This window comes from Streptomyces sp. NPDC001137 (assembly GCF_040298885.1).
Taxonomy (GTDB): domain Bacteria; phylum Actinomycetota; class Actinomycetes; order Streptomycetales; family Streptomycetaceae; genus Streptomyces.
The window spans coordinates 1-57,123 of sequence record NZ_JBEPBA010000039.1 but is presented as its reverse complement, the minus strand read 5'-3'; the positions used below and the strand labels follow the sequence as shown (position 1 = coordinate 57,123).

Annotated in this window: 50 protein-coding genes (1 of these 50 only partly in view); 21 read left to right on the top strand and 29 right to left on the bottom strand. The window is 69.5% G+C overall.

The window, feature by feature from the left end; all coding sequences use genetic code 11:
• The 3 genes from ABT254_RS43585 to panB form a co-directional block, all read right to left on the bottom strand.
• Positions 1–65, bottom strand: partial view of an ABC transporter permease gene (locus ABT254_RS43585; RefSeq protein ID WP_351483264.1) — the start only. Its footprint begins 760 nt before the window's first position; only the first 65 of its 825 coding nucleotides appear in the window; its start codon is at positions 63–65; the stop codon falls past the left edge of the window.
• The gene (locus tag ABT254_RS43580; RefSeq protein WP_351483263.1) at positions 62–1,087 is read right to left on the bottom strand and encodes an ATP-binding cassette domain-containing protein; all 1,026 of its coding nucleotides are present in this window, start codon (positions 1,085–1,087) and stop codon (positions 62–64) included. Before ABT254_RS43580 ends, ABT254_RS43585 begins: the two co-directional genes overlap by 4 nt.
• Positions 1,088–1,375: 288 nt before the next feature.
• The gene (panB, locus tag ABT254_RS43575; RefSeq protein WP_351483262.1) at positions 1,376–2,251 is read right to left on the bottom strand and encodes a 3-methyl-2-oxobutanoate hydroxymethyltransferase; all 876 of its coding nucleotides are present in this window, start codon (positions 2,249–2,251) and stop codon (positions 1,376–1,378) included.
• Between the two features lie 191 nt (positions 2,252–2,442).
• Here panB and ABT254_RS43570 point away from each other — a divergent pair, with 191 nt between their 5' ends.
• The 4 genes from ABT254_RS43570 (at position 2,443) to ABT254_RS43555 (ending at position 7,307) form a co-directional block, all read left to right on the top strand.
• Positions 2,443–4,032: an MFS transporter gene (locus ABT254_RS43570; protein ID WP_351483261.1), complete on the top strand. Its 1,590-nt coding sequence runs from the start codon at positions 2,443–2,445 to the stop codon at positions 4,030–4,032.
• A 60-nt stretch (positions 4,033–4,092) separates the two neighbouring features.
• Positions 4,093–4,752 carry a TetR/AcrR family transcriptional regulator gene (locus ABT254_RS43565; RefSeq protein WP_351483260.1) on the top strand — a complete coding sequence of 220 codons (660 nt, stop codon included), beginning with the start codon at positions 4,093–4,095 and terminating at the stop codon, positions 4,750–4,752.
• 277 nt (positions 4,753–5,029) lie between these two features.
• Entirely contained in the window at positions 5,030–5,989 is a 960-nt protein-coding gene (locus ABT254_RS43560; protein WP_450752903.1) for an endonuclease/exonuclease/phosphatase family protein, read from the top strand.
• A gap of 97 nt (positions 5,990–6,086) precedes the next feature.
• Positions 6,087–7,307, top strand: coding sequence for an MFS transporter (locus ABT254_RS43555; RefSeq protein ID WP_351483258.1), 1,221 nt, complete (start codon positions 6,087–6,089; stop codon positions 7,305–7,307).
• A 209-nt stretch (positions 7,308–7,516) separates the two neighbouring features.
• Here the strand turns inward: ABT254_RS43555 and ABT254_RS43550 are convergent, their stop codons facing one another.
• From ABT254_RS43550 to ABT254_RS43540, 3 genes are all read right to left on the bottom strand, one after another.
• Complete coding sequence (locus ABT254_RS43550) at positions 7,517–8,089, bottom strand: hypothetical protein (RefSeq protein ID WP_351483257.1); 573 nt, start codon at positions 8,087–8,089, stop codon at positions 7,517–7,519.
• Positions 8,090–8,566: 477 nt separating this feature from the next.
• Positions 8,567–8,977: an ATP-binding protein gene (locus ABT254_RS43545; protein WP_351483256.1), complete on the bottom strand. Its 411-nt coding sequence runs from the start codon at positions 8,975–8,977 to the stop codon at positions 8,567–8,569.
• A complete protein-coding gene (locus tag ABT254_RS43540; protein WP_351483255.1) occupies positions 8,974–9,204 on the bottom strand; it encodes a hypothetical protein in 231 nt (76 codons plus the stop codon). The genes ABT254_RS43545 and ABT254_RS43540 overlap by 4 nt, the downstream gene beginning before the upstream one ends.
• A gap of 116 nt (positions 9,205–9,320) precedes the next feature.
• Here ABT254_RS43540 and ABT254_RS43535 point away from each other — a divergent pair, with 116 nt between their 5' ends.
• A complete protein-coding gene (locus ABT254_RS43535; protein WP_351483254.1) occupies positions 9,321–10,184 on the top strand; it encodes a helix-turn-helix domain-containing protein in 864 nt (287 codons plus the stop codon).
• Positions 10,177–10,368: a DUF397 domain-containing protein gene (locus ABT254_RS43530; RefSeq protein WP_450752890.1), complete on the top strand. Its 192-nt coding sequence runs from the start codon at positions 10,177–10,179 to the stop codon at positions 10,366–10,368. The genes ABT254_RS43535 and ABT254_RS43530 overlap by 8 nt, the downstream gene beginning before the upstream one ends.
• A gap of 124 nt (positions 10,369–10,492) precedes the next feature.
• Here ABT254_RS43530 and ABT254_RS43525 read toward each other — a convergent pair whose 3' ends face one another.
• The 4 genes from ABT254_RS43525 to ABT254_RS43510 form a co-directional block, all read right to left on the bottom strand.
• Positions 10,493–12,529: an NAD(+) synthase gene (locus tag ABT254_RS43525; protein WP_351483252.1), complete on the bottom strand. Its 2,037-nt coding sequence runs from the start codon at positions 12,527–12,529 to the stop codon at positions 10,493–10,495.
• A gap of 125 nt (positions 12,530–12,654) precedes the next feature.
• Positions 12,655–14,595 carry a S53 family peptidase gene (locus ABT254_RS43520; protein WP_351483251.1) on the bottom strand — a complete coding sequence of 647 codons (1,941 nt, stop codon included), beginning with the start codon at positions 14,593–14,595 and terminating at the stop codon, positions 12,655–12,657.
• A gap of 213 nt (positions 14,596–14,808) precedes the next feature.
• Positions 14,809–15,441, bottom strand: coding sequence for a DUF305 domain-containing protein (locus ABT254_RS43515; protein WP_351483250.1), 633 nt, complete (start codon positions 15,439–15,441; stop codon positions 14,809–14,811).
• 1 nt (position 15,442) lies between these two features.
• Positions 15,443–16,117, bottom strand: coding sequence for a thioredoxin-like domain-containing protein (locus ABT254_RS43510; protein ID WP_351483249.1), 675 nt, complete (start codon positions 16,115–16,117; stop codon positions 15,443–15,445).
• A 354-nt stretch (positions 16,118–16,471) separates the two neighbouring features.
• Between ABT254_RS43510 and glnA2 the strand changes: the two genes are divergently transcribed.
• Positions 16,472–17,833, top strand: a complete 1,362-nt coding sequence (glnA2, locus tag ABT254_RS43505; protein ID WP_099934097.1) for a gamma-glutamylpolyamine synthetase GlnA2 — start codon at positions 16,472–16,474, stop codon at positions 17,831–17,833.
• Between the two features lie 74 nt (positions 17,834–17,907).
• Here glnA2 and ABT254_RS43500 read toward each other — a convergent pair whose 3' ends face one another.
• Together ABT254_RS43500 and ABT254_RS43495 are read right to left on the bottom strand one after the other, a co-directional pair.
• Positions 17,908–18,348: a VOC family protein gene (locus ABT254_RS43500; RefSeq protein ID WP_351483248.1), complete on the bottom strand. Its 441-nt coding sequence runs from the start codon at positions 18,346–18,348 to the stop codon at positions 17,908–17,910.
• 34 nt (positions 18,349–18,382) lie between these two features.
• Positions 18,383–18,895 carry a pyridoxamine 5'-phosphate oxidase family protein gene (locus ABT254_RS43495; protein ID WP_351483247.1) on the bottom strand — a complete coding sequence of 171 codons (513 nt, stop codon included), beginning with the start codon at positions 18,893–18,895 and terminating at the stop codon, positions 18,383–18,385.
• A gap of 171 nt (positions 18,896–19,066) precedes the next feature.
• Between ABT254_RS43495 and ABT254_RS43490 the strand changes: the two genes are divergently transcribed.
• The gene (locus tag ABT254_RS43490; RefSeq protein ID WP_351483246.1) at positions 19,067–22,063 is read left to right on the top strand and encodes a bifunctional [glutamine synthetase] adenylyltransferase/[glutamine synthetase]-adenylyl-L-tyrosine phosphorylase; all 2,997 of its coding nucleotides are present in this window, start codon (positions 19,067–19,069) and stop codon (positions 22,061–22,063) included.
• Between the two features lie 68 nt (positions 22,064–22,131).
• Here the strand turns inward: ABT254_RS43490 and ABT254_RS43485 are convergent, their stop codons facing one another.
• Positions 22,132–23,031, bottom strand: coding sequence for a phosphatase PAP2 family protein (locus ABT254_RS43485; protein WP_351483245.1), 900 nt, complete (start codon positions 23,029–23,031; stop codon positions 22,132–22,134).
• Positions 23,032–23,162: 131 nt separating this feature from the next.
• The gene (locus ABT254_RS43480) at positions 23,163–24,197 is read right to left on the bottom strand and encodes a LacI family DNA-binding transcriptional regulator (RefSeq protein WP_351483244.1); all 1,035 of its coding nucleotides are present in this window, start codon (positions 24,195–24,197) and stop codon (positions 23,163–23,165) included.
• Positions 24,198–24,588: 391 nt separating this feature from the next.
• On the opposite strand from ABT254_RS43480, the gene ABT254_RS43475 reads away from it, so the two are divergent.
• From ABT254_RS43475 to ABT254_RS43430, 10 genes are all read left to right on the top strand, one after another.
• Positions 24,589–25,860, top strand: a complete 1,272-nt coding sequence (locus ABT254_RS43475) for an extracellular solute-binding protein (RefSeq protein ID WP_351483243.1) — start codon at positions 24,589–24,591, stop codon at positions 25,858–25,860.
• Between the two features lie 171 nt (positions 25,861–26,031).
• Complete coding sequence (locus ABT254_RS43470) at positions 26,032–27,039, top strand: carbohydrate ABC transporter permease (protein WP_351483242.1); 1,008 nt, start codon at positions 26,032–26,034, stop codon at positions 27,037–27,039.
• Between the two features lie 13 nt (positions 27,040–27,052).
• On the top strand, positions 27,053–27,961 hold the full coding sequence (locus ABT254_RS43465; protein WP_351483241.1) for a sugar ABC transporter permease: 909 nt from the start codon (positions 27,053–27,055) through the stop codon (positions 27,959–27,961).
• 184 nt (positions 27,962–28,145) lie between these two features.
• Positions 28,146–29,822, top strand: a complete 1,677-nt coding sequence (locus tag ABT254_RS43460) for a glycoside hydrolase family 13 protein (protein ID WP_351483240.1) — start codon at positions 28,146–28,148, stop codon at positions 29,820–29,822.
• Between the two features lie 63 nt (positions 29,823–29,885).
• Positions 29,886–30,404, top strand: a complete 519-nt coding sequence (locus ABT254_RS43455) for a GNAT family N-acetyltransferase (protein ID WP_351483239.1) — start codon at positions 29,886–29,888, stop codon at positions 30,402–30,404.
• Positions 30,405–30,527: 123 nt separating this feature from the next.
• Positions 30,528–31,901: an alpha-amylase gene (locus ABT254_RS43450; protein ID WP_351483238.1), complete on the top strand. Its 1,374-nt coding sequence runs from the start codon at positions 30,528–30,530 to the stop codon at positions 31,899–31,901.
• Positions 31,902–32,028: 127 nt separating this feature from the next.
• Positions 32,029–33,429 carry a glycoside hydrolase family 30 protein gene (locus tag ABT254_RS43445; RefSeq protein WP_351483237.1) on the top strand — a complete coding sequence of 467 codons (1,401 nt, stop codon included), beginning with the start codon at positions 32,029–32,031 and terminating at the stop codon, positions 33,427–33,429.
• A gap of 144 nt (positions 33,430–33,573) precedes the next feature.
• Positions 33,574–38,952: a pullulanase-type alpha-1,6-glucosidase gene (pulA, locus tag ABT254_RS43440; protein WP_351483236.1), complete on the top strand. Its 5,379-nt coding sequence runs from the start codon at positions 33,574–33,576 to the stop codon at positions 38,950–38,952.
• Positions 38,953–39,023: 71 nt separating this feature from the next.
• Positions 39,024–40,646: a SpoIIE family protein phosphatase gene (locus ABT254_RS43435; RefSeq protein ID WP_351483235.1), complete on the top strand. Its 1,623-nt coding sequence runs from the start codon at positions 39,024–39,026 to the stop codon at positions 40,644–40,646.
• 38 nt (positions 40,647–40,684) lie between these two features.
• Positions 40,685–41,044: a 5-carboxymethyl-2-hydroxymuconate Delta-isomerase gene (locus ABT254_RS43430; RefSeq protein WP_351483234.1), complete on the top strand. Its 360-nt coding sequence runs from the start codon at positions 40,685–40,687 to the stop codon at positions 41,042–41,044.
• Positions 41,045–41,050: 6 nt separating this feature from the next.
• Here the strand turns inward: ABT254_RS43430 and ABT254_RS43425 are convergent, their stop codons facing one another.
• The 5 genes from ABT254_RS43425 to ABT254_RS43405 form a co-directional block, all read right to left on the bottom strand.
• A complete protein-coding gene (locus ABT254_RS43425; protein ID WP_351483233.1) occupies positions 41,051–41,740 on the bottom strand; it encodes a TetR/AcrR family transcriptional regulator in 690 nt (229 codons plus the stop codon).
• Between the two features lie 56 nt (positions 41,741–41,796).
• Complete coding sequence (locus ABT254_RS43420) at positions 41,797–42,837, bottom strand: PDR/VanB family oxidoreductase (RefSeq protein WP_351483232.1); 1,041 nt, start codon at positions 42,835–42,837, stop codon at positions 41,797–41,799.
• Complete coding sequence (locus ABT254_RS43415; protein WP_351483231.1) at positions 42,837–43,730, bottom strand: metal-dependent hydrolase; 894 nt, start codon at positions 43,728–43,730, stop codon at positions 42,837–42,839. Before ABT254_RS43415 ends, ABT254_RS43420 begins: the two co-directional genes overlap by 1 nt.
• 106 nt (positions 43,731–43,836) lie before the next feature.
• Positions 43,837–45,756, bottom strand: a complete 1,920-nt coding sequence (locus tag ABT254_RS43410) for a hypothetical protein (protein WP_351483230.1) — start codon at positions 45,754–45,756, stop codon at positions 43,837–43,839.
• Between the two features lie 49 nt (positions 45,757–45,805).
• Positions 45,806–46,333: a tetratricopeptide repeat protein gene (locus ABT254_RS43405; RefSeq protein ID WP_351483229.1), complete on the bottom strand. Its 528-nt coding sequence runs from the start codon at positions 46,331–46,333 to the stop codon at positions 45,806–45,808.
• 106 nt (positions 46,334–46,439) lie between these two features.
• Between ABT254_RS43405 and ABT254_RS43400 the strand changes: the two genes are divergently transcribed.
• Positions 46,440–46,859 (top strand): hypothetical protein, encoded by a 420-nt coding sequence (locus ABT254_RS43400; RefSeq protein WP_351483228.1) that lies wholly within the window; start codon positions 46,440–46,442, stop codon positions 46,857–46,859.
• Positions 46,860–46,924: 65 nt separating this feature from the next.
• On the opposite strand, the gene ABT254_RS43395 is transcribed toward ABT254_RS43400, so the two are convergent.
• The 8 genes from ABT254_RS43395 to ABT254_RS43360 form a co-directional block, all read right to left on the bottom strand.
• Positions 46,925–48,481: a DUF1996 domain-containing protein gene (locus tag ABT254_RS43395; protein WP_351483227.1), complete on the bottom strand. Its 1,557-nt coding sequence runs from the start codon at positions 48,479–48,481 to the stop codon at positions 46,925–46,927.
• A 189-nt stretch (positions 48,482–48,670) separates the two neighbouring features.
• Positions 48,671–49,324 carry a LuxR C-terminal-related transcriptional regulator gene (locus ABT254_RS43390; protein WP_351483226.1) on the bottom strand — a complete coding sequence of 218 codons (654 nt, stop codon included), beginning with the start codon at positions 49,322–49,324 and terminating at the stop codon, positions 48,671–48,673.
• Positions 49,309–50,574, bottom strand: a complete 1,266-nt coding sequence (locus ABT254_RS43385; RefSeq protein WP_351483225.1) for a sensor histidine kinase — start codon at positions 50,572–50,574, stop codon at positions 49,309–49,311. The genes ABT254_RS43390 and ABT254_RS43385 overlap by 16 nt, the downstream gene beginning before the upstream one ends.
• Positions 50,575–50,660: 86 nt before the next feature.
• Entirely contained in the window at positions 50,661–51,653 is a 993-nt protein-coding gene (locus ABT254_RS43380; RefSeq protein ID WP_351483224.1) for an SDR family oxidoreductase, read from the bottom strand.
• Positions 51,654–51,731: 78 nt separating this feature from the next.
• Entirely contained in the window at positions 51,732–52,304 is a 573-nt protein-coding gene (locus ABT254_RS43375; protein WP_266954533.1) for a winged helix-turn-helix domain-containing protein, read from the bottom strand.
• Positions 52,305–52,421: 117 nt separating this feature from the next.
• Positions 52,422–52,544 carry a hypothetical protein gene (locus tag ABT254_RS43370; RefSeq protein WP_351483223.1) on the bottom strand — a complete coding sequence of 41 codons (123 nt, stop codon included), beginning with the start codon at positions 52,542–52,544 and terminating at the stop codon, positions 52,422–52,424.
• A 109-nt stretch (positions 52,545–52,653) separates the two neighbouring features.
• Positions 52,654–53,685: a glutamine synthetase gene (glnII, locus tag ABT254_RS43365; RefSeq protein ID WP_351483222.1), complete on the bottom strand. Its 1,032-nt coding sequence runs from the start codon at positions 53,683–53,685 to the stop codon at positions 52,654–52,656.
• Positions 53,686–53,959: 274 nt separating this feature from the next.
• Positions 53,960–54,388, bottom strand: a complete 429-nt coding sequence (locus ABT254_RS43360) for a MarR family transcriptional regulator (RefSeq protein ID WP_351483271.1) — start codon at positions 54,386–54,388, stop codon at positions 53,960–53,962.
• Between the two features lie 90 nt (positions 54,389–54,478).
• Here ABT254_RS43360 and ABT254_RS43355 point away from each other — a divergent pair, with 90 nt between their 5' ends.
• A complete protein-coding gene (locus ABT254_RS43355; protein WP_351483221.1) occupies positions 54,479–55,345 on the top strand; it encodes an alpha/beta fold hydrolase in 867 nt (288 codons plus the stop codon).
• Positions 55,346–55,348: 3 nt separating this feature from the next.
• Here ABT254_RS43355 and ABT254_RS43350 read toward each other — a convergent pair whose 3' ends face one another.
• Entirely contained in the window at positions 55,349–56,059 is a 711-nt protein-coding gene (locus ABT254_RS43350) for an SCO2207 family protein (protein ID WP_351483220.1), read from the bottom strand.
• Positions 56,060–56,225: 166 nt separating this feature from the next.
• Complete coding sequence (locus ABT254_RS43345; RefSeq protein WP_351483219.1) at positions 56,226–56,585, bottom strand: arsenate reductase family protein; 360 nt, start codon at positions 56,583–56,585, stop codon at positions 56,226–56,228.
• 154 nt (positions 56,586–56,739) lie between these two features.
• Here ABT254_RS43345 and ABT254_RS43340 point away from each other — a divergent pair, with 154 nt between their 5' ends.
• A complete protein-coding gene (locus ABT254_RS43340) occupies positions 56,740–57,048 on the top strand; it encodes a hypothetical protein (RefSeq protein ID WP_351483218.1) in 309 nt (102 codons plus the stop codon).
• The last annotated feature ends 75 nt before the right edge of the window (positions 57,049–57,123 follow it).

Here is a 57,123-nt window from a genome sequence, read left to right as displayed (position 1 = left end):
CCGCGCAGGGAGATGTGCGCATCGGCGACCGGAGCGGTCGGAGCGGTGGCGGTTGCCGCGCTCATACGGCGACCTCCTCGAGGGTGTCGGTGGGTACGGCGTCCTGCGGGGCACTGGCGCGGTGGCCGGTGAGGGACAGGAACACCTCGTCCAGGCTGGGCAGTTCGGTGGTGATGGAGCTGATCGTGATGCCCTCCGCGAGGACCACGCCGGCCACGGCGGTCAGCTGTTCGTCGCTGAGGATCGGGACGATCACCGAACCGCTCTCGGTGTCGACGGTCGTGGTGGCGAGGCCGGTGATGCCGAGGCCGTCGAGGGTGGCGGCGAGCGGCCGCAGTTGCTGCGGGTCCGCGGGCCGCACCCGCAGGGTCCGTCCGCCCACCTTGGCCTTCAGCTCGTCGATCGCGCCGCCCGCGATGACCTTGCCGCGGTCCACGACGGTCAGCTCGTCGGCGAGCTGCTCGGCCTCCTCCATGTACTGGGTGGTGAGCAGCACGGTCACGCCCTCGCCGACCATGGTCTTGACCTCGTCCCACACCTCGTTGCGGGTGCGCGGGTCGAGTCCGGTGGTCGGCTCGTCGAGGAACAGCACCTCGGGCCGCCCGATCATCGAGGCCGCGAGGTCCAGGCGCCGCCGCATACCGCCGGAGTAGGTGCTCGCGGGCCGCTTGGCGGCCTCGGTGAGCGAGAACCGCTCCAGCAGCTCGTCGGCACGCGCGCGTGCCTCCTTGCGGGGCAGGTCGAGCAGCCGCCCGATCATGTAGAGGTTCTCCCAGCCGGGCAGCTTCTCGTCGACGGAGGCGTACTGCCCGGTGAGGCCTATCACCCGGCGCAGCTGCCGGGGCTGGCGCAGCACGTCGTATCCGGCGACGGTCGCCCGGCCCGAGGTGGGGGCGAGCAGGGTGGACAGGATCCGCACCAGGGTGGTCTTGCCGGCGCCGTTCGGCCCGAGCACACCCATCACGGTGCCCTCGCGCACGTCCAGGTCCACGCCGTCCAGCGCCTTGGTCTCGCCGTAGTGCTTGACCAGCCCCCGCACGGTGACGGCGCTACCGCCGTCGCTGGGGTTCTTGTCGATTCGCGTCATGCCGATGACGGTGTCAGGGCCGACCGACAAACGACCGACAGGTCACCGACACGGCTTGGCCAGCGCCTACAGACCGCCGACACTCCGGCCCGTCCGGCGCTTTGAGAACGAGTCGGGACGGTTTTCAGCCCGTCCGGCGTTTGAGGACGAGGCCGTTCAGGCCGAAGCGGGGGTCTGGGGGCGGCAGCCCCCAGGGTCGGGACGGGTAGGGGCGGCGGGGGCGAGGAAACAAAACGGCAGCCCGTCGACGGGGGAAGATCGACGGGCTGCCTCTGTGCCGCTGTGGCTCTAGTGGACGGAGTTCTCCTCCGACGGGAACACCCCGCCGACGACATCCTCCGCGAACTCCTTCACCGCGTTCCCCATGACCTCACGCAGGTTCGCGTACTTCTTGACGAACTTCGGCACCCGACCGGAGGTCAGCCCCAGCATGTCCGTCCACACCAGCACCTGTGCGTCCGTCTCCGGACCGGCGCCGATCCCGACCGTAGGAATGTGCAGCACCCGCGTCACCTCGGCCGCCAGCTCCGCCGGCACCAGCTCCAGCACGACCGCGAACGCGCCCGCGTCCTGCACGGCCTTCGCGTCCCGCAGCAGCTGCTGCGCCGCCTCCTCGCCGCGCCCCTGCACCCGGTAGCCCATGGCGTTGACGGACTGCGGGGTCAGACCGATGTGGGCCATGACCGGGATACCGGACTCGACAAGGAGCCGGATCTGCTCGTGCGAGCGCTCCCCGCCCTCCAGTTTCACGGCACCCACCCCGGCGTCCTTGACCAGCCGGGTCGCCGAACGCAGCGCCTGCACCGGACCCTCCTGGTAGGAGCCGAAGGGCAGGTCGCCGACGATCAGTGCGCGCTGTGTCCCGCGTACGACGGCGGCGGACAGCATGGTCATCTCGTCCATGGTGACGGGCACGGTCGTCTCGTACCCGAGGTGGCAGTTGCCCGCCGAGTCGCCGACGAGGATCACCGGGATGCCGGCCTCGTCGAAGACGGACGCGGTCATCGCGTCGTAGGCGGTGAGCATGGGCCACTTCTCGCCGCGTTCCTTGGCGAGGGCGATGTCGCGAACGGTGATACGGCGTGTGCCCTTGCCCCCATACAGCGCCTTGCTGCCGTCGGAGGACCTGTTCTGGACAGTCTGGGCAGCCGAAAGCTGCGTCATTGCAACGGCTCCTTCAGTCATCTCGAGGCGCCCTGACGGCGTCCCCGGATCACCCCCATGGTGGCACTTCGTGCCAGCCAGGGCCAGAGGGAACTCCGTCACGTACCGCACGCGGGAGCGGGCGTAAGGTCCAGGTAAAAGATTTACGATACGGCACCGTCTCGTATCGGAATTCGCCTAGCCTGGACGGCATGACGACTCCACCCGTTTCCGCGCCCCGGATACCCGAGGCGGTGCACCGGCGCCGCTGGGCCATCCTCGGCGTGCTGATGCTCAGCCTGCTGATCGTGGTGCTCGACAACTCGATCCTGAACGTCGCGATCAAGACGATCTCCACCCCGGCCCCGACCGGGCTGGGCGCCACCCAGAGCGAGCTGGAATGGGCGATCAACGCCTACACGCTCGTCTTCGCGGGGCTGCTGTTCACCGCCGGCCTCATCGGCGACCGGGTGGGCCGCAAGAAGGTGCTGCTCGGCGGTCTCGTGGTGTTCGGCGTCGGCTCCGCGCTCGCCGCCGAGTCCGGCTCGCCCGGCCAGCTGATCGCCTACCGCGCCCTGATGGCCCTCGGCGCGGCCTTCGTCATGCCGGCCACCCTCGCCGTCCTCATGAACGTCTTCGAGCGCGAGGAGCAGCCCAAGGCCATCGGAATCTGGGCCGGCGGTGTCGGCCTCGCCATCGCCATCGGCCCGATCACCGGCGGTGTGCTCCTCGACCACTTCTGGTGGGGCTCGGTCTTCCTGATCAACGTGCCGATCGTGCTCCTCGCGCTCGCCCTGATGATCTGGCTCGTCCCCGACTCCCGCGACCCGCGGCCGGGCCGGCTCGACCCCATCGGTGTCGTGCTGTCCGTCGTGGGCCTGGTCCTGCTGGTCTACGGCATCATCAAGGGCGGCGAACTCGCCGACTTCAGGGACGCCCAGGTGCTGTCGACCATCGCCGCCGGTCTCGTCGTACTCGCCGCGTTCGTCGTCTTCGAGAAGCGCAGCGACCACCCCTCGCTCGACGTGACGTACTTCAAGAACAAGGTGTTCTCGGCCGCCATGGCCGCCATCGCGCTGGTCTTCTTCGCGCTGATGGGCGTCACGTTCTTCGCCGTGTTCTACACCCAGAGCGTGCGCGGCTACTCGCCGCTGCAGTCCGGTCTGCTGATGCTGCCGCTGGCCGCCGCGCAGATGATCTTCGCGCCGCGGGCCCGGCTGGTCGTCGACCGGTTCGGCAACAAGGTCACCACCGGCGTCGGACTGCTGCTGCTCGCCGGGATGCTCGCCGCGTTCGCGGGCTTCGAGGCGGACACCCCGATCTGGGTCCTGGAGGTCGTGTTCTTCCTCATGGGTGCCGGCATGGCCCACGTCATGACCCCGACCAGCGTGGTCATCATGCAGTCCCTGCCGCGTGAGAAGGCCGGCTCCGCGTCGGCGCTGAGCAACACCTTCCGCCAGGTCGGCGGCGCCCTCGGCATCGCGGTCCTCGGCTCGGTGCTGTCGACGGCGTACCGCAACGGCATCGAGGGCAAGCTGGGTCACCTCCCGGCCGGGCTGCGGGAGACGGCCGGCGAGTCCATCGAGGCCACCCTCGGCGTCGCGGCGAAGCTGGGCCCGCAGGGCAGGGCCCTGGTCACCCCGGCCAACGACGCCTTCCTGCACGCCATGCACGTCACCGCGCTGTGCGGCACGGTCGTCGCGATCATCGGCGCGCTCGTGGCCTTCGTGTTCCTGCCCGGGAAGCCGCCGGCCCGTCAGGAGGGCGAGGAGGAGCAGCAGTTGGTGGCAGCGGCGGAATAGCGTCTTCCGCCGCACTGGGGGGCAGGGAGAATTGCTCCAGCACGACGAAGGGACGCAGAAGTGAGCCTCGCCGACAGTCCGGCCCCTCCCGGGGCGCCCTCCCGGGGACGCCCCCGCAGTGAGGCGGTCGAACGCGCCGTCATAGAGGGCGTGCTGAAACTCCTGGAGGACGGCGTCCCGCTCGCCGAACTCTCCATCGAGCGCATCGCCCGCACGGCGGGCGTCGGCAAGGCCACCATCTACCGCCGCTGGAGCGGCAAGGAGGAGCTCTTCGTCGACGTCGTACGCGCCGCCGAGCCCCCCGACCCCGAACTGCCCGGCACGTCCATGCGCGACGACATGGTGGCCCTCCTGGAGCAGCTGCGGCAGCGCGGCGTCATGACCCGTACCTCGGTGCTCCTGCACAACGTGTTCGCCCAGATGAAGAGCAGCCCGAAGGTCTGGGCCGCCTATCACGCCTCCGTCGTCCGGCCGCGGCGCAGACTGCAGATCGAGATCCTGCGCCGCGGCCAGCAGAACGGCGAACTCCGCGAGGACATCGACCTGGAACTGGTCAACGACCTGATCGTCGGCCCCATGCTGCTGCGCACCGTCATGCGCCCGGCGGTGGAGGAGGAGACCGACCTCTCCGAGGGACTGTCGGAGCGGATCGTGGACACCCTTCTCGAAGGGCTACGACCCGTCGAGGGACCACGGTCCGTCAAATCCTCAACCACCTAGACCGAATGTGCGCGTTGCGTCACAGAGGGCGCTTTCGAGGGCCGTATTCGGAACTCCCCGCGCCGGGTTCGTCGTCCTCGTGCCCGTACGGCCGTCATGCGACGGCAGGGACAGGCTCGATCATCCCCTAGGGTTTCAGAACAGGGGGGACGGACGGGTTGCACGGCAGGCAGTGAGGCGACGCGGTATGGCGCAGCAGGCGTATGTGACGGAGACGGACAACGGCGGCTCGGGGCCCGAGCACCGGGGAGACCGGCTTCGGCGCCTGCTCAACCGCATGGTCTCCGGATGGCGGGACGACCCGAGAATCTGGCGCCGCGGCCTCGTCGTCGCCGCGCTCGCGGTGGTCCTCGCGCTGGTGATGCTGCTGCACGCCCGCATCCCCAACCGCATCGGCAACCTGGGCAGTCTCACCGAGACCTTCCTGCCCTGGCTGGGCCTGCTGGTGCCGCTGCTGCTCCTGCTCGCGCTGGTGCGCAGGTCCGCGACCGCGCTGATCGCGGTGGTGTTGCCCGCGGCCGTATGGCTGAATCTCTTCGGCGGTCTGCTGACGGACAAGACCGGCGACGGCGGCGACCTGACCGTCGCCACGCACAACGTCAACGCCGACAACCCCGACCCCTCGGGCACGGCCCGTGAGGTGGCGGCGTCCGGTGCGGACGTGCTGGCCCTGGAGGAGCTGAACGCGTCGGCGGTGCCGGTGTACGAGAAGGCGCTGGCGTCGACGTACAAGTACCACTCGGTGCAGGGCACGGTCGGGCTGTGGAGCAAGTACCCCATGACCGGGGTCGAGGCCGTCGACATCAAGCTGGGCTGGACGCGCGCCATGCGCGCCACGGTGACCACGCCCGAGGGCCAGGTCGCCTTCTACGTCGCCCATCTCCCCTCCGTGCGGGTGAAGCTGGAGGCCGGGTTCACGGCCCGGCAGCGCGACAAGAGCGCCAACGCGCTGGGGGAGGCCATCGCCCATGAGCCGCTGAAGCGGAAGGTGCTGCTCGGCGACCTGAACGGCACGATGAACGACCGTTCCCTCAACGGCGTCACCTCCCAGATGCGCTCCACGCAGGGCGCGGCGGGCAGCGGGTTCGGGTTCAGCTGGCCGGCCTCGTTCCCGATGGCACGGATCGACCAGATCATGGTCCAGGGCATCGAGCCGGTGACCTCGTGGACGCTGCCCAGGACCGGGAGCGACCATCTGCCGATCGCGGCCCGTGTGAGCCTCACCACCGGTTCCTGACCCCGGAATACCGGGCCCGAGAGACTTTGTTCCGTAACTGAACTTAAACTGGTACGGACTTCGCTCTCCCTTTGATCTGAAAGGAACAGGCCCCTTCATGCCCCTGGCCCTGCTCGCTCTGGCCGTCGGCGCTTTCGGGATCGGCACCACCGAGTTCGTGATGATGGGCCTGCTGCCCGACGTCGCGGACGACCTGCACATCTCCGTGCCCACCGCCGGGCACCTGGTCTCGGCGTACGCGCTGGGCGTCGTCATCGGCGCCCCGCTGCTGGCCGCGGTCACCGCGCGGATGTCCCGCCGCACGGTGCTGATCGGCCTGATGGCCCTGTTCGTGGCGGGCAACGCGCTCTCCGCCTTCGCCCCCGGCTACGACTCCCTGCTCGCCGCCCGTTTCCTGAGCGGTCTGCCGCACGGCGCCTTCTTCGGCGTCGGCGCGGTCGTCGCCACGAACCTGGTGGCCCCCGAGCGCAAGGCCCGCTCGGTCTCGCTGATGTTCCTCGGCCTGACGGTCGCCAACGTCGCGGGTGTTCCGGTCGCCACACTGATGGGCCAGCACCTGGGCTGGCGGGCCACGTTCCTCGGCGTCAGCGCGATCGGCCTCGCGGCGATCGCCTCGCTGGCGGCGCTGATCCCGCACGACCACACCCACGCCGCCCCGGCCGCGGGCCTGCGCGGCGAACTGGCCGCCCTGCGGTCTCTGCCGGTCTGGCTGGCGCTCGGTACGACTGTGGCAGGCTTCGGCGCCCTGTTCGCCGCGTACAGCTACATCACGCCGATGCTGACGGGCGCCGCCGGGTACGCCGAGTCCAGCGTGACCGTGCTGCTGGCGCTGTTCGGTGTCGGCGCGACGGCGGGCAACCTGGTGGGCGGGCGCCTGGCGGACCACTCCCTGCGGGGGACGCTGTTCGGCGGCCTGGTCTCCCTGGCGGGCGTCCTGGCCCTGTTCCCGCTGCTGATGTCGACGACGTGGACCGCGGCCCTGGCGGTGGTCCTGCTGGGCGCGGCGGCCTTCATCACCGGCTCCCCGCTCCAACTGATGGTCATGGAGAAGGCGTCGGCGGCCCCGTCCCTGGCGTCCTCGGCGAACCAGGCGGCCTTCAACCTGGCGAACGCCGGGGGAGCGTGGATCGGGGGCGTCGCCCTGGCGGCGGGCTTCGGGGTCACCTCGCCGGCGCTGGCGGGGGCGGCACTGGCGGTGCTCGGACTGGGCGTTGCTGCGGTCGCGTACGCGGTGGACCGTCGGGGGGTCCCTGCCGGGGGGCGGGCGCGCGTGGTTGCTTCCCATGTCCCGAGGGAGGCGGGGGCGGTGCACCGCTGAGGGCGGCGGCGCCGCTGGGCAGGTCGGGCAGAGCCCACGCAGCATCGCCGGAATCGAGGCCACGTCGGCGAAGGCCAACTCCTTGACGAGGAAGTGCTCCTGGCGTTCGATGCCGCGCTCCGGCACGGCCGGTGCTCGCACACCACGGAGGAAACCCCGCCAGGGATTCCCTGGCGGGGTACGACCTCAGCGATCTCGATCGGTCGAGATCACTCTTGGGCCAAGGCAGCTCGAAGGTAGGCGATCAGCTCATCGGTCGGCACCTCGACCCAATCCGCTCCGGGCACCCCGAGGCGGACGTCATAGCGCGCTCCGTCCAGCTCCTGCACCAGGACCTGACGCTTCGTTGCGTCCAGCAACGGAAATGGATCCACTTGCAGGCGGACGGCACCGTGCGTGATCGATGGGAACATGTTCTTCAGTACTTCATCGGCACGGAGGCGACGCAGAAGGCTCCACTGTCTCCGGTGGAAGTCGGACGACAGAAGGCCGGACCACTGCAAAGAGGTAGGCTCTCCGTTTTCGATCGCCCGGGCGAATTCATCAAGCTCCAGGAATTCGAATCTCGCCTTCAACTCGTCGAGCGGCATCCCTTCCCGCCTTGCAGCGACGGCCTCCACGAGCAATCCGAGGTCGTCCGTCGAGCCGATTTCCCAGGCGAACCCGGGAACCCCTTCGGCGAACCCGATAATGTCGACACGCAGCCGGAACAGACGCCTCTCGGTCGCAGTGTGGACCGACAAGAAGCCCCTCGCCGTCTCGATGACACGGTCGGGCTTCATCAGATACGGGACCAGATCTGCCGGACCGGTTGAGGAACGTCATATACAAGGTCATTCAGTGTGGTGTCGGTATCGCAACAGGGAGTCGTCACGGCAAGGCTTGAGACGCTGCTGCCCTGGTATGCCTCTGCCATCCTGGCCATCCACCACCCCTGGAAGTCCAACTGAGTTCCACATCGAGGACACGACAGGGACTCCAGGCCGGCACTATTGATGAACTGCGGAAGATCGCTCCGTTTCACTTCGATGGGTCCCAGCGGGTCAGGGCACAGCTCCTCCACAAGCGTGACTGCACGGCTGATGGCCGCTTGATCGGGCTGCCGGCACGGGTCAGACGGAATGGTGTAGAGGACGGTTTCGCTCAACGGAAATCGCGGGATCTCGATGGCCTGGAGCGCAAGGGTCCACCCCCTGTTGCGGTCGCTGACTGATGTGCGCGTACGGAGTGGTCAGGCTCCGCAGGTGCGCGTCGACACTCTAGGCACAAGTGCTCTCGTATAAGTGTTCATTTTCGTGTGACGAGGGCGGTGGCGCGAGCCTTTCGGCCAGTTCGCACCAGACCGTTTTGCGGTCCGCTCCCTGATCCACGCCCCAACGCAGGGAGAGTTGGTCGACCAGGGCCAGGCCCCGGCCCGACTCGGCCGTGCCGGTGGCGGACAGGAGGACCGGCAAAGCGCGTGGGTCGGGGTCGGTGACCTCGATGCGGGTGTGCCCGCCGGGTGTGCCGGTGACGCGGACCGTCACCGGGGTCCCCTCGCCGAGGTGGTCGATCACCTTCGTCAGCAACTCCGTTGCGCACAAGCGGACTTCGAAGTCGTGTGCGCGGAGGTGGTGGCGCAGTTCCGGTACGGCCTTCGGGGCGGCGAGCAGCTCGAGTTCGAACGTCACTGCCCGGCTGCCGTCTTCCGGAGAGCGGCGACCAGTGCGTGGGCCGTCGCGGTGTTGCAGTTCCCGAGTGCGATGAGGCCGGCGGGCGGTGTGTGCGTACCGGCGAAGCTCGGGAGGTCCACGCGCAGGGAGGGCAACGTGATGCCGTGCAGGGCGAGCGCGGTGCGGAGTTCCTCCACGCAGAGGGTCACGTCGTAGGCCGAGGCCGTGGGGGAGTGGTCGGGCATGGGGTGGGGCCTTCCTCTTCCTGTGCGTTGTGTGACGAACTCCTCACAGGTTGTCGTTGAGATCGCTACCGTGAAAGGGGTTTCGCGTTCGCGAGCGGGACAGCGGAAGGTGAACGATGGTGCGACGCAAGGACATTGACGGCTCGATGAGCGTCCCGACCTTCTACGGCAAGGAGTTGCGGTGGAAGAGGGAAGCTGCGGGGATGTCGTTGGAGGCCTTCCTCGAAGGCAGCTTCTACGGCAAGACGTACCTCAGCGACATCGAGCGAGGCGAGCGCCGCATGCCGTTGGATCTGGCCCGGCATGCGGACCAAAAGCTGAACACCGATGGCTTCTTCGAGCGGAACTGCGAGGATGTGCGGAAGGCACGGCGCGCCGGTCACGCCGAGTATTTCGAGAAGGTCCTGGACGCGGAGAAGCACGCCCTGACCATCGAGGAGTGGTGCCCGATGCTCTTCCCCGGGCTGCTCCAGACGCCCGCCTACGCTCGGGCCGTCATCCTGGCGGGCCTCCCGCTGTCCGCCGACACCGAGGTGGAGGAGAAGGTCAGCGCCCGGATGGCGCGCGCCGACCTCTTCGAGGCGGACCACCACACCCCTGAGTACTGGGTGATCCTGCACGAGTCGCTGATCACCGACCCGCTCCTGGCACCCCAGGGCATGGCGGAACAGCTCGACCGAATCGTCGAGTTGGCAGAGCGCCGCCGGATCACTTCGCAGGTTCTGTTGCGGAAGTGCGTGGCGCACCCGTTCATGACTGGCTCGGCGAAGATCATGACCTTCGCCGATGCCCCGCCGCTGTTCTACACGGAGGCCCTGCACAGTGGTGACACCATCGATGATCCAGCTCTCGTGGGGGACTACCGCAAGTCGTACGATCGGCTCCGGGCCGTCGCGCTGTCACCTGAGGCGTCCCTGGACATGATCAAAGCTGCGGCAGAGGACTATCGAAATGGCAAGCGCCCGGATCGACTTGAGTGAAACGCTCTGGCTCAAGAGCAGCTACAGCAACGCAAGCGGCGGCGACTGCGTCGAAGTCGCCCACAACATCCCCGGCCTCGTCCCCGTCCGCGACTCCAAGGCCCCCCAAGGTCCCGCCCTCATCCTCACCGCCGCCGCCTGGGTGCCCTTCGTCGCCTCGCTCAAGTCAGAACCCGGCATGTGAATGTTCAGCCCGTCCGGCGTTTGAGGACGAGGCCGAAGGCCGATGGGGGTCTGGGGGCGCAGCCCCCAGGGCCGCCCGCCCCCACTCACCCGCACCGGGCTACCACCCGCACCGGGCCGACCCGTTAATCGAACCGCGAAAGATCCCGCAGCCACACCGTCGCCGAACTGTCCGACGGCGCCCGCCAATCCCCCCGCGGAGACAGCGAACCCCCCGCCGACACCTTCGGTCCGTTCGGCATCGCCGAGCGCTTGAACTGGGCGAAGGCGAAGAAGCGGCGGCAGAAGACCTCCAGCCAGTGCCGGATCTCCGGCAGGTCGTACGCCACCCGCTTGGCGTCGGGGAAGCCCGGCGGCCAGCCGCCCGTGTCCGCGTCGTGCCAGGCGTGCCAGGCCAGGAAGGCGATCTTCGACGGCCGGAAGCCGTACCGCAGGACATGGAAGAGTGTGAAGTCGTGCAGCGCGTACGGCCCGATCTTCGACTCGGTCGACTGCATCTCCTCACCCGGCACCAGCTCCGGGCTGATCTCGGTGTCGAGGATCGCGGCGAGGATCTTCCCTGTCTCCTCGTCGAACTGCCCGCTGCTGATGACCCAGCGGATGAGGTGCTGGATCAGGGTTTTCGGCACCCCGCCGTTGACGTTGTAGTGGCTCATCTGGTCGCCCACGCCGTACGTGGACCAGCCGAGCGCCAGCTCCGACAGATCACCGGTGCCGAGCACGATGCCACCGCGCTGGTTCGCCAGGCGGAACAGGTAGTCGGTGCGCAGGCCCGCCTGCACGTTCTCGAAGGTGACGTCGTACACCGGCTCACCCGAGGCGAACGGGTGCCCCATCTCCTGGAGCATCAGCCGCGCCGTCGGTGTGATGTCCAGCTCGGCCGCCGTGACCCCGAGAGAGCGCATCAGCGCGTGCGCGTTGTCCTTGGTGTGGTCGCTGGTGGCGAAGCCGGGCAGCGTCCAGGCCAGGATGTCGCTGCGCGGACGCCCCGCGCGGTCCATCGCCCGCGCGGCGACGATCAGCGCATGGGTGGAGTCCAGGCCGCCGGAGACCCCGATGACCACCTTCGGGCCGCCGATCGAGGCGAGGCGCTGCTGGAGGCCCGCCACCTGGATGTTGTACGCCTCGTAGCAGTCCTGCGCGAGCCGCTCCGCGTCGGCCGGCACGAACGGGAAGCGCTCCAGGCGGCGGCGCAGCCCCAGGTCGGTCTGCGGCGGATCGAGCTCGAAGCCGACCGTGCGGAAGTCGGCTGTCCGTGCCCGGTGCGTACGGCGGTTGTCGTCGAACGTGCCCATCCGCTGCCGCTCCTGGCGCAGCAGGTCGAGGTCGACGTCGGCGATCGCGTACTCGTCGCCGAGCGGGAAGCGTTCGGTCTCCGCCAGCAGCAGGCCGTTCTCGTAGACCATGGCCTGGCCGTCCCAGGACAGGTCGGTGGTCGACTCGCCGAGCCCGGCCGCCGCGTAGACGTACGCGGCGAGGCAGCGGGAGGACGCCGAGCGGCACAGCAGCTTGCGGTCCTCGGCCCGCCCGACCGTGATCGGACTGCCCGAGAGGTTGACCAGGACGGTCGCACCGGCGAGGGCCGCCTCCGCGCTCGGCGGCACCGGCACCCACATGTCCTCGCAGATCTCCGCGTGCAGCACCAGCCCGGGGACGTCCTGGGCCGCGAACAGCAGGTCCACGCCGAAGGGGACCTCCTCGCCGCCGACGCGGATCGACCCGCCGCGCTCGTCGGCGCCGTCGGCGATCTGCCGGCGCTCGTAGAACTCCCGGTAGTTCGGCGGATACGACTTCGGTACGACACCCAGGACCCGGCCGCGGTGCACGATCACCGCGCAGTTGTAGACCCGGTTGCGGTGGCGCAGCGGGGCGCCGACGACCAGCAGCGGCAGCAGGTCCACCGACCCGGTCACCACCTCCCCGAGCGCCTGCTCGACCTGGTCGAGCAGGGCGTCCTGAAGCAGCAGGTCCTCGATGGAGTAGCCGCACAGCACCATCTCCGGGAAGACGGCGACCGCGACCCCCTCCTCGGCGCACCGGCGGGCATGGCGCAGGACCGCTGCGGCGTTGGCACGCGGCTCGGCGATGACGGTGTGGCCCGTACACGCGGCGACGCGGGCGAAGCCGTGCTGATAGATCGACCAGAAGTTCAATTCAGGCACGCGCCCAGTGTAATCGTCAGAGCGACGCGATCGCTGGGGGCGGGGTGTGCGTCACCCCACGCACGCCGAAGGGGCGCGGGATGACCACATCCCGCGCCCCTCAGGTTGCCGTTACCGGCGGTGCCTCAGTGACCCTTGTACGACTCGACGTAGCCGTTCGCGGGCGAGCCCACGCCGGTGACGTCGTCGTAGCCCTTCACGGCCTTCAGCGAGCTGTCCTTGCCGAGGCTGCGGACCGAGGTGATCAGACCACCGGTGGCGTCATAGCCGTTGGCGAAGTCCACGCGTGCCTCCGCCAGGCCGGAGCCCGTCGGGTTGTCGGTCACGTCGTGGAACACGCTCTTGCCGTACCGGGCGTAGATCTCCGGGTTGGCGAAACCGAGCGCCTTGCCGCCGTGCGCCTCCTGGGCCAGGGCCTGGACGGCCGCGATGACCGGAGCGGCGAGCGAGGTGCCGCCGATGCGGTACTCGTCGTACGCCTGGGTCTTCCCGTCCGGCAGGGTCTGGGTCTGGCCGACCAGGAAGCCGGTGTTCGGGTCGGCGATCGCCGCGATGTCCGGAACGACGCGGTTGCCGTCGGCGCTGTTGGCCGTGGCGAGCGCGTTCGGGACGACGCCCTTCTGGTAGTACGGCTCGGCGACCGTCTTGCTGGTGCCGCCGCCCGCGCCCGAGGTGAACGCGCCGGGGAAGTTGGTCCAGCTCTTGCCGTCCGCGGACAGCAGAGCCTTCTGGGTGCCCCAGCCGGTCTCCCACTGGTACGTGTTGCCCTTGCCGACCGCCAGCGAGGTACCGCCGACCGCCGTCACCCAGGCCGAGTTGGCCGGGGTGTCGACCTGCTTCGTACCGGTGTTGGCGACCTCGTCGCCGTTGTCACCGGAGGAGAAGTAGAAGCCGATGCCCTCGACCGCGCCGAACTGGAACACCTGGTCGTAGGCGGCCGCGAGGTCCGGCGTCTGGTTGGCCTCGATGTCGCCCCACGAGTTGGAGACGATGTCGGCGAGGTGGTTGTCGACCACCTTGCTCAGCGAGTCCAGCAGGTCGTCGTCCATGCAGGACGCGGCGCCCACGTAGGTGACGTCCGCGGCCGGCGCGACCGCGTGCACGGCCTCGACGTCCAGGGTCTCCTCGCCGTACCAGCCGGCGGCGGAGCAGTCCTTGGTGTTCGTGTACTTCTTCGGCAGCACCTGGTGCAGCTGCCCGGTCGCCCACTTGGCGTCGCCGTGCTTGCCGGCGTACGTCTGCGCGTCGAACGCGATGGACGGCGAGGCGTAGGCGTCGGTGATGGCGACCTTGACGCCCTTGCCGGTGTAGCTGCCCGCACCGTAGGCGGCGCGCAGCTGCTTGCCGGTGTAGCCCTTGATCGCGTACGGGACCTTCGAACCGTAGGCGTCGGGCAGCGTGCTCGCGATGTTCGAGCCGAAGTACGACGAGAACGGCCCGGAGTTGCGGAACACGGTCTCCGGCGGCGGCAGCTGGTCGTCGTGGGTCGACTTGTGCGGCGCGTTGTCCAGGCCGGTGACGGTCAGGACGGCGCCCTTGAGACTGTCCGGGACGGAGGCGGCCTTGGCCGGCGCCCGGTAGGTCTTCGAGCCCTTGGTGTAGTTGTGCAGCTGGGTGCCGAACGCCTTCTCGGCGGCGGCCACGTCACCGGTGACGGAGACGTAGTGCTGCGTGACGCCCGTGACCTTCAGGCCCGCGGACCTCAGCCACGACTTGACCGCGGCCACCTGGGCCTTGGTCGCGCCGAATCGGGCCTGGGCCTTCTTGGCGCTCAGGTACTTGCCGTACGAGGCCGAGCTCGGGTCGGACACGGCCTTCGCGTACTCGGCGAGGCCCGCCGCGTCCTTGCCGGCCAGGTAGACCCGGAGGGAGACCTGGGCGCCGTTCGAGGTGTCGCCCTTGTCCGCCCTGGCCGTCGCCCACGCGGGCTTGGTGCCCGCGAGTGCGTCCCGGCCGGGGTTGTCCGCGGCGTGCGCCGCGGGTATGCCGAGCGCCAGCGCACCCGCGACCATGGGCAGCGTTGCTGCCATGCTCACGGCGCGCAGTTTGGCGCGGTTGGATCTCATGGAACCCCCTGCGATGCGGTTCTTCGCATGTGTGGTTGGTCGTCGCTGTGATCCGCGTAGATATCCCGCTCCGCGGCGGAGGCGCGGGCATTGGATCAAGCGATGGGGGCCACTCTTTCGATGAACCGTTCATGCCAGGGGAATGCGCAAGCCAAGAGAAACCCAAGGAACCGTCATCCGGGGTGATTTGGGGCTTTCGTTCCCGCTGGAGGGTTATGAACGCGCTTTCGCCCCGCGCTCCTTGAGCATGCCCGCCATCAGCTCGATCTCCGACTGCTGGGCGTCGACCATGCCCTGCGCAAGGCTCTTCTCCACCCCGACCTCGCACTTGGCGACACAGCCCTCGGCCATGTGGATACCGCCCTTGTGATGGGCCGTCATGAGCTGGAGATAGAAGACCTCTGCCTGCTTGCCGTTGAGGGTGCCGAGCTTCTTCATCTCGGTGTCCGTCGCCATGCCGGGCATCAGCGAGCCGTCGCCGCGCTCGGGCATGTCGCCCATGCCCATCCACGACATGGGCGGCTTCGCCGACACCTTCGGCAGCCCCCACAGGTCCAGCCAGCCCAGCAGCATGCCGCGCTGGTTGGCCTGGGTCTGCGCGATGTCGTAGGCGAGCCGCCGCACCTCCGCGTTCTTCGTCCGGTCGCGCACGATGTACGACATCTCGACGGCCTGCTGGTGATGCACCGCCATGTCCCGCGCGAACCCGGCGTCCGCGGACTCGGCGGTGGGCGTGCTCACGCCCGTGTCCGACCCGCCGTCCTCGGCGACCGCGTAGGTGATCGCGCCCGCGGCGACGAGCGCGGCCGCCGCGGCCCCCGCGATCCAGCCGATGTGCTTCTTCATGTCACATCGTCCCGCCGGTGCAGGAGGCACCCGGCTCCGGGGTCTGCTTGCCCTGCACATACGTCTCGAAGAACTTGGCGACCTTCGGGTCGTCGGCGCTCGTCACGCTCAGCTGGTGCCCCCACGCCGACAGCTCGATCGGCGAGGACTGGTTCTGGTACGGGCTCATCAGCGAGTACGGCGTCTGCTTCACCTTCGCCGCCAGTTTGTCCACGTCGGACTTCTTCGCCTTGTCGGTGTACGTCACCCAGACCGCGCCGTGCTCCAGGGCGTGCACGGCGTTCTCGTCGTGCACGGCCTTCGTGTAGACGTCGCCGTTGCAGTTGAGCCACACCTGGTTGTGGTTGCCGCCGACCGGCGGGTGCATCGGGTAGCTGACGGTCCCGGCGACGTGGTTGCGGGCCAGCTTGCCCGTCCAGGTGCGCACGCCGTCCTTGCCGGTGACGAAGTGCCCCTTGCCGTCGCCCGAGGACGTCGTGTCGCTCGCCTTGTCGTCCTTCTTGCCGTCCTGCGACTTCACGATGAAGACACCGCCGACCACCAGAGCGGCGACGACCAGCACGCTCGCGCCGATCGTCAGGATCCGGTTGCGCCGCTCGCGGGCCTGCTCGGCACGCCGCATCTCCTCTATTCGCGCCTTGCGTGCCGCGCTGCTGCTCTTCTTGGCGGTGGCCATCGCAGTGTCCTTCTGGGGGAATCGGGTGGGGAGTGGGAAAAAATGTCGATCGGGTCGCCTGATCGTAGTGGGAGACCAGTGATGTTTTGCAGACGGGGCAAGGGGAAGCCGGGTCCCGCTCGGGCGCTCATTGCCTTCTGCGGGGCCTCCCATTACGGATGTCGGTCCGAGCAGGCAAGATGGGCGGTGAGCAGTACACCCGCCGTTGGTGAGGCGTTCAGACCGCGGTCGGCCGGCCGATCATGGTCGGCAACGCGGACGAAATGCTGTTGTGGTGTGATGCTCAGGTGCCCGACCGCCTCCTGCGGGACACGGAGACAGGCGGCCTGACCAGCAAGGATGGGGAAGCGGAAGATGGACAAGCAGCAGGAGTTCGTGCTCCGGACACTGGAGGAGCGCGACATCCGGTTCGTACGGCTGTGGTTCACGGACGTGCTGGGCTTCCTCAAGTCCGTCGCCGTGGCCCCCGCCGAGCTGGAACAGGCCTTCGACGAGGGCATCGGCTTCGACGGCTCGGCCATCGAGGGCTTCGCCCGCGTATACGAGTCCGACATGATCGCCAAGCCGGACCCGTCGACCTTCCAGATCCTGCCCTGGCGCGCCGAGGCCCCCGGCACCGCCCGCATGTTCTGCGACATCCTCATGCCGGACGGCTCCCCGTCCTTCGCGGACCCGCGCTATGTCCTCAAGCGTGCCCTCACGCGCGGCTCCGACCTGGGTTTCACCTTCTACACCCACCCGGAGATCGAGTTCTTCCTGCTGAAGGACCGCCCGCTGGACGGCACGCGCCCGACGCCCGCCGACAACTCCGGCTACTTCGACCACACCCCCCAGAACATCGGCATGGACTTCCGCCGCCAGGCGATCACCATGCTGGAGTCGATGGGCATCTCGGTCGAGTTCTCCCACCACGAGGGCGCCCCCGGCCAGCAGGAGATCGACCTCCGCTACGCCGACGCCCTGTCCACGGCGGACAACATCATGACGTTCCGCCTGGTCATGAAGCAGGTGGCGCTGGAGCAGGGCGTCCAGGCGACCTTCATGCCCAAGCCCTTCTCGGAGCACCCGGGCTCCGGCATGCACACGCACCTGTCCCTCTTCGAGGGCGACCGGAACGCGTTCTACGAGTCAGGCTCGGAGTACCAGCTCTCCAAGGTCGGCCGCTCCTTCATCGCGGGCCTGCTCAAGCACGCGGCGGAGATCTCCGCCGTCACCAACCAGTGGGTGAACTCCTACAAGCGCATCTGGGGCGGCTCGGAGCGCACCGCCGGCGCCGGCGGCGAGGCCCCCTCCTACATCTGCTGGGGCCACAACAACCGCTCGGCCCTGGTCCGCGTCCCGATGTACAAGCCCGGCAAGACCGGCTCCGCGCGGGTCGAGGTCCGCTCCCTTGACTCCGGCGCCAACCCGTACCTGGCCTACGCGGTCCTGCTGGCCGCCGGCCTGAAGGGCATCGAGGAGGGCTACGAGCTCCCGCCGGGCGCCGAGGACGACGTCTGGGCCCTCTCGGACGCCGAGCGCCGCGCGATGGGCATCGAGCCGCTGCCCCAGAACCTGGGCGAGGCCCTGACCCTCATGGAGCGCAGCGACCTGGTCGCCGAGACCCTGGGCGAGCACGTCTTCGACTTCTTCCTGCGCAACAAGCGCCAGGAGTGGGAGGAGTACCGCAGCGAGGTCACCGCGTTCGAGCTGCGGAAGAACCTGCCGGTTCTCTAGATCCGGACCTCCGGCTCTCCGCTCACGGAACGCACGGGAAGGCCGCGGCGCCGATGCGCCGCGGCCTTCGTCGGCTACTGCCGCTGGGCGGCCAGGTCGGCCAGGACCTTGTGCAGGGGTTCCGTCTCCCGGCGCTTGTACTCCTGGATCGCCCAGCCGTTGCCGTCCGGGTCCTTGAAGTACATGAACGTCGCGCCGTCCTGGGGGGCGAACTGGACGGGTTCGCTGATGTCCAGGCCTCGGGCGCTGAGTTCCTCGTAGGCCGCCTTCGCGTCCGTCACACACAGCTGCATACCGTGGTACGTCCCCGGCTGCGGTGTCCCGGTCGGCACCTGCAGCCCGTCGACCAGCGCGATCGAACACCCCGAGCCGGGCGGGGTGAGCTGCACGATCCGCACCCCCTCCATCACCTCGCCGTCGAGGTCCACATGGAAGCCGACCTTGTCCCGGTAGAACTCCTTGGCCCGGTCCACGTCCGAGACCGGCAGCAGGATCACTTCGAGGCTCATCTCCATGGAGCGACTCCCTTGTCGTTGCGTCGGTCGTACGTCACTCGAATCGCCACCGCGTCTGGCTGAACGGCTCCCCCTTACCGAAGCCGAAAACGGTGCGGGGCGCCACAGAGAATACGAACGCACGCCCGCCACCGTGGTGGAACGCCCCGTCCCGCACCTCGAGGTGCCAGAAGCTGCCGTACTTCGCCTCCCACGCGGCGGCCAGCTCGCGCAGCCGGCCGTCCTCGGACACCCGCACCGCCTCGCCCTCCACCACCAGGTCGTAGCCCTTGTTCCAGCTGTTGCTGCCGGTCGTCAGCACGACATGCGGACTGGCCGCGAGGTTCTTCGCCTTGCGCTCCTCGGGACCCGTGCAGAAGTGCAGTGCGCCGTCCGCCCACACGGCGGGCAGCGGTGTCACATGCGGTCGTCCGTCCGGCCGCACGGTCGAGATCCAGAACAGCTCGGCACGCGCGAGCTGCGCCTCGGCCTCGGACCAGGCGGTCGCGGTGGCCTTCGGGTCGCTGTAGCGGGCATCGAGACGGGTCTGCGGGTCGTCGGCCGCCATGGGCTGTCACTCCTCGTACCGGAGAATCCCTACGGAAATCTCTGCGGACACCTCTACGGAGAAGAGACCCCGTCCGCCGGGCGAACTCATCGGCCGTCCGCCCCGGCGCTTGTGTCAGAGTCTCCGGTTAGGCTCGGGCCAGTACGACCTTGATCCGACAGGAGGACGGGGATGACGGTGCCCGGGCGCAGGAGCAGTACCTTCACGCGGCTGCTGCGGCACGGTTTCACCGATCCCTCCGCCGCCGAGCGGCTGCTGGACAGCGTGGAGCTCATGCACGTGCGGGACGACCCGGTGCTGCTCGACGCGCTGGGCGCGACCGCCGACCCGGACCTGGCGCTGCTCGGTCTGGTACGGCTCCTGGAGGCCCAGCCGGGCCCCACCGCGCGCCGCGAGCTGCTCGACACGCTGATAGCGGCCAAGCCGCTGCGCGACCGGCTGCTCGGCGTGCTCGGCGCGTCCGCCGCGCTCGCCGACCATCTGGCCCGGCACCCGCGCGACTGGGAGGCGCTGGTCACCTACGAGCCGCGGGACCTGCACCCGGGGGTGGAGGAGTTCGAGCGGGGCCTCGCGGAGGCCACCGACCCCGTCTCCCTGCGCGTCGCCTACCGCCGCTGCCTGCTGTCCATCGCCGCCCGCGACGTCTGCGGTACCACCGACCTCGCCGAGACCGCCGCCGAACTCGCCGACCTCGCCACCGCCACCCTGCGCGCCGCCCTCGCCATCGCCCGCGCCGCGGCCCCCGAGGACACCGCGCTGTGCCGGCTGGCGGTCATCGCGATGGGCAAGTGCGGAGGCCATGAGCTCAACTACGTCTCCGACGTCGACGTGATCTTCGTGGGGGAGGCCGTCGACGGGGCCGACGAGGGCAAGGCCCTGCGCTCCGCGACCAAGCTGGCCTCGCACATGATGCGGATCTGTTCCGAGACGACGGTTGAAGGGTCGATCTGGCCGGTCGACGCCAATCTGCGCCCCGAGGGCAGAAACGGCCCGCTGGTGCGCACCCTCTCCAGCCACCTCGCCTACTACCAGCGCTGGGCCAAGACCTGGGAGTTCCAGGCGCTGCTCAAGGCCCGCCCGGTGGCCGGCGACCTCGAGCTCGGCGAGGAGTACGTCGCCGCCCTCGAACCCCTCGTCTGGAAGGCCGCCGAGCGGGAGAACTTCGTCGCCGACGTCCAGAAGATGCGCCGCCGGGTCGTCGAGAACATCCCCGCCGCCGAGATCGACCGCGAGCTGAAGCTGGGCCCCGGAGGCCTGCGGGACGTCGAGTTCGCCGTACAGCTGCTGCAGCTGGTGCACGGGCGGGCGGACGTGGCACTGCGCAGCGGCACCACCCTGGACGCGCTGCAGGCGCTGGCGGCGGGCGGGTACGTGGGCCGGGCCGACGCCGTGCAGCTCGACGAGGCCTACCGCTTCCTGCGGTCCATGGAGCACCGCATCCAGCTGTACCGCCTGCGGCGCACGCACCTCGTGCCGGAGGACGAGGCGGACCAGCGGCGCATCGGGCGCTCGCTCGGCCTGCGCGTCGACCCGGTCGCCGAGCTCAACCGCGAATGGCGGCGACACGCGGCCGTCGTACGCCGTCTGCACGAGAAGCTCTTCTACCGCCCACTGCTCGACGCGGTCGCCCAACTCGCCCCCGGCGAGGCCCGGTTGAGCCCGGAGGCGGCCCGCGAGCGGCTGGTCGCGCTCGGGTACGGCGACCCGGCCGCCGCCCTGCGCCACCTGGAGGCGCTGGCCTCCGGAGTGACCAGAAAGGCCGCCATCCAGCGGACCCTGCTGCCCGTGCTCCTCGGCTGGTTCGCGGACTCCGCCGACCCGGACGCGGGCCTGCTCAACTTCCGCAAGGTCTCCGACGCGCTCGGCAAGACCCCCTGGTATCTGCGGCTGCTGCGGGACGAGGGCGCGGCCGCCGAGAACCTCGCCCGCGTGCTGTCCGCCGGGCGCCTCGCCCCCGACCTGCTGATGCGCGCCCCCGAGGCGGTGGCCCTGCTCGGCGACGGCGACGGCGGGGGGCTGGAGCCGCGCGAGCGCGCTCAGCTGGAGCAGGAGATCCTGGCCGCCGTCGGCCGCGCGGAGAACGCGCAGCAGGCGGTCACCGCGGCCCGCGGCGTCCGCCGCCGCGAGCTGTTCCGTACGGCCGCCGCCGACATCGTCGGCTCCTACGGCACCGAGACCCAGCCCGCCGAGGCCGACCAGGGCGCGCTGGTGGACCTGGTCGGCGGCGCGGTGTCCGACCTGACGGCCGCGACCCTGGCGGGCACGCTGCGCGCGGTGGTGCGCGACGGCTGGGGCGACACCCTGCCGACCCGGTTCGCCGTGATCGGCATGGGCCGCTTCGGAGGACACGAGCTGGGCTACGGCTCCGACGCGGACGTGATCTTCGTGCACGAGCCGTGGGAGGGCGTGCCCGAGCAGGAGGCCTCGGAGGCCGCGAACCGGGTCGTCTCCGAGATGCGGCGGCTGCTGCAGATCCCGAGCGCGGACCCGCCGCTGCTGATCGACGCCGACCTGCGGCCCGAGGGCAAGTCCGGCCCGCTGGTGCGGACCCTGAAGTCGTACGAGGCCTACTACCGCCGCTGGTCCCTGGTCTGGGAGTCCCAGGCGCTGCTGCGGGCCGAGCCGGTCGCCGGGGACGAGGAGCTGGGGCGGTCCTTCATCGAGCTGATCGATCCGCTGCGGTATCCGGCGGAGGGGCTCGGGGACGACGCCATACGGGAGATCCGGCGCCTGAAGGCCCGCATGGAGTCCGAGCGGCTGCCCCGCGGCGCCGACCCCAAGCTGCACACCAAGCTGGGGCCCGGCGGCCTGTCCGACGTCGAGTGGACCGTGCAGCTGCTGCAACTGCAACACGGCTGGGCCGAGCCGGGCCTGCGCACCACCCGCACCCGGGAGGCACTGGCGGCCGCGGCCTCGGCCGGGCTGATCTCGGTCGAGGACGCCTCGATCCTGGACGAGGCCTGGGTCCTGGCCACCCGCGTGCGCAACGCCGTGATGCTGGTGCGCGGCCGCGCGGGGGACACCTTCCCTTCGGGCGGGCGTGAACTGGCCGCGGTGGGGAGGTACTTGGGGTATGGGGACGGGCATGTGGGGGACATGCTGGACGCGTATCGCCGTACGGGGCGGAGGGCCCGGGCCGTGGTGGAGGCGCTGTTCTACGGGGCGTAGGGACGATCCGGCTGCGGGTGCGTTGTGGTTGCTCGCGCAGTTCCCCGCGCCCCTGACGGGGCGCCCCCTCAGGGGCGCGGGGCTGTGTCCATGTGCGGCTCCGCCGCGGGGCGCGACAAGCCACGATGGCGCTGCACGCGACTGATGGCCGGCACTTCCGGCAGCGCATACGGCAGCACCCCGTACCAGACGCGCGCCACCGCGAAGCCGAACGCCAGGCACAGCAGACCGCCCACCGCATCCAGCCAGAAATGATTGGCGGTAGCGACAATCACCGTCAGCGTCACCACCGGGTACAAGAGACCAAGAACCCGCACCCACGGCACCCTGGCCAGCGCGAAGATCGTCAGCCCGCACCACACCGACCACCCGATGTGCATGGACGGCATCGCGGCGTACTGGTTCGACACGTGCTTCAGGTCCCCGGAGGCCATCGACCCCCAGGTCTGGTGGACCATCACCGTGTCGATGAAGGTGCTGCCGGTCATCAACCGAGGCGGGGCCAGCGGATACAGGTAGTAACCGACCAGAGCGACACCCGTGGTCGCGAACAGCACCAGACGCGTCGCCGCATAGCGGCCCGGGTGGCTACGGTAGAGCCACACCAGCACACCCAGCGTCACCACGAAGTGCAGCGTCGCATAGTAGTAGTTCATGCCGACGATCAGCCAAGTCACCGAGTTCACGGTGTGATTGACCGACTCCTCCACGGCGATGCCGAGGTGGTGCTCCGTCCGCCACAGCCAGTCGGCATTGCGCAGCGCCTGGCCGCGCTGTTCCGGAACCGCGTTGCGGATCAGTGAGTACGTCCAGTAACTCACCGCGATCAGAACGATCTCGAACCAGAGGTGGGGTCGGCGCGGGGTACGCAGCCGGCGCAGGAATTCCGGCCCGTTGGCGGCCGTGAGAGAGTCGGGGGCGGCCGTCTGTTCACGGTCGTCCAGACTGGTCACGGTCGAGTCACCCATGGGCACAAAGTCTGCCAGAAACGCCTTCTGCGACCGATCATCCCGCGGTCGGGTTCGGCCCGCATGTTCTACAACAGACGGACGTGTGCGCCTACTCCCGACGCACTGCGCGAACTCGAGGTTTCTCCGCCCTAGGGACGAGTCCGGTCCCCAGGCGCCGAAGCGGTCGAACCACGCACCACCAGCTCCGGCATGAACACGAACTCACTGTGGGGCGCAGGAGTCCCGCCGATCTCCTCCAGCAACGTACGCACCGCCGCCTGTCCCATCGCCGGGACCGGCTTGCGGATCGTGGTCAGCGGCGGGTCGGTGAAGGCGATCAAAGGGGAGTCGTCGAAGCCCACCACCGAGACGTCCCGCGGCACTTCGAGGCCGAGCTGCCGCGCCGCCCGTATCGCACCGAGCGCCATCATGTCGCTCGCGCACACCACCGCCGTGCAGTCACGGCCGATCAGCGCGGTGGCGGCGGCCTGTCCGCCCTCCAGGGTGTACAGCGAGTGCTGGACGAGTTCCGTCTCGATCGTCTGCGTGCCCAGGCCGGTCTGGTCCTGCATCGAGCGCACGAAGCCCTCGATCTTGCGCTGCACCGGCACGAAGCGCTTGGGGCCGAGGGCCAGACCGATCCGCACATGTCCCAGCGACACCAGGTGGGTGACCGCCAGTGTCATCGCCGCGCGATCGTCGGGGGAGATGAACGGCGCCTGCACCTTCGGAGAGAAGCCGTCCACCAGGACGTACGGCACGCCCTGCGCGCGCAGCCGCTCGTAGCGCTCCATGTCGGCGGTGGTGTCGGCGTGCAGTCCGGAGACGTAGATGATGCCGGCGACCCCGCGGTCGACGAGCATCTCCGTCAGCTCGTCCTCGGTGGATCCGCCGGGGGTCTGGGTGGCGAGCACCGGGGTGTAGCCCTGCCGGGTCAGGGCCTGGCCGATCACCTGCGCCAGCGCCGGGAAGATCGGGTTCTCCAGTTCCGGGGTTATCAGGCCCACCAGGCCCTCGCTGCGCTGCCGCAGCCGCACCGGGCGCTCGTAGCCCAGCACATCGAGTGCGGCGAGCACGGACTGGCGGGTGGTGGCGGCGACGCCCGGCTTGCCGTTGAGGACGCGGCTGACGGTCGCTTCGCTCACCCCCGCCTGAGCAGCGATGTCGGCAAGCCGTGTGGTCACAGGGGTGGACTGTACCGGCCGACCGTCACTTTGCACACCAATCGGGCGCCGAGCACGAGCGGTTGCACGGCCCCGAGCGGGTTGCTGCGTCATCGCGGTCCCTCGTGTTCTGGTGGGCGCCTGGTTCGGCAAGAGCTTGCAGAGTCTTGCACAAGACTCCCACGGCCCGCTCAGCGGCTTCAATACTCGGTTGCGCGGGGGTCGAGGAGAGGTCACGAGGCGGTAACTCTCGAGCCGTCTTGCAATTTTTTGCTGCAAGACCTTTCGCGCAGCTTTCAACGCTGTTACGTTCACGTCGCCCGGCGGCGGCAACGGCGCAGTCGGCACGACAGCAGGAACGGCAGACGGGGCCGCACCTGCAAACACGGGCTTTCACCCTCAAGGAGAACTCATGCGGCGTGGCATAGCGGCCACCGCGCTGGTGGCGTCCTTCGCCCTCGCAGCGACGGCCTGCGGCGGAAGCGACAGCGGCGACAAGGCCAGCGGTCCGGTCACCATCACCTGGTGGGACACCTCCAACGCCACCAATGAGGCGCCGACGTACCAGGCCCTGATCAAGCAGTTCGAGGCCGCCAACAAGGACATCAAGGTCAAGTACGTCAACGTCCCCTTCGACCAGGCGCAGAACAAGTTCGACACCGCCGCCGGCTCCAAGGGCGCCCCGGACGTGCTGCGCTCCGAGGTCGGCTGGACCCCCGCCTTCGCCAAGAAGAGCTACTTGCTGCCGCTGGACGGCACCGAGGCCCTCAAGGACCAGAGCAAGTTCCAGCCCAGCCTGATCAAGCAGGCCCAGTACGAGGGCAAGACCTACGGCGTGCCGTTCGTCACCGACACCCTCGCCCTCGTCTACAACAAGGCCCTCTTCAAGAAGGCCGGCATCACCGAGGCCCCCAAGACCTGGGACGAGCTGAAGGCCGACGCCGCCAAGATCGACTCCAAGGCCAAGGTCTACGGCTACTGGGGCTCCACCCAGTCCTACTACGCGCAGACCTTCCTCTACGGCGAGGGCACCGACACCGTCGACGCCGGCGCCAAGAAGATCACCGTGAACTCGGCGCCCGCGAAGAAGGCCTACGGCACCTGGCTGAGCCTCTTCAAGGGACAGGGCCTGCACAAGGCCGACACCACCGCGGACGCCTACGCCCACATCCAGGACGCCTTCGTCAACGGCAAGGTCGCCTCGATCATCCAGGGCCCCTGGGAGATCACGAACTTCTACAAGGGCTCCGCCTTCAAGGACAAGTCCAACCTCGGCATCGCCACCGTCCCGGCCGGCTCCACCGGCAAGGCGGGCGCCCCCACCGGCGGCCACAACCTGTCCGTCTACGCCGGCTCGGACTCCGCCCACCAGAAGGCGGCCCTGAAGTTCGTCAACTTCATGACCTCCGCGAAGTCCCAGACGGAGATCGCCCTGAAGAACTCCACGCTGCCGACCCGCGACGACGCCTACACCGCCGAGGTCAAGGCCGACCCGGGCATCGCCGGCTACCAGACGGTCCTGTCCTCCGCCCAGCCGCGCCCCGCGCTGCCCGAGTACAGCTCCCTGTGGGGCCCGCTGGACACCGAGCTGCCGAAGATCGCCGACGGCAAGGAGTCCCTGGACAAGGGCCTGAGCAACGCCGAACTGGCCATCGCCAAGCTGGTGCCGGACTTCAGCAAGTAAGCCCCGAGTGACCGTCGGGTCCTCCCCCACTCTCGAATTCGCTCGAGCGGGGGGACCCCCACTTCCATGGGGGGACGGACCCGGCGGTCACCGGCCTGTGCCCAGCCGCCCGGCCACTTCGCACTGCCGTAGAACTTCCCAGGCCGTAGAACTCCCCAGAAGGTGTCGAACATGACAGTCGCCATCGACCGCGCCACCGGCAAACGCCACGGTGACCGCGCGCCACGGCCCGGGTTGGGCGGGCGCCTCAAGCGCAGCTACCAGAAGTACTGGTACGCGTACGCGATGATCGCCCCGGTGGTCGTCGTGCTCGGGGTCCTCGTGCTGTACCCCCTGGCGTACGGCCTGTACCTCACCCTCACCGACGCCAACAGCCTGAACACCGCGCGCACGATCGGCGTCAATCACATCGACGCCACCTACAAGTTCATCGGCCTGGACAACTACAAGGACATCCTGTTCGGCCCGCTGTCGTACGACCGCTTCTGGTCGCACTTCATCTGGACGGTCGTCTGGACGGCCCTGTGCGTCGCCCTGCACTACACGATCGGGCTCGGCCTCGCGCTGCTGCTCAACCAGAAGATGCGCGGACGCACGCTCTACCGGCTGCTGCTCATCGTGCCCTGGGCCGTGCCCACCTTCGTCACCGTCTTCGGCTGGCGCATCATGCTCTCCGACGGCGGCATCCTCAACAGCTTCCTCCACACACTGCACCTGCCGACGCCCGACTGGCTGGAGGACACCTTCTGGCAGCGGTTCGCGGCGATCATGGTCAACACCTGGTGCGGTGTGCCGTTCATGATGATCTCGCTGCTCGGCGGACTCCAGTCCATCGACGCCTCCCTCTACGAGGCCGCCGAGATGGACGGCGCGAGCGCCTGGCAGCGATTTAGGTACGTCACCCTGCCGGGCCTGAGGTCCGTCAGCTCCACCGTCGTGCTCCTCGGCATCATCTGGACCTTCAACCAGTTCGCCGTGATCTTCCTGCTGTTCGGCCCGACCGGCGCCCCGGACGCCCAGATCCTCGTCACCTGGGCCTACTTCCTCGGCTTCGGACAGCAGCCGCGTGACTTCGCGCAGTCGGCCGCCTACGGCATCCTGCTGTTGGCCATCCTGATCGTCTTCACCTCGTTCTACCGCCGCTGGCTGAACCGCAATGAGCAGCAGCTCGCGGTCTGAGGCAGGAGTTCCCATGAGTACGACCACTGTCGAAACCTCCGCCGCGGTGACCAAGGACGGCTCGGCGCAGGACCCCCGCAAGGTCCGAAACCGCGGCGAGCGCAGCCTCGCGGCGTCCCTCGCCTCCCACGGCATCCTGATCGCCGGGAGCGTCATCGCGCTCTTCCCGATCGCCTGGCTCGTCTTCCTCTCCCTCGGCCCGGACAAGGACGACTACCTCCACCCGGGCGGCATCTGGAAGAAGATGACGTTCGACAACTACTCGTTCGTCCTGCAGCACACGAGCTTCTTCGACTGGCTGAAGAGCTCGCTGATCGTCTCCCTCGGCACCACCGTGCTCGGCGTCCTCGTCGCCGCGACCACCGGCTACGCCGTCTCGCGGATGCGCTTCCCGGGCTACCGGAAGTTCATGTGGGTGCTCCTGGTCACGCAGATGTTCCCGGTGGCCGTACTCATGGTGCCGATGTACCAGATCCTGTCGGACCTCGGCCTCATCGACAGCTACCTCGGGCTGATCCTCGTCTACTGCTCGACCGCGGTGCCGTACTGCGCCTGGCTGCTCAAGGGCTACTTCGACACCATCCCGTTCGAGATCGACGAGGCGGGACGCGTCGACGGGCTGACCCCCTTCGGCACGTTCGCACGGCTGATCCTGCCGCTCGCCAAGCCGGGCCTCGCGGTCGCCGCCTTCTACAGCTTCATCACGGCCTTCGGCGAGGTCGCCTTCGCCACCACGTTCATGCTCGACGACCAGAAGTACACGCTCGCCGTCGGCCTGCAGACCTTCGTCAGCCAGCACGACGCCCAACGCAACCTGATGGCCGCCACCGCGGTGCTGATCGCGATACCCGTGTCCGCGTTCTTCTACCTCGTGCAGAAGAACCTGGTGACCGGGCTTACCGCCGGCGGCACCAAGGGCTAGAACGCCGGTTCAACAGCGCCCCGAAGGGGCGCGGGGAACTGCGCGACCAGCCACGACGGCGCCGCACCAAAACCCGAGGCGGCCGCGGTCTCCATCCGACCCCGCTGTGACCGCGGCCGCCTCGTCGTCCTCCGCACTTACGCACAACGCCCATGACCCCACCCCCTTACGTACCAAGGACGCCATGAGCCAGCAGCACACCGCCATCGCCCCGGCACCGAACTCCGCCAAAGCCAAGCGCAGCGATTGGTGGCGGGACGCGGTGATCTACCAGGTCTATCCGCGCAGCTTCGCCGACAGCAACGGTGACGGCATGGGCGATCTGGAAGGCGTACGCTCCCGACTCCCGTACTTGCGCGACCTCGGCGTGGACGCCGTGTGGCTCAGCCCCTTCTACGCCTCCCCGCAGGCCGACGCCGGCTACGACGTCGCCGACTACCGGGCCGTGGACCCCATGTTCGGCAATCTCCTCGACGCCGACGCGCTGATCCGCGACGCCCACGAGCTGAGCCTGAGGATCATCGTCGACCTCGTCCCCAACCACTCCTCCGACCAGCACGAGTGGTTCAAGCGGGCGCTGCGGGAAGGGCCCGGATCGCCGCTCCGCGAGCGCTACCACTTCCGCCCCGGCAAGGGGAAGAACGGCGAACTCCCGCCCAACGACTGGGAGTCCATCTTCGGCGGCCCGGCGTGGACACGCGTCACCGAGCCGGACGGCACACCGGGGGAGTGGTACCTCCACCTCTTCGCCCCCGAGCAGCCCGACTTCAACTGGGAGCACCCGGCGGTCGGCGACGAGTTCCGCTCGATCCTGCGCTTCTGGCTCGACATGGGCGTCGACGGCTTCCGTATCGACGTGGCCCACGGCCTGGTCAAGGCGGAGGGCCTGCCCGACCTCGGCTCCCACGAGCAGCTGAAACTGCTGGGCAACGATGTCATGCCGTTCTTCGACCAGGACGGCGTGCACGAGATCTACCGCCAGTGGCGCACCATCCTCGACGAGTACTCGGGCGAGCGCATCTTCGTCGCCGAGGCCTGGACCCCGACCGTCGAGCGCACCGCCAACTACGTCCGCCAGGACGAACTCCACCAGGCCTTCAACTTCCAGTACCTGTCGACCGACTGGGACGCGGACGAACTCCGCAAGGTCGTCGACCGCACCCTGGAGGCCATGCGCCCGGTCGGCGCCCCCGCCACCTGGGTCCTGTCCAACCACGACGTCACCCGCCACGCCACCCGCTTCGCCAACCCGCCCGGCCTCGGCACCCAGATCCGCCTGGCCGGCGACCGCGCGCTCGGCCTCAGGCGTGCCAGGGCCGCCACCCTGCTGATGCTGGCGCTGCCCGGTTCGGCGTACGTCTACCAGGGCGAGGAACTCGGCCTCCCGGACGTCGTCGACCTCCCGGACGAGGTGCGCCAGGACCCGGCGTACTTCCGCGGCGCCGGCCAGGACGGCTTCCGCGACGGCTGCCGGGTGCCCATCCCGTGGACGCGCACAGGATCCTCGTACGGCTTCGGCGACGGCGGCAGCTGGCTCCCGCAGCCCGAGGGCTGGGGCGAGCTGAGCGTCGAGGCGCAGACCGGCGTGTCGGGCTCGACCCTCGAGCTGTACCGCGCCGCCCTCGCCGTCCGCCGCGAACAGCCCGACCTCGGCGCGGGCGACACGGTGGAGTGGCTGCGCGCCCCCGAGGGCGTACTCGCCTTCCGGCGCGGGGAGTTCGTGTGCGTCGCGAACACCAGCGGCGAGTCGGTGACCACCCCGACGTACGGCCGCGTCCTGCTCACCAGCGGCGAGGTCACCGACGCGGACGGCGAGACCAAGGTCCCGGCGGACACGACGGTCTGGTTCACGACGGTCTGACCCCGTCACTTTCCGGAGGCCTGCCGCCCGACCGGGTGGCAGGCCTCTGCGATGCTCACCGTCATGTCCGACAGACCCGCCTTCCCCCAATGGCCCGCGTCCCTCACGACACCACGCCTGCTCCTGCGCCCCGTTGAGCCACCGGACGTCCCGGCCCACGTCCGTCTGTGGACCGACCCCGATGTGCGTCGCCACCTCGGCGGCCCGGCCGACGAGGGCTTGGTACGTGCCCGCGAGCAGCGGTGCGTGGGCGCGCCGGGGCTCCTCAGTGTCGTACGGAGGGCGGACGGCCTCGTCATCGGTTCCGTGCTGGTGGAGCCGGGGGCGCGGGAGGGCCGTACCGAGCTCTCGTATCAACTGCTGCCCGAACACTGGGGTCTCGGGTACGCCCGCGAGGCGGTGGCGGCCGCCGCCGACTGGGCTCTGGCCATCCGCCCGGGAGCGGACCTCGTCGCCGTCACCCAGGAGGCCAACACGCGTTCCCGCAAGCTCCTCGACGCCCTGGGCGCCACACTCACCGAGCGGTTCGTCCAGTTCGGGCAGCCCCAGGTGCTCTATCGGCTGTCGGCTGCCGGGTCATGAAAGTTCTTGCATCAACTTCACACGGACCGCTGCCTTTTCAGCCGGCGGGCCTTTAACATCTCCGTCACCGCAAGTTTGCGGGAAAGTTGCTGCAAGAGCCTTCAACGGTGAAGGAGCCCCCACATGGCCCGCAGATCCCTCTCGGCGGCCGTCGCCCTCACGGCGGCCGCCTTTGTCATGACCCCGACCACCGCGGACGCGACCCCGCCCGGCACCAAGGACGTCACCGCCGTCCTCTTCGAGTGGAACTTCGCCTCCGTCGCCAAGGAGTGCACCAACACCCTCGGCCCCGCCGGCTACGGCTACGTCCAGGTCAGCCCGCCCGCCGAGCACATACAGGGCTCGCAGTGGTGGACCTCGTACCAGCCGGTGAGCTACAAGATCGCGGGTCGGCTCGGAGACGCGACCGCCTTCAAGAACATGATCAATACCTGTCATGCGGCAGGAGTGAAGGTAGTCGTCGACACGGTCATCAACCACATGACGGCGGGCAGCGGCACCGGCACCGGCGGCTCTTCGTACACGAAGTACAACTACCCGGGCCTGTACTCCTCGTACGACATGGACGACTGCACGGCCACCATCAGCGACTACACCAACCGCGCCAACGTCCAGAACTGCGAACTCGTCGGCCTCGCCGACCTGGACACGGGCGAGGAGTACGTCCGCGCCACCATCGCCGGCTATATGAACAGCCTCCTCGGCTACGGCGCCGACGGCTTCCGCATCGACGCCGCCAAGCACATTCCGGCCACCGACCTCGCCAACATCAAGTCCCGGCTGAGCAACCCGTCGGTGTACTGGAAGCAGGAGGTCATCTACGGCGCCGGAGAGGCCGTCCAGCCCACCGAGTACACCGGCAACGGCGATGTGCAGGAGTTCCGCTACGCCTACGACCTCAAGCGGGTCTTCAACAACGAGAAGCTGGCCTACCTCACCAACTACGGCGAGGGCTGGGGCTATATGAACAGCTCGGTGGCGGGTGTCTTCGTCGACAACCACGACACCGAGCGCAACGGCTCGACCCTGAACTACAAGGACGGGGCGAACTACACCCTCGCCAACGTCTTCATGCTCGCCTACCCGTACGGCTCCCCCGACATCAACTCCGGCTACGAATGGTCCGACAAGGACGCGGGCCCGCCCAACAACGGCCAGGTCAACGCCTGCTGGCAGGACGGCTGGAAGTGCCAGCACGCCTGGCCCGAGATCATCCGCATGGTCGCCTTCCGCAACGCCACCCGCGGCCAGTCGGTGACCAACTGGTGGGACAACGGCAACAACGCCATCGCCTTCGGCCGCGGCAACAAGGGGTTCGTGGCGATCAACCACGAGTCCGGTTCGCTGAGCCGGACGTACCAGACGTCGTTGCCTGCCGGGACGTACTGCAACGTGCAGAACAACACGCTCGTGACGGTGAACTCCAGCGGGCAGTTCACGGCCACTCTCGGCTCCAACACCGCCCTGGCGATCTACGCCGGCAAGTCGAGCTGCTGAGCGACGGAGAACAGCGGATCCACAGCCACCAAAGGGGAACGTGGGATTGACGCTCAACGAGTGTCGTCCTACGTTCCCTGATGTCTTTGGGAGCGCTCCCAGGCGGCGTTCCCGCGAAGGGAGCATCATGCAGCGCAGGTTCAGAAAGTGGGCATTGACGTCCTCGGCGGCCCTGCTGACGGCCGCCGCCACCACCGCGGCCGCCCTGCCGCAGCCGGCCGTCGCCACCTCGGCGACCATCAACGGCTCGACCACGTACCAGCCCATCGACGGCTTCGGGTTCTCCGAGCACTTCGGACGGGCCGCCATCATGAACGGTTCGCAGGGCTTATCCGCCCAGCACCAGAAGGAGATCCTCGACCTGCTGCTCAACCGCAGCACCGGCGCGGGGCTCAGCATCCTGCGCCTGGGCATCGACTCCGGCATCCAGCCCACCGATCCGGGCGGCCCGAACGCGACCCCCAAGTACACCTGGGACGGCATCGACAAGGGCCAGGTGTGGCTGGCCAAGCAGGCCAAGGCCTACGGCGTGAACCGCTTCTACGCCGACGCCTGGACGGCCCCCGGCTATATGAAGACCAACGGGACGGACGCCGACGGCGGCACCCTGTGCGGCCTGTCCGGTGCCACCTGCGCGAGCGGCGACTGGAAGAAGGCGTACGCGAACTTCCTGGTCCAGTACGCCCGGTTCTACCGCCAGGAGGGCATCCGCATCACCGACCTCGGGTTCACCAATGAACCCGACTGGACGGCGACATACGACTCCATGCGCCTGACCCCCGCCCAGGCCGTCGAGTTCATCAAGACCTTCGGCCCGATCGCCCGCGCGGCCGGGTACAAGCTCGCCTGCTGCGACTCCTTCGGCTGGGACGAGGAGAAGGCCTACAGCAGCGCGATCGAGGCGGACCCGACGGCGCGGGGCTACGTCACCACCCACACCGGCCACACCTACGCCAGCAAGGTCGACGGTCCGCTGCCCACGCACAAGCGCACCTGGATGTCGGAGTGGTCCCCCGACGGCACCACCTGGAACGAGAACTGGGACGACGGCAGCGGCTACGACGGCTTCACCGTCGCCTCCGCCATCCACGACGCCCTCACCAAGGGCAACACCAGCGGCTACGTGTACTGGTACGGCGCCTCGCTGGGCGCCACCCGAGGTCTGATCCAGATGGACGGCGACAGCTACCACGTCTCCAAGCGCCTGTGGGCGATGGCCAACTACAGCCGCTTCATCCGCCCGGGAGCCACCCGCATCGGCGCCACCACCTCCGACACCGACCTCGAGCTGTCGGCATTCCGCAACACCGACGGGACCGTGACCGTCGTAGCACTGAACACCTCCACCAGCGCCACTCCGGTGACCTTCGACCTGAAGAACACGGGGATCGCGAAAGGGACGGCGACTCCGTATTTGACTGACGCCACACACAGCACGGCGCAACAGCAGACCGTGGCGGTCGGCAAGAGTTCACTGACCACCACGGTGCCGGCCCGGGCGCTGGTCACCTACACCCTCAGGCGATAGAGCCGGCTCACTTCCAGGTGTCACTCAGGTTGCTCGTGAAATTCCTTGCTGTGACTTTCAAGCCTCTTGCTGTAAACCTTGCGTCAGCGATACGGTCGCGCGGGGTCGGACCCAACAGAGCCGTCATCGCAAGGAGTTTCGCCTGTGATACCGAGAGCGAGACGGGTCGCGGCCGTCACCGTCGTGGCCGTTGCCGCCGCCCTGATCCAGCCATTGGCCGCGCAGGCGGCCTCCCCGCCCCCGCCGCCCTCCGACGCGAAGCTGGCAGCCGCGCCCGCCCGGCACGACGACACCCGCGAGCAGTTCTACTTCGTCATGCCGGACCGTTTCGCCAACGGGGACCCGAGCAATGACAGGGGCGGGCTGACCGGCTCCCGCCTGGCCACCGGCTACGACCCCACCGACAAGGGCTTCTACCAAGGCGGCGACCTCAAGGGCCTGACGAAGAAGCTGGACTACATCAAGGGCCTCGGCACCACCGCCATCTGGATGGCCCCGATCTTCAAGAACCGTCCCGTGCAGGGGACGGGGAGCAACGCCTCGGCCGGCTACCACGGTTACTGGATCACGGACTTCACCCAGGTCGATCCGCACTTCGGCACCAACAAGGACCTCGCGACCCTCATCTCCAAGGCGCACGCCAAGGGCATGAAGGTCTTCTTCGACGTCATCACCAACCACACCGCCGACGTCGTCGACTACAAGGAGAAGTCCTACGACTACCTCTCCAAAGGGGCCTTCCCGTACCTGACCAAGGACGGCCGCCCCTTCGACGACGCCGACTACGCGGACGGCAGCAAGGAGTTCCCCGCCGTCGACACCGGCTCCTTCCCGCGCACGCCCACCGTCACCGCCGCCGACAAGAACGCCAAGGTCCCGGCCTGGCTCAACGACCCGACGATGTACCACAACCGCGGTGACTCCACCTTCGCCGGTGAGAGCGCCACGTACGGGGACTTCGGCGGCCTCGACGACCTGTGGACCGAGCGTCCCGAGGTCGTGCGGGGCATGGAGAAGATCTACGAGCGCTGGGTGCGCGACTTCGACATCGACGGCTTCCGGATCGACACCGTCAAGCACGTCGACATGGACTTCTGGACCCAGTGGGCGACCGCCCTCGACGCCTACGCGGCCAGGCAGGGGCGCAAGAACTTCTTCATGTTCGGCGAGGTCTACTCCGCCGACACCTCGATCACCTCGCCGTACGTCACCCAGGGCCGCCTCGACGCCACCCTCGACTTCCCCTTCCAGGACGCGGCCCGCAGCTATGCCTCCCAGGGCGGCAGCGCGCAGAAGCTGGCCTCGCTCTTCGGTGACGACTACAAGTACACGACCGACAAGGCCAACGCGTACGAGCAGGTCACCTTCCTCGGCAACCACGACATGGGCCGCATCGGGTACTTCCTCAAGCAGGACAACCCCAAGGCCACCGATGACGAGATCCTCAAGAAGGACGAGCTCGCCAACGAGGTGATGTTCCTCAGCCGCGGCAACCCGGTCGTCTACTACGGCGACGAGCAGGGCTTCACCGGCTCCGGCGGCGACAAGGACGCCCGCCAGACGATGTTTGCCTCCAAGGTCGCCGACTACCTCGACGACGACGAGATCGGCACCGACCGCACCCACGCGAGCGACTCGTACGACACGAGCGCCCCGCTGTACGAGCAGATCGCCGCGCTGAGCAAGCTGCGCAGGGACAACCCCGCCCTCACCGACGGAATCCAGACGCAGCGGTACGCGGCCGACGGCTCCGGTGTCTACGCCTTCTCGCGTACGGACCCCAGGACCGGCCAGGAGTACGTCGTCGCCCTGAACAACGCCGGCGAGGCGAAGGCGGCGACCTTCGCGACCGGCTCGGCGGACATGAAGTTCCGTGGTATCTACGGGACTTCGGACGACGTCACCTCCGACGCCGACAAGAAGATCACGGTCACCGTCCCGGCCGGCTCGGCGGTCGTCCTCAAGGCGGCGGGCAAGCTCGCCAAGCCCACCACCGCACCCACCCTCACCCTGAAGGCCCCCGACGCCGGCGCCACCGGCACCGTGGAACTCTCCGCGGACGTCGACGGCGGACAGCTCAACCGCGTCGTCTTCGCCGCCCAGGTCGGCGGCGGCAAGTGGAAGGTCCTGGGCTCCGCCGACCACGCCCCGTACAAGGTCACGCAGGTCATCGGCAAGGACGTCCCGGCCGGAACCGCCCTGCGCTACAAGGCGGTTGTCGTCGACTCCGCCGGGCGCACGGCGAGCGCCGCCGCCGCGTCCACCACCGGCACCCCGCCCGCCACGGAAACCCCCACCGCCTCCTCGCGCGACTACGCGATCGTCCACTACAAGCGCACCGACGGCGACTACGACAAGTGGGGCCTGTATGCCTGGGGCGACCTCGCCGACGGCGAGTCGACCACCTGGCCGGCCGGGCACCCCTTCGTCGGCCGTGACGCCTACGGCGCCTTCGCCTACGTCAAGCTGAAGCCGGGCGCCTCCAGCGTCGGTTTCCTGGTCGTCGACAAGGACGGCAACAAGGACGTCTCCACCGACCGCACCATCGACGTCACCAAGACCGGTGAGGTCTGGATCGAGCAGGGCAAGGAGGCCGTGCAGACGACTCGGCCCGACTACCCGGCGCAGGACAAGTCCAAGGCGGTCATCCACTACCACCGCGCCGACGGGAACTACGACGGCTGGGGACTGCACGTCTGGACCGGCGCCGCGAACCCCACCGACTGGTCGAGCCCGCTGAAGCCGGTGAAGACCGACGCCTACGGCGCGGTCTTCGAGGTGCCGCTCAGCGACGGTGCCACCAGCCTCAGTTACATCGTCCACAAGGGCGACGAGAAGGACCTCCCGGCCGACCAGTCGCTCGACCTCAAGGCGGGCGGCTACGAGGTGTGGCTGTTGAACGGCCAGGAGAAGTACCTGCTGCCGCAGCCCGCCGGTTCCGCCGCCGCGCTCGACCTGAGCACCTCCAAGGCCGTCTGGATCGACCGGAACACGGTCGCCTGGAACGGCTCCGACGCCGCCGTCTCCACCCAGCTGCTGTACTCCCACGACGGCTCGATCGCCGTGAAGGACTCCGCGCTGACCAGCGACGACGAGCGCTGGCTGCGCCTTGCGAAGACCACGCTCACCGACGCCCAGAAGGCCAGGTTCCCGCATCTGAAGGCCTACTCGGCCTGGTCCGTCGACCCGCGCGACCGTGACCGGGTGCGCGAGGCCCTCGACGGCCAGATCGTCGCCTCCCAGCGGGCCGCGAACGGCGCCGTGCTCGCGGCGACGGGTGTCCAGATCGCCGGTGTGCTCGACGACGTGTACGCGGGCGCGACCAAGGCCGACCTGGGTCCGACGTTCCACCAGGGGCGTCCCACGCTCGCCGTATGGGCGCCGACCGCGCAGAACGTGGCAGTGGGGCTCGACGGCTCGCTCAAGAAGATGAAGCGCGACGACTCCACCGGTGTCTGGTCCGTCACCGGCCCGGCGTCCTGGAAGAACAAGCCCTACCGGTACGTCGTGAAGGTGTGGGCGCCCAGCGTCCGCAAGGTCGTCACCAACAAGGTCACCGACCCGTACTCGGTCGCCCTCACCGCGGACTCCGGGCGCAGCCTCGTCGTCGACCTGGACGACAAGGCTCTTGCCCCCAGCGGTTGGTCGAGCCTCGCCAAGCCCAAGGCCGTACCCCTGAAGGACGCCCAGATCCAGGAGCTGCACATCCGGGACTTCTCCGTCGCGGACAAGACCGTGCCGGCCAAGGACCAGGGCACCTACCTCGCCTTCACGGACCGCAACAGCGACGGCTCGAAGCACCTGCGCGCGCTGGCGAAGTCGGGCACGTCGTACGTCCATCTGCTGCCCGCCTTCGACTTCGCGACCGTCCCGGAGAAGAAGGGAGACCAGGCGACGCCGGACTGCGACCTCGCCTCCTACGCCGCCGACTCCGACAAACAGCAGGAGTGCGTCGCGAAGACCGCCGCGAAGGACGCCTACAACTGGGGCTACGACCCCTTCCACTACACGGTCCCCGAGGGCTCGTACGCGACCGACCCGGACGGCTCCGGCCGTACCGTCGAGTTCCGCAAGATGGTGAAGGGGCTGAACCAGGACGGTCTGCGGGTCGTCATGGACGTCGTCTACAACCACACGGCGGCCGCCGGTCAGGCCGACACCAGCGTCCTCGACAAGGTGGTGCCCGGCTACTACCAGCGGCTCCTCGCGGACGGCTCGGTCGCCAACAGCACCTGCTGTGCGAACACGGCCACCGAGAACTCCATGATGGGCAAGCTGGTCGTCGACTCGGTCGTCACCTGGGCCAAGGAGTACAAGGTCGACGGCTTCCGCTTCGACCTCATGGGACACCAGCCGAAGGCCAACATCCTCGCCGTGCGCCACGCGCTCGACGCGCTGACCCTCGCTAAGGACGGCGTCGACGGCAAGAAGATCATCATGTACGGCGAGGGCTGGAACTTCGGCGAGGTCGCCGACGACGCCCGCTTCGTGCAGGCCACGCAGAAGAACATGGCGGGGACGGGCATCGCGACCTTCTCGGACCGCGCCCGTGACGCCGTGCGCGGCGGCAGCCCCTTCGACCCCGACCCCGGCGTCCAGGGCTTCGCCTCCGGTCTGTACACCGACCCCAACTCGTCCACCGCGAACGGCACTTCGGCCGAGCAGAAGGCCCGGCTGCTGCACTACCAGGACCTGATCAAGGTCGGTCTGTCCGGAAACCTGGCCAAGTACCGCTTCACCGACACCGGCGGCAAGGAGGTCACCGGCGCGGAGGTCGACTACAACGGCCAGCCGGCCGGCTACGCGGACGCACCCGGAGACGCCGTCGCCTACGCCGACGCGCACGACAACGAGTCCCTCTTCGACGCCCTCACCTACAAGCTGCCCGCCTCGACGAGCGCCGCCGACCGGGCCCGCATGCAGGTCCTCGCGATGGCGACGGCCACCCTCTCGCAGGGGCCGTCCCTCTCGCAGGCGGGCTCCGACCTGCTGCGTTCCAAGTCCCTGGACCGCAACTCGTTCGACAGCGGCGACTGGTTCAACGCCATCCACTGGAACTGCACGGACGGCAACGGCTTCGGGCGGGGGCTGCCGATGGCGGCCGACAACCAGTCCAAGTGGCCGTACGCGAAGCCGCTGCTGAGCTCGGTGCGGGTGGGCTGCCCGCAGATCGAGGGTGCCTCGGCCGCCTACCAGGACCTCTTGAAGATCCGTTCGACGGACGGTGTCTTCTCGCTCGGCACGGCCGCGCAGGTGCAGTCGAAGCTGTCCTTCCCGCTGTCGGGGAAGGACGAGACGCCCGGCGTGATCACCATGAAGCTGGGTGACCTGGTCGTCGTCTTCAACGCGACGCCGAGCAGGCAGGAGCAGCGCGTCGACTCCCTGGCCGGTACCGGCTACCGACTGCACCCGGTGCAGACGGCGGGCGCCGACCCTATCGTCAAGAGCTCTTCCTATGAGCGGGATTCGGGCACGTTCGCCGTTCCGGGGCGCAGTGTCGCGATATTCTCCCGGATCTCCTGAAAGGGGCATTACTTTGGTGGGACAGGCCGAATCCCGGTCTGTCCCACCGGCGTTGTCCCCAGGGCTGGAAGATGGACCTCAACGGCAAGCTCACCGACACGACCGTGCTGGTCGTGGACGACGTCGCGGCCAGCCGGTACGCGATGGGGACGGTGCTGCGCCGGGCCGGACACCAGGTCGTACCGGTCGCCACCGGCCAGCAGGCGCTCGTCGAGCTCGACGTGCGGCTGCGCAAGGGCACCCTGCCCGACGTGGCCCTCGTCGACATCGACCTGCCGGACATGAGCGGTTTTGAACTGTGCCGGCGGCTCAAGGAGCGGCCGCACATGGCGGGCCTGCCCGTCGTGCACTTCTCGGCCGCCGCCACGGCCCCGGGCGACCGCTGCCAGGGCCTGGACGCGGGCGCCGAGATCTATCTGACGGTGCCCGCCGAGCCCGAGGAGATCGAGGCGGTGGTCCGCTCCGCGGTGCGCACCGCCCGGCTGCGGGCCGACGACCAGGCGCTGGTACGGCGGCTGACGATGCTGTCCCAGGCGATCGTCACCATCCAGGCCGCGCGCTCCCTGCAGGAACTCGCCGACGCCGCCGCCGACGGCACCGCGCGGCTCATCGGCGGCCCCGCCGCCGTCTTCGTCCTCGGCCCGGACGACGAGCTGTACAGCGGCCTCTCCCGGGACCGCACCTCCCTCGCCCTGCCGGACGCGGGCGCCCACCGCACCGTGGCCGGACTGCTGCGGCGGCTGACCCGCGGACAGGCCGGGGTGCAGATCACCACCGTGCCCGCGCCGCTGTGGCCCGCGGGGTTCTTCCGGCCCGGCATGCAGCACGACGCCCGGCTGGCACTGGTCCTCACCCAGGACGGCCAGGCGCCCGTGTGCCTGGCCACGCCCACCCGCGGGGTGCGCAGGGTGAACCCCGAGGAGGAGGCCCTGGTCGCCCAGCTGGCGCAGGCCGCCGCGCTCGCCGCGGAGCCGCTGCTGATGTACCAGGTCGAGCGGCATGTAGCCCTGACCCTCCAGCACAGCTTCCTGCCCCAGCCGCACCGGCTGCCCGAGCTGCCCGGCATCGACGTCGAGGTCCGCTACGTACCCGCGTCCCGGGAGACCGAGATCGGCGGCGACTTCTACGCGGCCCTGCGCACCGACGAGGGTGTGCTCACCGGGGTCGGCGACGTCGTGGGCCACTCGCTGGAGGCGGCCACCGTCATGGTCGAGATCCGGCATGCGCTGCGCGCCTACTGCGTCGAGGAGAGCGACCCGGCCGTGCTCGCCGAGCGGCTCGACCGGATGCTGCAGCACTACCACCCCGAGGTCACCGCCACGGTCTGCCTGGCGCTGATCGACCCCGGTACGGGCCGCACCCGGATCGCCAACGCGGGGCACATCCCGCCGCTGATCCTGAGCACCAACGGCGACGCCGAGTACGCCAAGGCCGACGGTCCGCTGCTCGGCCTGGGGCTGCCGCACCCGCCGCCCACCGAGATGTTCCTGGAGCCCGGCGACCGGCTCCTCATGGTCACCGACGGTCTGATCGAGACCCGGGGCACGGACCTGAGCCTCTCGATGGAGCAGCTCCGCTCGGCTGCCGTCGGCGCGCTGCCCGGTCTGCACGCGCTGTGCGACACCCTCCTGGCCTGCTTCGGGCACGACCGCGAGGACGACATCGCGATGCTCGCGCTCCAGCTGAGGAATTAGGCTGCCCCTGTCGCTGCCGTTCTCGATCAGGAGTGCCCATGCCGCAGATCACCGTCGACCACTCGAAGTCGATCGACTTCGACCGGGAGGGCTTCGCCCACGACCTGCACACCGCGCTCGTCGAGATAGCGGCCGCCAAGCCGGAGGCCTGCAAGACGCAGTTCCGCGCGTCCGAGGTCACCGCGTACGGCTACGAGGACCCCTCGGACCACGGTCACGCCGTGGTGCACGTCATGATCGGACTGCTCGCGGGCCGCACCGAGGAGACGAAGGCGAAGCTCACCGAGACCGTCCTCGAGCTGCTGAAGAAGCATGTGGCGGACGACGGCGACCCGGTGCTGCACGCCTCCGCCGAGGTCCGAGACCTCGACCCGTCGTACCGGAAGTTCGAGCGGTAGACAGCCCTACGACGCCAGTGAGAGCAACCGGGCGACCAGGTCCGCGAACGGGCCGTCCGGCGGCTCGTCCTTGACCATCCGGCGCAGTAGTTGGCCCATCTCCTCGTCGTAGGCCGCGCTCACCGCCGCCAGCGCCGCGAAGTCGTGGACCAGTTGGGCTTCCAGTTCGGCGCGGGGGATGCGGCGGCCGTCCAGCCAGATCAGGGCGGTCGACTCGGCCAGGGAGATCCAGGAGCGTACGACCAGTTCGAGGCGGGCCGGCGGGTCCTGGACGTCCAGGTGCGACAGGATCTGTTCGTACGCTGCCTGGCGTACCGAGTCGATGAGGGCGTTCGTGGCCGACGAGCCCACCGCCGGGCCGCCGCGCATCAGTGCCGAGAAACCGGGGCCGTGCTCGTCCACGAAGTCGAAGAAGCGGCGCATCGCCCGTAGCAGCCGCGCGCCCAGCGGGCCCTCCTGCGGCTCCTTGAACCGGCCCGCCAGATCCTCCGCCGCACGCCTCAACGCGGCCTCGTACAGGCTGAGTTTGCCCGGGAAGTAGTGGTACACCAGCGGGCGTGAGATGCCCGCGGCGGCGGCTATCTCGTCGATGGAGACGTCGTCGGGAGAGCGTTGGCTGAACAGTTCGAGGGCGACGCCGATCAACTGCTGCCGCCGCTCCTCGACTCCCATTCTGCGGCGTACCCCGGTAGTCATGCGAACACCTTACCGATCGGATCCGGCCCGGAACGGTCCGGTCCGGCCACCGGTGTTCACATATCCAGCACGAGACGCTCACTTCGTGCCCGCGAAACGCAGATCAGCATCGAGTCCGCGCGCTCGGCGTCCGTCAGCAGTTCGTCCCGGTGTTCCACCTCGCCCTCCAGGACCCGTTGTTGGCAGGTGCCGCAGAAGCCCTGTTCGCAGGAGTAGGCGGTGTTCGGCAGCTCGGCGCGTACGGCGGCGAGCACGGTCGAGTCGGCCGGCACGGTCAACGTCCGCCCGCTGCGCCGGAGTTCGACCTCGAAGGAGCCGTTGCCGCCGGCCGACGCACGGGGTGTGAACCGCTCCAGGCGGACCTGCGGGAACCGCTCCTCCACCGCGGCGATGAGCCCCTCCGGGCCGCAGCAGTACACAGCGGCGTCCTCGGCGGTGCCCGCCAACAGGCCGTCGAGATCGGGCGGTCCGTCCTCGTCCTCGGCGACGACGGTCACCCGGTCACCGCCCAGCTTCTCCAGCTCCTCCAGGAACGGCATCGACGCCCGCGTCCGCCCGCCGTACACCAGCCGCCACCGCGCGTCCCGTCCGAGCGCCCGCAGCATCGGCAGCACGGGAGTGATCCCGATGCCGCCGACGACGAAGACGTACGAAGGGGCCTCCACGAGCGGGAAGCGGTTCCGCGGCCCGCGCACCTCCAGCTCCATCCCCTCCGTGACCTGCTCGTGCACCTCGCGCGAGCCGCCCCGCCCGTCCTCGATCAGCCGGGTGGCGACGGTGTACGACGAGGTGTCCTCCGGGTCGCCGCACAGCGAGTACTGCCGCACAAGACCCGACGGCAGCACGAGGTCGAGATGAGCCCCGGGATCCCAGCGCGGCAGGTCCCTTCCCTCCAGGCGCAGTTGTACGACGCCGTCGGCGACCGTCTCGCGCGAGGCGACCAGCAGCCTCAGTGCCCGTGACCGCGGCCGCCCGGAGATCGGGTTCTCCAGGGCGGGCATCGGCCACAGCGGCGAGGCCTGGATGCGGCGCCGCAGCGCCCGCCTGGCCAGCATCGCGGCACCCGCGACGAGCACGACCGTGCGCAGCTTCGGCATCACAGGGCTCCCTTCTCCGCCGCGAGGGCCGCGACCGCCGCGGGGGAGGAGGCCAGATAGGCGACGGCCTGCTCGGTGGAGCCCTCCTGGGAGGGGTGGTAGGCACGGCTGAGATACCGCGGGATGGACCTGAGCATGTCGCCGGTCGCGGGCAGGGCGCCTCGTCTGCCGCGCACATGGAACTCCTTGAAGCTCGCCTGGCCGTCGATCAGCGTCGGGTCGTTCTCCATGAAGAAGCGCGCCCCGCGCTGCCACAGGAAGACCAGTGCCGCGAACGCGGTGGCCCAGGTGCGCACGCGCCGCCGGTAGCCGCCGTCGACATGCATGAACAGGTCGAAGGCGACGGACCGGTGCTCGACCTCCTCCGCGCCGTGCCAGCGCAGCAGGTCCAGCATGGTCGGGTCGGCGCCGAGCCGGTCCAGCTCCTCGGCGTTGAGGACCCAGTTGCCGAGGAACGCCGTGTAGTGCTCGATCGCCGCGATGATCGCGACCCGCTCCATCAGCCACCACTTGCGCGCCCTGCCCGGTGGCAGCGTCCGGTCGCCGAGCAGCTTCTCGAAGAACCAGTCGACCTGCGCGGTGTACGGCGTCGGATCGAGCCCGAGCTCCTTCAGATGCGGCAGGACCTCGTCGTGGGCCTGCGAGTGCATCGCCTCCTGCCCGATGAACCCGATGACGTCCGCGCGCAGCCGCTCGTCCCGGATGTAGGGCAGCACCTGCTTGTAGACATGCACGAACCATCGCTCACCGGCGGGCAGCAGCAGATGCAGCACATTGATGGTGTGCGTGGTGAACGGATCCCCGGGCACCCAGTGCAGCGGGGTCTCCTCCCACGAGAAGGACACCTTCCGCGCCTTGAGGGCGACCTGCTCCGAGGCCTGCTTGTTGGACATGGCGTCAATGTACTGACGGGTAAGTCCGAGGGGAACCCTCCGGCGGGGACTTGTTGACGCCGGTGTCAGCAAGAGTCGGAGGGCGGATCGGAGGGCAGAGAGGCCGCTAGTGCAGTCCGCTGATCCGCCGGCCGTCCTCCAGCGTGCCCTCCAGCTCGGCCCGCGCCCCCCGCTCGGCCCGTACGGCCAGCAGACCGCCCGGGGCGGAGGCGCCGACCCCTCCCGTCGTACGGATCGACGACGTCCCCGGGCTGCCTGCCGCGAGGAGGTACCAGTTCTTCGCCTCCGACTTCCACAGCACTCCGGCGAGCACGTGTGGGTCCTTCGCCCCGCACGCCGGCACGTTCTCCGCCTTCGCGGCGACCGCCCCGTACGCCCCGCCCGGCGTGTGGAACTGCGCCAGTACGCGCGTCCCGCCGCCCCGCCAGGTGTCGGCCCGGGTGCACACCCAGTCCGCCGCACCGCTCGCGTCGGGCAGCGGCTGCCGGCCGTACGCCCAGGCGTTGACCGTGCGCACGCCCGCCGAGCGCATCGAGGCCAGCGAGCAGGCGTACGGCGCCCAGGTGTGCAGGGCCGCGGCGCCGGTGACCTCGTGGGTGGCGCCGGGGCGTCCGGCGGTGAGATGGGCGGGGACGAGTTCACCGAGGTCGGTGCTGAGGCGGGTGCCGGTGGCGTCGGTGAGCTGGAGCACCTTCCACGACGTGCAGTCGCCGCTCGCGGCGGCGGGTCCGGCCAGCGGTGCCGTGACACCGCCGGTCAGGGCGAGGGGCGTCGTGCCGCTGCCCGGCTTGAGCAGGTCCCGCTCGGCGGCCTGCTTCACCCAGGGGGCCGTCAGATAGCGGACATTGCCGTCCGCCCGGTTCAGGACCAGCGCGTTCGCCTCGGAGCGGTCGGCGCCGTCGACCCGTGCGAAGTCGAGGGCGGCGCCCTTGGTGCCGCTCTTCGGCTCGGCGTACCGGGCGATGCGCAGACCGTCGTAGAACATCACCACCCGTGCGCTGTCCACGGTCCCGGCGTACAGGAGCTGGGGCGGGCCGGAGGGGCCGCCGGACGGCGTGCCGGGGGTCGCGGAGACCTGGACGCTCTCGCCGGGGCGGGCCCAGACGGCCAGGGCGCGGCGCAGCAGGGCCTTGTCGCCGGTGAGGTCGCCGCGGGCCGGCCAGACGGAGAAGTCGGTGCGCGCGGAGGTCGTCCAGGCGGTGGGGGCGACCCGCAGCAGCTTGCCCGGGTCCAGGGCGGCCTCGGCCGCCGGGTTCTGCGCGTACACCGGGGCGGCGGCGCCGTCGGGGGCCCAGCCGTCCCCCGGCAGACCGAGCAGCACCCCGCACACGGCGACGGCCGCCGCGGCGGCGAGCGCGGCCCTGGTGTGCTGTCTGCGGCGCATCAGATCGGTGGGCCGGGCATGCAGTGAGCAGGGGTCGAACTCGGGGGAGTCGAGCAGGGCGTACTGCTCCGGGACCTCGGCTGCCTCCCGCAGCGCGTCCTTCGGGTCCTCGCAGCCGGCCGCGGCCAGCACCTCGGCCGCGTCACCGTCGGGGAGTTTCTCCAGGCCGCGCAGGACGTAGGCGGCGCGGGCGGGCCCGGACAGGGCGGACAGCCGCTGGTCCAGGGCGAGTTCGTCGGCACCCCCCGAGCGCGGGAACAGGCGCAGGCCCCAGACCTGGGGGAGCAGCGGCGGCAGCTGGGAGCGCTTGGGGAGCGCCGCGCGCTTCAGCGGCAGGCCCGCCTCCAGTGCCGTACGCAGCACCTGGAGGCGGACGAAGGCGTACCCGGGATCGCCGTTGCGCCCGGTCGAGCGGGCCGGGATCGCGGGGGCCTGCGCCCGGCCGCGGGGCAGGGAGCGCTGGGTGAGGGCGTGTGCGGTCACCACGCGCCGGTTGCGGCCGAGGCTCGGCGGCAGCACCAGATAGGCGAGCCGGACCAGCCGCGGGTAGTGCTCGACGAGCGCGGCCTCGGCCTGTTCGACGTCGACGGCCAGGTCGGATGGGGACGGTGCGGGGCGCGGGGCGACATCCTGTGACTGCACGTTCAGCAAAACGAGCGAATCGTGGGATAGTCACCGCCGCGCGGCCGACTCAGTCCTCGGGCTCGACGAGTGCGCGTGCGTAGTTCGCCATCGAGCGCTGGTAGCGGGGGAGATGGGGCGCCAGGGCGCCCAGCACCAGGGAGAGTCCCTCGCGGTCCCGGCCGAGACTGGACAGGCACAGCGCCAGACACGCCCGTACCGCGTCGTCCAGCTCGTCGGAGGGTGCGTCCAGTTCGGGTGTCAGCAGCTTGACGCCCTCCTCGGGCTGCCCGGTGTTCCTGAGCGAACTGGACAACTGGATCTTGGCTCTACGGCCCTTGTACTGGCTGACCTCGCCCAACCCGAGCGCCAGCGCCTCCCGGTACAGCGGTACGGCCTTGTCCGAGTGCCCGGTGGAGTCCCAGGCGCAGGCCTGCTCGAAGAGGCCCAGCGGGCTGCCGGCCGGCACTTCGGCGGCGAGGGCGTCGATGACGGCCCGGAAGTCGGCCGCCCGCTCCTCCGGATAGTCGTCGAAGGTGGCCCAGGCGGCGGTCACGCGATCTTCCCAGTCTTGATTCACCGGAACACTTTCGCACACGCGTACACGGCAGAAAGCCGTATTTTTGAGCGCACGAGCATCCACAGCCGTATCGAAGGGGACGGGCCCTCAGGGCCTGGCCGGCAAAAGCGACCCGGAGGAACAGATGAGGTTGACCCGACCGATGCTCGCCGTGGCCGGAGGGGCCGCGGCCGTCCTGGCGCTGGCGGGCTGTGGAACCGGAAACAGTGACGCGGCCGCCAAGGTGCCGACCGCGGCCACCGGCAGTCTGGAGAGCCTGGCCGCCAAGGTGAAGTGCAAGCCGGACATGCAGATCGACTCCGACGAGGTCCGCCAGGCCATCTGCAAGACCTCCGACGGCAAGTACGTCTTCGCCACCTTCGCCACCGACCGCGGCCAGCGCGAGTGGATCAACGGCGCGAAGGACTACGGCGGTTTCTACCTCGTGGGCCGCAAGTGGGTCGCCGTCGGCGAGGACAAGGTGGTCAAGGCGCTGCAGCACACGCTCGGCGGCGCGGAGGAGATCGGCACCAACCACAGCGCGCACACCGGCCACAGCGGCTGAGCTTCGCCGGACACACGAAAAGCGGGCGGTGGGAGATTCCCACCGCCCGCTTTCCTAGGGCCTCGTCACTGGCAACGCTGCCCGCTGTTGATGCAGTTGGCGATCTTGTTCGCCAGGTTGTTCTTGAAGACCGCGATGAAGTCGTCGTGGTCGGTGGCCGCCTTGTGCAGCTGCTCGGGGAAGCCGTCCACCGCGTAGGCGTTCTTCACCTGGCCGTTCTGCAGGACAGGCGGGTTGATCTTGTACACCAGACGCATCGTCAGCTGCGGGATCGCCTTGAAGCCGTTCTGGCAGTTGCCGTTGGCGTCGGCGAAGGCGACGTGCGTGCGGTGGTTGGCGCTGTCGATGTTCTTGCCGTCCCAGCAGGACTGGAAGGCGAAGGTGCGCACCACGTTGCTGCCCTGCGGGCAGATCGGGTACTGCGTCGTCAGCTGGACCTTGTTCTCGAAGCCGGTGCAGCTCCAGTGCGCGTTGGCGTTCGCCAGACCGTTGGTCGTGGTCTTGGCGTCACCGGTGATGATGCGCAGGAACTGGGGCATCGCCGTGACCTTGCTGGTCGGGCTGCCGACGTACTTGATCTGCGCCTGGACCGGCGTCAGGATCTTGCCGACGTTGCCCTCCTTGCCGCCGCCGTCCCTGTTCTGGTCGAAGTCCTGCGAGCCGTCCTGGATGCGGACCACCGGCCAGTAGTAGGCCGACAGGTCGCTCTGGTTCTGGCAGCTGGTCTGGTCCGCGATCAGCGTGTTGTTGTTCGCGAACGCGTCGACCTTCTGGTTGCCGACGTAGTCGTGCAGGTGGTGCGCGCCGTTGGTCACGCCGGGAGCCACGATCACGTTGTCCGTGTTGTGGTTCTTGTTGGCGTTCACACCGCACTTGGTGATGAACACGCCCTTCGAGGCGTTGCCGTTGGCCCGCGGCTTCGCGGCGACGTTCGGCTGGACCTTGGTGATGTCCACGAAGTCGGCCGCGATCGGGCCGTTGCCGGCCTGACCGCCGATGTTCTGACCGGCGCCGGCCTGACCGTTGCCCTGCTGCTGGCCACCGTTCTGCTGCTGGCCGCCATTTTGCTGCTGGCCGCCGTTCTGCTGCTGGCCGCCGTTCTGCTGCTGCTGGCCGCCGTTCTGCTGGCCACCGGCGGTGGTCTGGTTGGCGGTCTGCGTCGTACAGGCGGCGAGCGCGCTCAGCCCGGCCGCGTCGACCTGGCCGCCCACCCGCTGGATGTCGATGCGGATGCGGTCCAGCGTCGCGGCGCGCTTCTCCTTGAGCGGGCCGACGATCGCGTTCTGCACGAAGTTCGCGTCGCCCGCCTGCGCCTGCCGGGTGGAGGCGAGCCGGGCGTAGGCCTCGGTGATCTGCTTGTCGAGGTTCGCCAGCTCCGTGGCCACGCCCTGCTGGGCCCTGGCCGGGATGTTCGTCAGCTTCTGCTGGACGTCAGGGCAGGCGATCGTGGCGACCTGACCGGCGGCGGCCTTGGTCTGGTTCTGCCCGTAGTTGTTCGACTCGTGCGCCGAGGCGTAGAAGTTCGCCCAGATCAGCCCGCCCCCACCGAGCGCTAGGGCCGCCGATGCGGCTATGGCCTTGGTGGCCAGCGGCGTACGGCGTTTTCGTGTGTTGCGTCCCATGGAACTCCTCTGACTTCCTTGCGGGCTTGGCGGGGCATCGAGGCGCCCGACAGGAGTGAAGCGGCGCCCTCTCATACGCGCGTGGTCCCAGGGGTGTTCAGCAGCCTCACAAACAAATCAGAGGTTTACCGGGCCTTTGCGACCCAACCGCCGCCTGAGCAGCGGAAGTTACGGAAAATCAGCAACCGCTTACCGGTCCCGGTCCAGATAGGCGAGAACCGCGAGGACGCGACGGTTGTCGTCGTCCGAGACCTCCAGGTCCAGTTTGGTGAAGATGTTGGAGGTGTGCTTGGCAATGGCCCGTTCTGTGACCACCAGCTGCCCGGCGATCGCCGCGTTCGAGCGGCCCTGCGCCATCAGCTCCAGCACCTCACGCTCCCGCGGCGTCAGCCGCCCGAGCGGCCGGTCGTCGGCGGCCCGCCGCGAGAGCAGCTGCTGGATCACCTGCGGGTCCATGGCCGTACCGCCGGCCGCGACCCGCCGTACGGCGTCCACGAACTGCTCCGCGTCGAACACCCGGTCCTTCAGCAGATACCCGACCCCGCCGCTGCCGTCGGCGAGCAGCTCGCGCGCGTACAGCTGCTCCACGTGCTGCGAGAGCACCAGCACCGGAAGCCCGGGTCTGTCCCGGCGGGCCGTGAGCGCGCACTGCAGCCCCTCGTCGGTGTGCGTGGGCGGCAGGCGTACGTCGACCACGGCGACGTCCGGCTCCAGCTCGGCCAGCGCCCGGGCGAGCTCGGGGCCGGACTCGACGGCCGCGGCGATCTCGAAGTCGTAGGCCTCCAGAAGCCGTACCAGACCGTCGCGCAGCAGGAAGAGGTCTTCGGCTAGGACAACGCGCAAGGGATCTCCATGGTGACCATGGTGGGACCGCCCGCGGGAGAGCTGACGGCCAGGACGCCGTCGAATGTACCCAGCCGCCGCTCGACCCCGGCCAGGCCCGAACCGGCCTCGATCACCGCGCCGCCCTTGCCGTTGTCGGTGACGCTGATCCGCAGCTTGTCCTCGCTGTGATGCAGGTCGATCCAGATGCGGTCCGCGCCGGAGTGCTTGACCGCGTTGGTGAGCACCTCGCTGACCGCGAAGTACGCGGCCGACTCCACCGGCGCGTCCGCGCGCCCGTCCAGCTCGACGTTCACCTCGGTGGGCAGCGGCAGCCGCAGCGCCAACGCCCTGACCGCGTCGCCGAGTCCGCGTTCGGCCAGCACCGGCGGGTGGATGCCGCGCACCAGGTCGCGCAGTTCGGCCAGCGCCTCCACGGAGGACTGCCGGGCCTGGGCGAGGAGCTGCCTGGCCTTCGCCGGATCCTTGTCGAGGAGCATCTCGATGGTGCCCAGGTCCATGCCCATGGCCACCAGCCGCGCCTGCGCCCCGTCGTGCAGATCCCGCTCGATACGGCGCAGTTCGGCGGCGGAGGTGTCGACCGCGTCCTTCCGGGTCTCGGTCAGCACCTGCACCCGCTCGGCCAGTTCGGCCTGACTCGCGCCGAGCACGGAACGGGTGAGCCGGAAGTGGGCGGTCAGCAGGGACGGGGCGTAGCGGTGGGCGAGGGGGAGGAGTACGAGGGCCAGGGCGCCGGCGCCGAACGCGGATGCCTGGTCGGTGACGTGCACGAAGCCGTACCAGTAGCCGCCGGCCTCGGAGAGGGGCCGCCACAGCCCGGCCGCCACCGCGAGACCCTCCAGGGGGTAGAAGACGAGCAGCGCGGGCAGCAGAGCGGTGACGAACCCCGCCGTCATGTCCACCTGCAACCAGCGCACGTCCCGCCAGACAGCCGGGTCGCGCAGCATGGCGTACGTCCGCGCCCAGGGGTTGGCCCGCTCGGGAACCGGCCGGTACGCCGACGGTATCCGCACCCCGCACCACTCGGCGGCGAGCTCCCGCCGCTTGTCCGCGAGGGTCCGTACGGCGTTGAGGATCGGCGGGGTGGTGACGACACCGACGCCGATCGGTATGAGCGCGACGGAGACGAGCGTCAGGACGAACAACAGCACCGACAAGGGCAGCGCGGCCACGGCCAGTGCGAGTCCCCGTACGGCAGCCAGTAGTACCTCTCGGGCCCGCGCCCGGGCACGGTGCGTGTCGGTTTTCATGGCAGAAGTCTGGCCGAGCGGAGGTTGGGGGGCACGGGGCCAGGCCCCCCGGGTGGGGGGTGGTGCCAGATACACCCCCGGGACAACTACCTCCCCAGCACCTTCGCCTCCACCTCCGGATCAAGCCCCTTCGACGTGCGATCCGCCCGCATCGGAGCCGTCCCCCCGATCTCCTGCAACCAGGCCCAGGTATCGGCCACGGTCTCCTCGACCGGACGGCACGTCAGCCCGGTGGCCACGGCCCGCGAAACGTCAACGGAGTGCAGATGGTCATGCATGTCACTGCCCGCCGGCACCCACACCGGCAACTGCGTCCACGGCTCGATCCCCGCGTCCAGGATCACCTTCGCCTCCATCCAGCGAAGCTGCGCCGCAGCCCCGGTGACCTGCACACAAGCATCCAGCAACGAACCCATCGTGGCGTGCCCCTGAGGGCTGATCATGTTGTACGGCCCGCTCAGCTCCCGCTCGACCGCTCCGAGGATCCACTCGGCCATGTCCCGCACATCGATGTACTGGAGCGGAAGGTCCCGCGGCCCAGGCGCCAGCACGGGCCCGCCCCGCGCGATCCGCCCCAGCCACCACGGCAGCCGCCCGATGTTCTCGTACGGGCCGAGGATCAGCCCGGCCCGTACGAGCACGGAGCGCTCCGCGCCGAAGGCGTCCACGACGGCGATCTCGGCGCCCCGCTTGTCGCGCGCATAGTCGGTCGCCTCGGCGTCGGGCTCGGCGCCCTCGACCAGCGGGGCCTCCTCGGTGTGCCCAGCGGGCGCAGGCCACGCGTACACCGAGCAGGTGGACACATACACATACCGGGCGACACGGTCCCGTAGCAGCCGCGCAGCGCCATGCACCGCCCGGGGCGCCGCCGACCAGGTGTCCACGACGGCGTCCCACTCGCCCTCCGCGAGGGCGGCCAGCCCGTCGGGCGCGGTGCGGTCGCCTTGCAACGCCCGCACCCCGGAGGGAACTTCGTGCCGCCCCCGGTTGAAGACAGTCACCTTCCAGCCGCGCCCCAGGGCGGCCTCCACGACGGCCCGTCCCGCGAACTCCGTACCACCCAGCACCAGAAGTCTCATGCAGGTGAGCCTGCCCGGTCGGCCCGCGGGACGGAACGGCAATCTGCCGTCAGCAGAGGAGAAACGGTCCGTCGCCGGTCAACGGCCGGTCGGCGGCGTGTACTTGTACCCGACCCGCCGCACCGTCTGGATCGTCCCGCGGTGCTCGGCGCCCAGCTTGCGGCGCAGACGGGCGATGTGGACGTCGACCGTGCGGCCGTCGCCCACATGGCCGTACCCCCACACCGTGGTGACCAGCTGATCCCGGGTGTGCACCCGGTGCGGATGCGCGACGAGATGCGCGAGCAGCTCGAACTCCAGGTAGGTGAGGTCGAGTTCGCGCCCGTCCACCTCGGCGGTGCGCTGTACGGAGTCGATCCGCACGAGCGGGTTGCCGCTGCCCCGCTCCTCACCGGTGGGGTCGGGCACCGCCACCGGAAGGAACGGCGGCTGCTGGTCGGCCGGGACGAGCACCAGGTAGCCGATCATCGGCGGCTGGCCCGGCAGGGTGGGCAGGGTGTGCTGCGGAGCGGGCAGCCAGGTGGCGCCCGGCGGCAGGAAGTCCGTCACGTCCACGACCTCGTCCCGGTCGACGGCCCGCAGCCGGTGCCGGGCGCCGTTCTGGGCGGGGGAGGTGAGGGTGGCGGTGGAGAGAGAACGAGTGGTCGCCATGAGAGGTCAGCTCTTTCGCGCGAGGAGTCCGTCTGGGAGGACGGCGGCCGCGATTCGTGGTCGGGCTCGCCGGGACGTACGTCGTGTCGCGCTGGCCGAAGGCCGGGGTGTACGGCTTTAGAGGGCCTGCGCGTTCATCGCGCGGCAACACACCCGGTCGAAGTCGTGGTGCTGACGGGAAGGCCAGAAGGGCTCGAGGTCATGGCGACCCGTCGCGGTGTGGTTCTTGAAGCTGGCCATGACCTCATTGAAGCAGACACCGGCCCCGACGAGGACCCTTCTCTCACTACTTGGACGGCAAAAAGGCGCCCACCGCGAACGGTGGGCGCCCCTGTGCGGAAGACCGGGATCAGACCTGGCCGGCCTTCTCCAGCGCGGAGCAGCAGGTGTCGACGAGCAGGCGCGTCACGACGTACGGGTCGACGTTGGCGTTGGGACGGCGGTCCTCGATGTAGCCCTTGCCGTCCTTCTCGACCTGCCACGGGATACGGACCGAGGCGCCGCGGTTGGAGACGCCGTAGGAGTACTCGTTCCACGGGGCGGTCTCGTGCAGACCGGTCAGGCGGTCGTCGATGCCGGCGCCGTAGTTCTTGACGTGGTCGAGGGGCTTGGAGCCCTCGCCCAGCGACTCGGCGGCGGTGATGATCGCGTCGTAGCTCTCGCGCATCGCCTTGGTGGAGAAGTTGGTGTGCGCGCCGGCGCCGTTCCAGTCGCCCTTCACCGGCTTCGGGTCCAGCGTCGCGGCGACGCCGAAGTCCTCGGCGGTGCGGTAGAGCAGCCAGCGGGCCACCCACAGGTGGTCGGAGACCTCCAGCGGGGAGACCGGGCCTACCTGGAACTCCCACTGGCCGGGCATGACCTCGGCGTTGATGCCGGAGATGGCGAGGCCGGCCGCGAGGCAGTTCTCCAGGTGGGCCTCGACGATGTCACGGCCGAAGATCTCGTCGGCGCCGACACCGCAGTAGTAGCCGCCCTGCGGGGCCGGGAAGCCGCCCTTGGGGAAGCCCAGCGGGTAGCCGTCCTGGAAGAAGGTGTACTCCTGCTCGATGCCGAAGATCGGCTCCTGCGCGGCGAACTTCTCGGCGACCTCGACCAGCGCGGCACGCGTGTTGGACTCGTGCGGAGTGAAGTCGATGTTGAGGACCTCGCACAGCACGAGGACGTCGTCGCCGCCGCGGATCGGGTCCGGGCAGGTGAAGACCGGCTTGAGGACACGGTCCGAGGAGTGGCCCTCGGCCTGGTTCGTGGAGGACCCGTCGAAGCCCCAGATCGGCAGCGCGTCCAGACCGGCGGGCTCGCCCGCGATGATCTTCGTCTTGGAACGGAGCTTGGCGGTCGGCTGGGTGCCGTCGATCCAGATGTACTCAGCCTTGAAGGTCACGGGCCACTTCCTTCGGGGATGTGTCTACGCACTTGCGGGTGCTGCGGCGCTGCGGCACTGAGGCGCCGCGGTGGATGCCCGCGAGCCTGTCAACAGGCGATTTCCCGGCCATTGCTCGAGTGTGAACCCCGTGTTACCTGGCGGTGGTGTGGCGCGATTCACGGTGTGAGGGCCGGAGGTGCACAGCAAGTCGACAGGTCGACCAGGTCGGCGGGCGCGGCCGGCCCGTCGAACGGCGGCTCGTATGCGATGGGGTTGCGCGGAGGGTGGAGGGTCAGTCACCCGCCGCGGCCGCGTCCCGCACCCCCGCGAGGAACCCCTTGATCGCGGCCAGCTCCCGCTCGTCGTACCCCCGCAGCAGCTCCACCGTCCGCTCGATCAGCGGTCCGAAGGAGGACCACCCGAGCTCCACCGCCCGCCCGGTCACCTCGATCACCACCCTGCGCCGGTCCCGCGGGTCACGGAGCCGGCGCACATGTCCGGCCCGCTCCAGCCGGTCGACCAGCGCGGTGGTCCCCGCCGAGTTCAGCCCGAGCGCGGTGCCGAGCCGCCCGGCCGTCATCTCCTCACCCGCTCGGGAGGCGTCCATGAGGGCGATCAGGGCGCGTACGTCCGTGGGGTGCATGCCGTTGCGGGACGCGAACCGGGCGCTGTGCAGGGCGAGTTCGACGGTCGCGGCACGCAGCAGGTGGACGACCTCCATCCCGGGACCCTCGGGGTTCGGCACGGGCTGCCTCCGACTATTATCTCGTTCGTCGAGTATCTCGCTCAACGAGATAATAAGGGGGTTCCGGTGTCTGCTCGCAGCGCCTACGACATGGACGGCTTCCTCGCCGCGTACGACAAGGTCATGGCCAAGTGGCCGGCCGAGCGCGAGGCGGTGACCGTCCCCACGCCCTTCGGGACGACATACGTCAACATGTGCGGCCCTCTCCACGCGCCCCCGGTCGTCCTGCTCCCCGGCGGCGGGGGAGCCACCTCCGCCTGCTGGTACGCCCAGGCGGCCGATCTGGCCCGTACCCACCGCGTGTTCGCCGTCGACCTCCCCGGCTGCGCGGGCCGCGGTACCGAGGCCGGCGACCGTCACCCCCGTACGGTCGCCGACCTGGTGGCCTGGCTGGACGCGGTCCTGGACGACCTCGGCCTGGAGCAGACGGACCTGGGCGGGCACTCGTACGGCGGCTGGATCGCCCTGCACCACGCGCTGCACTCACGCGCACGGGTGCGCCGCCTCTTCCTCCTGGACCCCACCCAGTGCTTCGCCGGTTACCGGCCCGCGTATCTCCTGCACGCCCTGCCGCTGGTGCTGCGTCCCTCGCCCCGCCGGGCCCGTGCCCTGCTGGAGTGGGAGACCGGGGGAGCACCCCTCGACCCCGACTGGCTCCGCCTCCAGGAGGCGGCCGCCGGCTTCCCCTCCGTCGCGAAGCCGGTGACCGGTCCGCGCCCGGCGCCGGACGCGCTGCGTGGGCTGGACCTGCCGGTCCTGCTGCTCCTGGCCGGGAACAGCAGGACCTGTGACACGTACGAGATGGCGGCGAAGGCGGCTGCGCTGCTGCCGCGCGCGGAGACGGTCGTGGTCCCCGACGTCTCCCACCACGCGCTGCCGCAGTCCGCACCCGCCGACCTCGGCCGCCGCCTCACGGAGTTCTTGACCCCTTGAGCCTCACCCCACCTTCTCGATCAGTGCCCGGCGGATCAGGAACTTGCCGGGCTCCCGGACCTGTTCGAAGGCCGCGTTGTTGAGCAGGGCGCAACTGCCGGAGACCGAGGTGACCTTCACCGTCGTGGACTTGTTGTTGTCCAGGTTGGTGACCTTCAGCGTCGTCCCCGCCGGGAACTGGTTGCTGGAGGCGGCAGGTGCGCCGCCCTCGCCGGAGAGGGTGACGGTGGAGCCGTTGCACACCTGCCGGCCCGAGGCGGCAGCGCCACCACCCGCGTTCCCGTTCGCGTTTCCCGCGGGTGCCGAGGCCGCCTGCGAGGGCGGCGCGGACTGCTGCGCACCGCCGGCCTGCTGTCCGGCGTTCTGCGCCGGCTGCGTCGCCTGGGAGCCCTGAGCCGACTCCCCAACGGTGCAACCGGACGCCTTCTGCTGGACCTTGATCTGCGCGATGACCGCCTCGCGGTTGGCGATCCGGGCCGCGGACTGGGCGTCGGGGTTGGCCTTCTGCCCGTCGATGAACTTCTGGTTGTTGCCGAGCGCGGTGGCGAGCCCCTGGCAGACGTTCGAGTCCGCGGCCGACAGGGTCTTGGCCTGGGGGCTCTGTGCGGCGTTCGAGGTGCTCGCCATGACGAAGGCGCCGCCTCCCGCCACCGCCGCCGCGCTCACCAGCAGCGCGATCTTCTTCTTCGTACCGAGACTTCTCCTACGCGACATGCGCGCCTCCTGCGAGGTAGGGGAGCGTACGCCGCTATGTACGAGATACCGAACGAAGTTACTCAGTGGTTACAGGAGTCACTGAAGTAACGTACGTCACAGGGAAGATGAAGCCGGCTCACAGGGCCGGCCCTGTCCCTGCTGTTGGGCCATCGGGCCGTCGGGCCTATCGGGCCAGGGCGTCCCGTACGGCTTCCTCGGTGCGGCCGACCACCGCGGTGCCGTCGTCGGCGGTGATGATCGGGCGCTGGATCAGCTTGGGGTGCTCCGCGAGCGCCTTGATCCACCGTGCGCGCGAGGAGTCGTCCCGCGGCCACTCCTTCAGCCCGAGCTCCTTGGCCTCGGCCTCCTGGGTGCGGGTGATGTCCCAGGGTTCGAGACCGAGACGGTCGAGTACGTCCCTGATCTCGTCCTCGCTCGGTACGTCCTCCAGGTAGCGGCGGACGGTGTAGTCGGCGCCCTCCGCGTCGAGCAGGCTGATGGCGCTGCGGCACTTGGAACACGCGGGATTGATCCAGATCTCCATGGGGTCAAAGGTACCCCTGAGGTCCCCTCAAAGCGCCTGTGGCCAGGGCCTTTTGTCAGTGCCGGGCGGTACACTAGAAGAAGTGTTCGAGGGTGCTGGGGGGTGCCGAAACCCCCGTTCATTCCCGCACCCTCACCGCGACAGGAGGATGCCTGTGCCCGCTGCCGCACTGAAGCCGAAGCCGACCCAGTCCACCGCCAAGCACCCCGTCCTGCTCGACCTGCCCTACGCTCCCGTGGAGAAGCGCCCGCTGCCGCCGGGCCGTCCGCGCGAGTGGTACGTCACGCACAACCGCCGCCTCAAGGCGATGCGGCTCGCCATCGCCCTGCTCGACAGGGGGGTGTACATGCCGAACCAGGCGCGCAACGAGACGATCCGGAGCACGGCCGAACTGATCGGCGTGCACCCGCCGTCGGACACGACGTGCCACATGGTGCGGGCGCTGATGCGGTATTCGCGGTGAGCGTGGTGCCGGGCGCCCCGTGCTTGCGGGGGTGCCCGGCACTTCCAGTCTGCTGGGGGCTGCCGCCCCCAGACC

Excerpts from the sequence above, each read along its gene's own strand:
- ABT254_RS43580 (WP_351483263.1), bottom strand. The coding sequence starts at position 1,087 with ATGACGCGAATCGACAAGAACCCCAGCGACGGCGGTAGCGCCGTCACC.
- panB (WP_351483262.1), bottom strand. The coding sequence starts at position 2,251 with ATGACGCAGCTTTCGGCTGCCCAGACTGTCCAGAACAGGTCCTCCGAC.
- ABT254_RS43570 (WP_351483261.1), top strand. The coding sequence starts at position 2,443 with ATGACGACTCCACCCGTTTCCGCGCCCCGGATACCCGAGGCGGTGCAC.
- ABT254_RS43560 (WP_450752903.1), top strand. The coding sequence starts at position 5,030 with ATGGTCTCCGGATGGCGGGACGACCCGAGAATCTGGCGCCGCGGCCTC.
- ABT254_RS43555 (WP_351483258.1), top strand. The coding sequence starts at position 6,087 with ATGCCCCTGGCCCTGCTCGCTCTGGCCGTCGGCGCTTTCGGGATCGGC.
- ABT254_RS43550 (WP_351483257.1), bottom strand. The coding sequence starts at position 8,089 with ATGAAGCCCGACCGTGTCATCGAGACGGCGAGGGGCTTCTTGTCGGTC.
- ABT254_RS43540 (WP_351483255.1), bottom strand. The coding sequence starts at position 9,204 with ATGCCCGACCACTCCCCCACGGCCTCGGCCTACGACGTGACCCTCTGC.
- ABT254_RS43535 (WP_351483254.1), top strand. The coding sequence starts at position 9,321 with ATGGTGCGACGCAAGGACATTGACGGCTCGATGAGCGTCCCGACCTTC.
- ABT254_RS43520 (WP_351483251.1), bottom strand. The coding sequence starts at position 14,595 with ATGAGATCCAACCGCGCCAAACTGCGCGCCGTGAGCATGGCAGCAACG.
- ABT254_RS43515 (WP_351483250.1), bottom strand. The coding sequence starts at position 15,441 with ATGAAGAAGCACATCGGCTGGATCGCGGGGGCCGCGGCGGCCGCGCTC.
- ABT254_RS43510 (WP_351483249.1), bottom strand. The coding sequence starts at position 16,117 with ATGGCCACCGCCAAGAAGAGCAGCAGCGCGGCACGCAAGGCGCGAATA.
- glnA2 (WP_099934097.1), top strand. The coding sequence starts at position 16,472 with ATGGACAAGCAGCAGGAGTTCGTGCTCCGGACACTGGAGGAGCGCGAC.
- ABT254_RS43500 (WP_351483248.1), bottom strand. The coding sequence starts at position 18,348 with ATGGAGATGAGCCTCGAAGTGATCCTGCTGCCGGTCTCGGACGTGGAC.
- ABT254_RS43495 (WP_351483247.1), bottom strand. The coding sequence starts at position 18,895 with ATGGCGGCCGACGACCCGCAGACCCGTCTCGATGCCCGCTACAGCGAC.
- ABT254_RS43490 (WP_351483246.1), top strand. The coding sequence starts at position 19,067 with ATGACGGTGCCCGGGCGCAGGAGCAGTACCTTCACGCGGCTGCTGCGG.
- ABT254_RS43485 (WP_351483245.1), bottom strand. The coding sequence starts at position 23,031 with ATGGGTGACTCGACCGTGACCAGTCTGGACGACCGTGAACAGACGGCC.
- ABT254_RS43475 (WP_351483243.1), top strand. The coding sequence starts at position 24,589 with ATGCGGCGTGGCATAGCGGCCACCGCGCTGGTGGCGTCCTTCGCCCTC.
- ABT254_RS43470 (WP_351483242.1), top strand. The coding sequence starts at position 26,032 with ATGACAGTCGCCATCGACCGCGCCACCGGCAAACGCCACGGTGACCGC.
- ABT254_RS43465 (WP_351483241.1), top strand. The coding sequence starts at position 27,053 with ATGAGTACGACCACTGTCGAAACCTCCGCCGCGGTGACCAAGGACGGC.
- ABT254_RS43460 (WP_351483240.1), top strand. The coding sequence starts at position 28,146 with ATGAGCCAGCAGCACACCGCCATCGCCCCGGCACCGAACTCCGCCAAA.
- ABT254_RS43455 (WP_351483239.1), top strand. The coding sequence starts at position 29,886 with ATGTCCGACAGACCCGCCTTCCCCCAATGGCCCGCGTCCCTCACGACA.
- ABT254_RS43450 (WP_351483238.1), top strand. The coding sequence starts at position 30,528 with ATGGCCCGCAGATCCCTCTCGGCGGCCGTCGCCCTCACGGCGGCCGCC.
- ABT254_RS43445 (WP_351483237.1), top strand. The coding sequence starts at position 32,029 with ATGCAGCGCAGGTTCAGAAAGTGGGCATTGACGTCCTCGGCGGCCCTG.
- ABT254_RS43435 (WP_351483235.1), top strand. The coding sequence starts at position 39,024 with ATGGACCTCAACGGCAAGCTCACCGACACGACCGTGCTGGTCGTGGAC.
- ABT254_RS43430 (WP_351483234.1), top strand. The coding sequence starts at position 40,685 with ATGCCGCAGATCACCGTCGACCACTCGAAGTCGATCGACTTCGACCGG.
- ABT254_RS43425 (WP_351483233.1), bottom strand. The coding sequence starts at position 41,740 with ATGACTACCGGGGTACGCCGCAGAATGGGAGTCGAGGAGCGGCGGCAG.
- ABT254_RS43420 (WP_351483232.1), bottom strand. The coding sequence starts at position 42,837 with ATGCCGAAGCTGCGCACGGTCGTGCTCGTCGCGGGTGCCGCGATGCTG.
- ABT254_RS43415 (WP_351483231.1), bottom strand. The coding sequence starts at position 43,730 with ATGTCCAACAAGCAGGCCTCGGAGCAGGTCGCCCTCAAGGCGCGGAAG.
- ABT254_RS43400 (WP_351483228.1), top strand. The coding sequence starts at position 46,440 with ATGAGGTTGACCCGACCGATGCTCGCCGTGGCCGGAGGGGCCGCGGCC.
- ABT254_RS43395 (WP_351483227.1), bottom strand. The coding sequence starts at position 48,481 with ATGGGACGCAACACACGAAAACGCCGTACGCCGCTGGCCACCAAGGCC.
- ABT254_RS43385 (WP_351483225.1), bottom strand. The coding sequence starts at position 50,574 with ATGAAAACCGACACGCACCGTGCCCGGGCGCGGGCCCGAGAGGTACTA.
- ABT254_RS43380 (WP_351483224.1), bottom strand. The coding sequence starts at position 51,653 with ATGAGACTTCTGGTGCTGGGTGGTACGGAGTTCGCGGGACGGGCCGTC.
- ABT254_RS43375 (WP_266954533.1), bottom strand. The coding sequence starts at position 52,304 with ATGGCGACCACTCGTTCTCTCTCCACCGCCACCCTCACCTCCCCCGCC.
- ABT254_RS43370 (WP_351483223.1), bottom strand. The coding sequence starts at position 52,544 with ATGGCCAGCTTCAAGAACCACACCGCGACGGGTCGCCATGACCTCGAG.
- ABT254_RS43360 (WP_351483271.1), bottom strand. The coding sequence starts at position 54,388 with ATGGAGGTCGTCCACCTGCTGCGTGCCGCGACCGTCGAACTCGCCCTG.
- ABT254_RS43350 (WP_351483220.1), bottom strand. The coding sequence starts at position 56,059 with ATGTCGCGTAGGAGAAGTCTCGGTACGAAGAAGAAGATCGCGCTGCTG.
- ABT254_RS43345 (WP_351483219.1), bottom strand. The coding sequence starts at position 56,585 with ATGGAGATCTGGATCAATCCCGCGTGTTCCAAGTGCCGCAGCGCCATC.